Raw genomic sequence first — 56,313 nt, 5'->3', positions numbered from 1 at the left:
CTTAAGGCGCAGACACCGAAAAATCTGCTCGCCATGGCCGAAGAGCTGGAGATCGAAAACGCATCGACCATGCGTAAAGGCGAGATGATGTTCCAGATTCTCCGCGAGCGCGCGGATGACGGTTGGGAGATCTCAGGCGACGGCGTCTTGGAAGTGCTGCAAGACGGATTCGGTTTTTTGCGCTCGCCCGAAGCGAACTACCTTCCGGGCCCCGATGACATCTATGTCTCGCCCGACATGATCCGCAAATGGTCGCTGCGCACCGGGGACACCATTGAAGGGCTGATCAAAGCGCCTGACGACACCGAACGCTATTTCGCGCTGACCGAAGTGACCAAGATCAACTTCGAGGCGCCCGAGAAGGCCCGCCACAAGGTTGCTTTTGAGAACCTGACGCCACTCTACCCCGACGAGCGTCTGACGATGGAGGTCGACGACCCCACGATCAAAGACCGCTCCGCACGGATCATCGATCTGGTTTCGCCCATCGGCAAGGGCCAGCGTTCGCTGATCGTCGCCCCGCCGCGCACCGGTAAGACCGTGCTGCTGCAGAACATCGCCAATAGCATCGAAAAAAACCACCCAGAGTGCTATCTGATCGTCTTGCTGATCGACGAACGGCCCGAGGAAGTCACCGACATGCAGCGTTCGGTGAAGGGGGAGGTCGTATCCTCCACTTTCGATGAACCTGCAACGCGCCACGTGGCCGTGTCCGAGATGGTGATCGAGAAAGCCAAGCGTCTTGTTGAACACAAGCGCGACGTTGTGATCCTGCTCGATTCGATCACCCGTCTGGGTCGCGCCTTCAACACCGTGGTGCCATCTTCGGGTAAGGTTCTGACCGGTGGTGTCGACGCAAACGCCCTGCAACGCCCCAAACGTTTCTTCGGCGCTGCGCGGAACATCGAAGAGGGCGGATCGCTCACCATCATCGCCACAGCGCTGATCGACACCGGCAGCCGCATGGATGAGGTGATCTTTGAAGAGTTCAAAGGGACCGGCAACTCTGAAATCGTGCTGGACCGCAAGATCGCCGACAAGCGCGTCTTCCCGGCGATCGACATCCTCAAGTCCGGCACCCGGAAAGAGGATCTGCTGGTCGATAAAGTGGACCTGCAAAAGACCTTTGTCCTGCGCCGCATTCTCAACCCGATGGGCACCACTGACGCCATCGAGTTCCTGCTCGGCAAGCTCAAGCAGACCAAGTCGAATTCTGACTTCTTCGACTCCATGAACACCTGAGTTATTGATTAATAACAATAGGTTAGTGAAATATGGACACGATATTCGCCCAAGCGTCAGCGCCGGGCCGTGCCGGAGTTGCGGTGATCCGCATTTCCGGCCCGCAGGCCTTTGCGATCGCAGAGAAGATCACCGGCCAACGCCCTGAGGGGCGCGAAAGCGTGCTGCGCAATCTTCGGGGCGCCGAGGGGGAGGTCATCGACCAAGCCTTGCTCCTCAGCTTTCCCGGGCCGAATTCCTTCACCGGCGAAGATGTTGTCGAGCTGCAAGTTCACGGTTCGATCGCTGTCGTGCGCGCTATGCTCTCACTGCTCTCGACATTCCCGGAAACACGAATGGCTGAGGCAGGTGAATTCACCCGTCGCGCCCTAGAGAATGAAAAGCTGGACCTCGCACAGGTCGAAGGTCTGGCAGATCTCATCGAAGCCGAAACCGAGGCTCAAAGAAAGCAAGCTCTCCGCGTTCTCTCCGGTCATCTTGGCGCGCGGGTCGAAGACTGGCGGAAAGACCTGATCCGGGCTGCGGCCTTGCTTGAAGCGACGATCGACTTCGCAGACGAAGAGGTGCCCGTCGATGTCACCCCAGAGGTCGATGCCCTGCTAACCAAGGTCGGGGAAGAGTTGCAGGCCGAAGCGCGAGGCACCTATGTCGCAGAACGTATCCGCAATGGCTTCGAAGTTGCCATCATCGGCGCACCTAACGCCGGTAAATCGACCCTGCTAAATGCTCTCGCAGGCCGTGACGCAGCGATTACATCCGAAATCGCTGGCACGACCCGCGACGTTATCGAGGTAAGGATGGACCTCGGCGGTCTTCCAGTGACGCTGTTGGATACGGCTGGTTTGCGCGATTGTGCTGACAAGATCGAGGCCATCGGAATCGAGCGGGCTATCGAACGCGCGAAAGCCGCCGACTTGCGGGTCTTCCTTGCCGCCCCGGATGAGACTCTGATGATCGCTCCGGAGCCCGATGATATAGTGGTTCGACCAAAGGCGGATCTTACAGGTATCGAGGAAAGTGGGATATCTGGAAAAACCGGGCAGGGCGTCTCTGAGCTTATTGCCCGGGTCCAAACGACCCTTTCGACGAAGAGCGCCCGCATCGGACTAGCGACGCATGAGCGACATCGTGTCGCTCTGGAGCAAGCCGTCTCGTGTTTGGCAGAGGTAGATGTTATCCTCCAGCGAGGACCCGACTTTTATGATTTAGCCGCGGCGGAATTGCGATTCGCTATACGCGCGCTCGAAGCCTTAGTTGGCCGAATAGATGTCGAAAACCTGCTGGATGAAATCTTCACCAGCTTTTGCGTAGGTAAATGATGGAGTGTTTCACGTGAAACATTTTGATGTGATCGTGATCGGCGGCGGCCATGCGGGCGCGGAAGCGGCCCACGCTTCAGCGCGCCTCGGAGCTCATACCGCTCTTGTGACGATGGACCGGAGCGGCATCGGTGTGATGTCTTGCAATCCTGCGATTGGAGGGCTGGGCAAAGGTCACCTCGTCCGCGAGATTGATGCGATGGACGGCGTTATGGGGCGGGTGGCAGATAAGGCTGGCATTCAGTTTCGTCTGCTGAACCGTCGCAAAGGCCCCGCGGTGCAAGGCCCGCGAGCCCAGGCAGATCGCAAAATCTACCGTACCGAGATGCTCAAAGAGATCGAAGGCCAAGAAAACCTCGATATTGTCGAAGGCGAAGTCGTGGATTTCGCGATGAATGGCGACACGGTGGCCGGGGTGGTACTGGCCGACGGCGCTACTATCCGAGCGACCTCTGTGGTGCTGACCACTGGAACCTTTTTGCGGGGCGTCATTCACATCGGCAACGTATCGCACCAGGGTGGACGAATGGGCGACAAAGCCTCCGTGCGGCTCGCTGAACGGATCGATTCCTTTGGCCTTCCTATGGGACGGTTGAAGACAGGGACGCCGCCGCGCTTGGATGGCCGGACCATTAACTGGGATATTTTGGAAAAACAGCCAGGCGACGAGGAGCCTGTCGTATTTTCATTCCTCTCCACAGAAGTATCTGCACCGCAGGTTGCCTGCGGGATAACGCACACCAACCAGAAAACTCATCAGATCATTCGCGAGAACCTAGATAGGTCCGCCATGTACGGAGGGCATATCGATGGTGTGGGCCCGCGGTACTGCCCATCTATTGAAGACAAGGTGGTTCGATTTGCGGATAAAGACTCGCATCAGGTTTTCTTGGAGCCTGAGGGCGTAGACGACCACACTGTATACCCGAACGGGATTTCAACGTCCCTGCCGGAAGATGTGCAAGAGGCCTACGTACGGAGTATGGTTGGGCTCGAAAATGCGATAATCCTCCAGCCCGGCTATGCCATCGAGTATGATTACATAGACCCCCGTGCTCTGTCTTCGACCCTCGCCGTGCGGACCGTGCCGGGCCTCTATTTGGCGGGTCAGATCAATGGCACCACAGGTTACGAGGAAGCCGCTGCTCAGGGCCTCGTCGCAGGACTAAATGCTGCTTTGATGTCGCAGGGTAGGGACGCTGTGACATTTGGACGTGCTGATAGCTATATCGGCGTCATGATTGATGACCTGACGACCCGAGGTGTGAGTGAGCCATATCGCATGTTTACGTCCCGGGCGGAGTTCCGGCTGTCCCTACGCGCAGACAACGCTGACCAGCGCCTGACGCCCCTGGCAATCGAGCTCGGCTGCGTATCGGAAGCTCGCGGTAAGCTCTTTCAGCGTAAGCTGGCTTCTTTGGAGGCCTTTAAGGAGCAATTGCAGGCAAAAGATTGGACCCCGAAGGAACTCCTGGCAGGTGGTATTGCCGTCAATCAAGACGGTTCTAAACGGAATGGTTTTCAGGTCCTCGCGTTTCCGGACGTTAAGTTCGAGGATCTTCTGTCGCTCGATAGTAGCTTAGAGATAGCCCCAAAAGAGGTACGACGCCAGATCGAGCGCGATGCGCTTTACGCGACTTATATCTCCCGTCAGCAGAAAGAGATCGATCTTCTCAAAAAGGACGAGGGCCTTCGGATCCCGCCTGATTTCATGTTCGACGAGCTTGCTGGGCTCTCCAATGAATTGAAGTCGAAGATCGCGGCGGCCCGGCCGGAGACGATGGCACAGGCGGCCCGTATCGACGGGATGACGCCAGCCGCCCTAACCTTAATACTCGCGCGGGTGAAAAGAGGAACGGGTAAGAGGTCTGCATGACGATAGAGAACGCCCTGAATGTTTCACGTGAAACATTTGACAAGCTGGCAGCTTTCGCTGAGCTAGTACGAAAATGGAATCCGAAGATCAATTTGGTTTCCAAAAACAGCTTGGATGATCTCTGGCAACGTCATATCCTCGATTCCGTACAGGTATTCGAACTTGCTGAGGGCGAGGGCCATTGGGTTGATCTTGGCAGCGGCGGAGGGTTTCCGGGAATCGTGGTTGCGATTCTCAATCAAGAAGAGCAGAATTTTCAAGTGACCATGGTCGAGAGTGATCAACGAAAATGCGCGTTTCTCCGTACCGCAATACGGGAACTCGGCCTGACCGCTTTAGTCAAAACCGAGAGAATCGAACAGTTGGATGGCCTTGGAGCCGATATATTGTCGGCAAGGGCTCTTGCTGATTTGACGCAACTTCTGGACTTCACTGAACTTCATCTGAATTCTGACGGTACCGCGCTCTTTCCCAAGGGACAGAATTGGCGAAGTGAAGACAGTGATGCTAAGCAAGTCTGGGCCTACGCGCTCGAAGCCGTAGAGAGCAAAACCAATCCGACTGCCGCTATTTTGAAGATTAAGGATATCACTCGTGTCTGACCTATCTCGTCCGGCTGGACCGAAAATTGTTGCTATTGCGAACCAAAAGGGCGGCGTTGGTAAGACCACAACCACGATCAACCTCGCGGCAGCGCTTGCAGAGGCGGGCAAGCGAATCCTCGTTGTCGATCTTGACCCGCAGGGGAACGCCTCTACCGGGCTTGGGATCGAAGTAGAGGATCGAGAGTTCACGACCTATGATCTTTTGCTTGACGACAGCTTGCCGCAGGATGTCATCCAGCGCACTGAAACGGACGGATTACTTATCGTTCCCGCGACGGTGGACCTCAGTTCTGCGGATATTGAGCTTTTCTCGAATGAGAAAAGGAGCTTCCTACTTCACGATGCGCTGCGGCAACCGGCAATGGATCAGTTTGAGTTCGACTATATTCTGATCGACTGCCCGCCATCTCTCAACCTACTGACAGTAAACGCGATGATCGCGGCGCATTCTGTCCTGGTGCCGCTTCAAAGCGAGTTTTTCGCGCTGGAGGGTCTTTCCCAGCTTATGCTTACGATCCGCGAAGTGCGGCAGAGCGGGAATAAAGATCTGAGGATCGAGGGCGTGCTTCTTACGATGTATGATAGGCGGAATAACCTGTCGCAGCAGGTTGAAAGTGATGCGCGTTCAAACCTTGGAGATCTCGTGTTCCAGACCGTCATCCCGCGGAATGTTCGGGTAAGCGAAGCGCCAAGTTTTGCGATGCCCGTTTTGAGTTACGATCCTACTTCGAAAGGGGCCCAAGCCTACCGCGATTTGGCGGCAGAGCTAACGAGAAACAATGGTTAATAAGGTGGCAGTATGGCAGATAAACAAGAGCGTAAACGGGGCCTTGGCCGGGGGCTTTCGGCACTGATGGCGGATGTAGCTGAGACAGAGAGCGTGGCCGCCAAGGGGGCCGCGGCGGCGGAGCAGTTCGTTCCGATTGAGCGGATCAAGCCGAACCCAGATCAGCCGCGTAAACGGTTTGAGCAAGAGCATCTGGACGATCTCGCCGCATCTATCAAGGAAAAGGGGGTCATTCAGCCCCTAATCGTGCGTGCGCTTGACAATGGCAACTTCGAGATCGTCGCTGGTGAGCGGCGCTGGCGGGCTTCGCAAATCGCGAAGATACATAGCCTTCCGGTTATTGTGCGCGAGTTCACCGATGTTGAAGTGCTCGAAGTTGCGATCATCGAAAACATCCAGCGGGCCGACCTGAACTCGGTCGAGGAAGCGGCGGGTTATCGTCAGCTGATGGATAAATTCGGGCACACGCAGGAGAAGATGGCAGAGGCGCTTGGCAAGAGCCGGAGCCATATTGCGAATCTTTTGCGTCTGTTGAACCTGCCAGATCCGGTGCAGGAAATGGTGCGTCAGAATGAATTGAGCGCGGGGCACGCGCGGGCGCTGATCCCGGCAAATGACCCGATGAAATTGGCCCAGCAGGTCATCAAGGGTGGTCTTTCCGTGCGCGCAACCGAAGCGTTGGTCAAGAGAGATCAGGCTGGCGAGCGCGGTAATATGGTAAATAAAGAGCGCCTCTCGCAGCGCTCAGAGAAAGACGCCGATACTCAGGCGCTTGAAGGCGACCTGTCAGCTAACCTTGGTATGAAGGTTAGTTTGGACCATAAACCGGGCCAAGAAGCGGGTAAGGTGACGTTGCACTATACCACGCTTGACCAGTTGGACGAGATCTGCCGCCTGCTGGGCGGGTCTTAGGGCAAAAGCGTTTCGATCACGGCGTTTAGAACTATAACGCCTTGATCGGACACGGTTAATCTGCCTCCTTCGCGCTTTGCCATGCCAATATCTTGCAGGTGATCGACCGCCTTTTCGTCGATTTCATGCCCGGCGATATCGGCGTAGCGAGCCAGATCGACGCCTTCTTTCAGGCGTAGACCCATAAGGAGAAACTCGGTCGCCTGTTCGCTTCGGCTGATGGCGGCGCGGGGTTTCTCCGCTGCGCCTTTTGCGACCCCATCAAGCCACCGTTGCGGATTGCTGTAGGCGACGGTTGCTAGTTTTTGTCCGCCAAGCGTCAGCCGTCCGTGCGCGCCGGGGCCGATACCGATGTAATCGCCATAGCGCCAGTAGATCAGGTTGTGACGCGATTGGGCGCCATCGCGTGCGTGATTTGAGACCTCATAGGCGGGCATGCCCATATCGTTGCAGACGTCTTGTGTCAGAGTGAACATATCCGCGCCCAAGTCTTCGTCGGGCAGGCCGCGCAGCTTGCCACGGGCGTAGCGGTCACCGAAAGCGGTGCCTTGTTCGATGGTCAGTTGGTAGAGCGAAATATGGTCTATCGCAAGCGATAGAGCCTGCTTTAGCTCGGCTTTCCATTGGGCCGCGGTCTGATCCTGACGGCCATAGATAAGATCGAAACTGACCCGTTCGAACGTATTGCGGGCGATGTCGAAAGCCGTCAACGCCTCTTTAGTAGAGTGCAGGCGGCCCAAACGCTTGAGATCCCGATCGTTGAGCGCCTGAATTCCCATAGAGACACGTGAAACGCCGGCTTGTCGGTAGGCGGCGAAACGGCCTGCTTCGACAGAACCGGGGTTGGCTTCGAGCGTGATCTCCAGATCATTTGCGGTGGGCCAGTGCCGCCGGATCGCGGCAATGATATCGGCCACGACATCCGGGTCCATCAGGCTGGGTGTGCCGCCCCCGAAAAAGACTGCGTTGAGGACGCGGCCCGGTGTCTCATCCGCCGCTCTCTGGAACTCTGCCAGATAGGCATCACGCCAGGCGTTTTGGTCGATCCGGCGGCTGACATGGCTGTTGAAGTCACAATAGGGGCACTTTGCCTCGCAAAATGGCCAGTGGATATAAAGGCCGAAGCCGCCCTGTTGCCAATCTTCAGCCAAAACAGCCCGCAATCAATTTCGCAAAAGCATCGGCGCGGTGGCTTATGCTGTTTTTCTGTTCTGCGTCCATCTCGGCGAATGTGATGTCATGCCCATCGGGTTGGAACATCGGGTCATAGCCATGCCCTTGTTCACCCCGCATGGGCCAAACCAGCGAGCCATTTACCTTACCGGCAAAGACTTCGTCGTGGCCATCGGGCCAAGCCAGCACCAGCGTCGCGCAAAAGCGGGCACGGCGCGGGTGGGAGGCGTTCTTTTCTTCCAGCAGGTCCCGCGTTTTGGTCATGGCCATGATGAAATCGCGCCCATTCTCGGTCTCTGCCCAGTCGGCAGTATAGACACCGGGGGCGTTGGCCAGCGCTTCGACCTCAATGCCGGAATCGTCGGCCAAGGCGGGCATGCCGGTGGCCTTGGCCGCCGCATGTGCCTTGATCCGGGCGTTGCCAACGAATGTGGTCTCGGTCTCTGCGGGCTCGGGCAGGTCCATCTCTGCCGCGCCGACGACCTCCACCCCGTGGCGCGCGAAAAGCTGGCGCATTTCGTCCAGTTTGCCCGCGTTATGGGTGGCGATCAGGATTCGGCTTTCGGTGAACTTGCGTGTCATGCGGTGACCGATTTCTGAATCGCGGCCAGTTCGCCGACGCCTTTTTCGGCCAGATCCATCAGCTGGTTCATCTGGTCGCGCGTATAGGTAGAGCCTTCGGCGCTCATCTGGACTTCGATCAGCTTGCCGGACCCGGTCATGATGAAGTTACCGTCAACGCCGGCCTCAGAGTCTTCGGGATAGTCGAGGTCAAGCACCGGCTGTCCTGCATAGATACCACAGCTTACCGCGGCGACCGGATCAACCAGCGGATCAGAGACGACATCGCCCGCTTTCATCAGTTTGTTCACGGCCAACCGCAGGGCAATCCAACCGCCGGTGATCGACGCGCAGCGGGTGCCGCCATCGGCCTGTAGCACGTCACAATCGACGGTGATCTGACGCTCTCCCAGAGCGGAGCGGTCGACACCGGCGCGCAGGGCACGACCGATCAGGCGCTGGATCTCGACCGTGCGGCCCCCTTGCTTGCCCGACGCGGCCTCACGGCGCATTCGTGTATTGGTGGCGCGGGGCAGCATGCCGTATTCGGCGGTGACCCAACCCAGACCGGAGCCTTTGATAAACGGCGGCACGCGGTCTTCGATCGTGGCGGTGCACAGCACATGGGTGTCGCCCATCTTGATCAGGGCCGACCCTTCGGCGTGTTTGGTGAAACCTGTCTCGATCGAGACGGCGCGCATTTCATCGAGTTTCCGGCCAGAGGGACGCATGACATATCCTTTTTGATGTTGCCCGGGGATACCGCCCCACAAGGCTTTGATGCAACCCCGATTGACGTTTGCCCGGCTTGTACCTTTATTGGGGAAGAGAGCGAGCACCGATGAAAAACACGCCTGAATTGCTGAAAGACATGAACGACCGGTCCCGCGAAGTGTTTCGCCGGGTGGTCGAAGGCTATCTGGAAAGTGGCGATCCCGTCGGGTCGCGCACGCTGACGCGCGACTTCAGCGAAAAGGTTTCGGCAGCGACGATCCGCAATGTGATGCAGGATCTCGAATACATGGGGCTGCTCGACAGCCCGCATGTCTCGGCCGGGCGGATTCCAACCCAATTGGGGCTGCGGATGTTCGTCGATGGCATGATTGAGATCGGCGACCCGACCGAGTTGGACCGCGAAAAGATCGACGCGACGCTGGGCAATAACTCGTCCGATGTGGGCGGGCTTTTGGACCGGATTGGCTCTGCCTTGTCGGGGGTAACGCATGGCGCCTCCCTTGTGCTGACGCCGAAGCACGAAGCGCCGATAAAGCATATCGAATTCGTCTCTCTTTCGCCTGATAGGGCCTTGGTTGTGCTTGTCTTTTCAGATGGCCATGTGGAAAACCGGCTTTTCACGCCTCCGCCGGGGCAAACGCCCAGTTCGATGCGCGAGGCGGCGAATTTTCTGAATGCTTTCGTTGAGGGAAAGACCCTCAGCGAATTGCAACGCAGCATCAAACAAGAGATCGCCAAACGCCGTCAGGAGATTGACGTCTTGGCCCAGCAACTGGTCGAGAGCGGTGCCGTGCTGTGGGACGCAGAAGGGGAGCATTCCGAACGCTTGATTGTCCGGGGCCGGTCGAATCTGCTGAGCGGAGAGGGGGAAGCCGAAGACCTCGATCGTATCCGCAGCCTCTTTGATGACCTTGAGCGCAAGCGAGACATCGCCGAATTCCTCGAACTGGCCGAAGATGGGGACGGTGTACGCATTTTTATCGGCTCCGAAAACAAACTTTTCTCACTTTCGGGTTCCTCTCTGGTCGTTTCCCCTTATATGAACGCTGATCGTAAGGTGATCGGCGCCGTGGGTGTCATTGGCCCGACACGCTTAAATTATGGACGTATCGTGCCGATTGTGAACTACACGGCACAACTGGTGGGAAAGCTGATTTCCGACCGGAACTAGAGGTGGAACATGGCAGAGCCGAAAGAAAACGACTTTTTGGACGAGATCGACAGCGCCGAAGCTGAAGAATACGCCGAAGACATGGCCGAGATCGACGAAGAAGCCCTTGCGGTGGAAGAGTTGCGCGCCGAGCGTGACCAATACCGCGACCGTTTCATGCGCGCGCTGGCCGATGCCGAGAACGCGCGCAAACGCTCCGACAAGGATCGGCGCGAGGCCGAGAACTACGGCGGCTCCAAGCTCGCCCGTGACATGCTGCCGGTCTACGACAACATGAAGCGCGCGCTGGAAACCACCACCGAAGAGCAGAAAGAGGCTTTTGGCCCGCTGCTGGAAGGTGTGGAGCTGACGATGCGCGAGTTGCTGAACGTCTTTAAAAAGCACGGCATCGAAGTGATCGCACCCGAAGTGGGCGACAAGTTCGACCCCAAGCATCACGAAGCGATGTTCGAAGCCCCGGTGCCCGGCACCGTCGCGGGCGAGATCATTCAGGTCGCCGCCGAAGGCTTCATGCTGCACGACCGTCTGCTGCGCCCCGCACAGGTTGGGGTGTCTTCGACCCCGGCGAGCTAAGCCCAGTCAGATATCTTTGAAAGAGGCGGTCAGGATTTGGCCGCCTCTTTCAGTTTGTAGATCAGCTCAAGCGCTTCACGGGGGGAGAGTTCATCGGGGATGATCTCTTTCAGCCTTTCCTCGACAGCCGATGTCGTCGCGGGCTTCGGCTGTGGAGTCGGGCTGACGGCGAACAGCGGCAGATCGTCGATCAGGGTCTTTTGCGTCGCGCCGCCTTCGCGCTCGCCTTTTTCCAGCGCCTCCAGCACCACGCGGGCGCGTGCGATCACCGGCGCAGGCAGGCCCGCCAGTTGCGCGACCTGCACCCCGTAAGACCGGTCTGCCGCGCCTTTGCGCACCTCATGGAGAAAGACGACCTCGCCCTCCCATTCCTTGACCGCTACCGTGGCATTGTCGACACCCGGCAGCTTGCCCGCCAGCGCCGTCATTTCATGATAGTGCGTGGCAAACAGCGCCCGTGTCCGGTTCACGTCGTGCAGATGTTCCAGCGTCGCCCAAGCGATAGAGAGGCCATCATAAGTGGCCGTGCCGCGGCCAATTTCATCAAGGATAACCAAGGCGCGGTCATCCGCTTGGTTCAGGATCGCGGCGGTTTCGACCATCTCCACCATGAAGGTCGAGCGCCCGCGCGCCAGATCGTCCGACGCGCCGACGCGGCTGAAAAGCTGGCTGATAACGCCGATATGGGCCGAGCTTGCGGGCACGAAACTGCCCATTTGCGCCATCAGCGCAATCAGGGCGTTCTGCCGCAGGAAGGTCGATTTACCGGCCATGTTCGGGCCGGTCAGCAGCCAGATGTTCGCGGCTTCGCCCTCGGCACTAAGGTCGCAGTCATTGGCGATGAAAGGCTCGCCCGATTGTTGGGTCAAAGCGCGCTCAACCACCGGATGCCGCCCGCCTTTGATGTCGAATGCCCGAGACATATCAACGCGCGGGCGGGTCCAATTCTCGCTCCGCGCAAGGTCGGCCAGACCTGTCGCAAGGTCGACCTCGGCCAGCCCGGCAGAGGTTTGGCCAATCTCGGCTGCATAATCCAGAATGGCACTCCGAAGGCTTTCGTAGAGCCGTTTTTCGATCTCCTGCGCGTGATTGCCAGCGTTGAGGATTTTCGTCTCCAACTCAGACAGTTCGACGGTGGTGAACCGCACTTGGTTCGCCGTTGTCTGACGGTGGATAAAGGTCTCTGACAGCGGCGGAGAGAGCATTTTTTCCGCATGGGTCGCGGTGCATTCGACGAAATAGCCCAAGACATTGTTGTGCTTGATCTTGAGCGAGGAAATCCCCGTGTCAGAAACAAATTGCTGCTGCATGCCCGCGATTACGCCCCGCCCTTCGTCGCGCAACTCGCGCGCGGCGTCGAGGTCTCCATCGTGACCGGGCGCGATGAAGCCGCCATCCCGCACCATCAGCGGCGGTTCGGCGACTAAGGCTTGATCCAGCAGGTCGATGAGGTCGCCATGACCCTGCAAACCTTCGGCGGCCTCGCGCAGCAGATCTGGCAGTTCCTGTTGTGTTAGGCTCTGGTGTAAAGCCTCGGCTTCGATCAACCCGTTGCGGATCGCGGCAAGGTCACGCGGGCCGCCCCGGTCAAGCGAAAGTCGCGACAATGCGCGGTCGAGGTCCGGAACATTGCGCAGCCGACGGCGCATGTCTTCGGCAAGACGGGCATTCTCATGGGCAAAGCTGACCGCATCGGCGCGGGCGGACACCACGTCAACGACCCGCGAGGGGCTTGAGATCCGCCGTTCCAGCAGCCGCGCGCCCCCGGCGGTGACGGTATTATCCATGATCGACAGCAAAGACCCGCCGCGCCCGCCGTTCAGGGAATGGGTCAGTTCCAGATTGCGCCGGGTTGCCGCGTCGATCTGTACGGTACGGGCTTCGGCCTCTTTCTGCGGGGGGCGGAGCAGGGGCAGCTTGCCGCGTTGCGTGATTGTGAGGTATTCTATTACCGCTCCCATGGCCGAGACTTCGGCGCGGGTGAAGCTGCCGAATGCCTCAAGCGTCGCGATATCAAACAGGTCGCAGACCCGCTTTTCCGCGCTGGTGCTGTCAAAGGCCGAGCGGGCCAAGCCCGTCAACGCAATCCCGAAATCAGAGACGACTTCGTGCAATTCACTCTCTTTCGCCTCAGAGACGATCAATTCAGACGGCGAGAGGCGGGCCAGTTCCGGCCCCAGACGAACCTGCGCCAAGGGCATCACGTGGAATGCGCCGGTCGATATATCGACCCATGCCATCGCGCAGGCGTCACGGACCTCGGCAAAGGCCGCGAGGTAGTTGTGACGGCGGGCTTCCAGCAGGCTCTCTTCGGTCAGGGTGCCGGGTGTCACCAGCCGCACCACATCGCGTTTCACGACTGACTTATAGCCGCGTTTCTTGGCCTCGGCGGGGCTTTCCATCTGCTCGCAGACCGCCACGCGAAAGCCCTTGCGGATCAGCGTCAGCAGATAGCCTTCGGCGGCATGGACCGGCACGCCACACATGGCGATGTCCTTGCCTTGATGCTTGCCGCGTTTGGTCAGCGCGATGTCCAGCGCTTCGGCAGCGGCCACGGCATCGTCGAAAAACATCTCGTAAAAATCGCCCATGCGGTAGAACAGCAGCGCATCCGCGTGGTCCGCTTTAAGCTCAAGATATTGCGCCATCATTGGCGTTACTTTTTCTGTCTGCACGGCGGCCCCCTATTGCAGCGCGGACCCTACAAAACCCCCCGAAGCAGGGAAAGGGGGTGCAGGCATGATGGGCGGCCTTTATCGGGCAATTTTGCTCTGACGCGGCGCTTGCGTTGTGCAGGCGTCCGATCGTGGCTAAGAAGATTCCAAAGCAAGGGAAGGGCCATATCGTGACCAGAAAGAACCGTATCACCTCTGAAGAGGCGCTTGCCTTTCACCTTGAGCCGACGCCCGGCAAATTCGAGATCTCGGCCACGGTGCCGATGACCACCCAGCGGGACCTCAGCCTCGCCTATTCCCCCGGCGTGGCGGTGCCCTGCGAGGCGATCGCGGAAAACCCCGAGACGGCCTATGACTACACCAACAAGGGCAATCTGGTGGCGGTGATCTCAAACGGGACGGCGGTGCTGGGCTTGGGGAACCTCGGCGCGCTGGCGTCCAAGCCGGTGATGGAGGGCAAGGCGGTTCTGTTCAAACGCTTTGCCGATGTGAACTCGATCGATATCGAGCTTGATACAGAGGATACCGAGGCATTCATCAACGCCTGCAAGCTGATGGGCCCAACCTTTGGCGGCATCAACCTCGAAGACATCAAAGCGCCTGAGTGTTTCATCATCGAACAACGTCTGAAGGAAGAGATGGACATCCCCGTCTTCCATGACGACCAGCACGGCACGGCGGTGATCTGTGCCGCGGGCCTGATCAACGCGCTGCATCTGTCGGGCAAAAAGATCGAAGACGTGCGCATCGTGCTCAACGGTGCGGGGGCGGCGGGCATCGCCTGTCTGGAACTGCTCAAATCGATGGGCGCGCGGCATGACAATTGCATCATGTGCGACACCAAGGGTGTGATCTATCAGGGTCGTACCGAGGGCATGAACCAGTGGAAATCGGCCCATGCCGCCAATACCGAGCTGCGCACGCTTGAAGAGGCGATGAAGGGGGCGGATGTGTTCCTTGGGGTTTCGGTCAAGGGCGCGGTGACGCCTACAATGGTCGCCTCCATGGCCGATAACCCGGTGATCTTCGCCATGGCGAACCCGGATCCAGAGATCACCCCCGAAGAGGCGCATGAGGTCCGTATGGACGCCATCGTCGCCACCGGGCGGTCGGATTATCCGAACCAAGTTAACAACGTGCTGGGCTTTCCCTATCTCTTTCGCGGTGCGCTGGATATTCACGCACGCGCCATCAACGATGAGATGAAGATCGCCTGCGCCCATGCTTTGGCGCAACTGGCGCGTGAGGATGTGCCCGATGAGGTGGCGCTGGCCTATGGCCGCACGCTGAGCTTTGGTCGCGACTATATCATCCCCACGCCCTTTGATCCGCGTTTGATCCACCGCATTCCGCCTGCCGTGGCCAAAGCGGGGATGGACACAGGGGCCGCCCGGCGGCCGATCATCGATATGGATGCCTATGAACTGGGGCTGAAATCGCGGATGGACCCGACGGCGAGCATCCTGCGCGGCATCAACGCCCGCGCTCGGGCCAATCAGGCGCGGATGATCTTTGCCGAGGGCGATGATCCCAAAGTACTGCGCGCGGCGGTCATGTACCAGCGCGCCGGGCTGGGGAAAGCCTTGGTCGTGGGCCGCGAGGACGACGTGCGCGCCAAGCTCGAAGAAGCGGGCATGGAAGATGCGGTGCGCGAGTTGGAGGTGGTGAACGCTGCCAATACGCAGCATTTGGAAACATACAAAGATTTCCTTTATGGCCGTCTGCAGCGCAAAGGGTTTGACCGCAAAGACATCCACCGCCTTGCTTCGCGCGATCGTCACGTCTTCGCGGCGCTGATGCTGGCGCATGGACATGGCGATGGTCTGGTCACCGGGGCCACGCGCAAATCGGCGCATGTGTTGGAACGGTTGAACCATGTCTTTGACGCAAATGCCGAAGCGGGAGCCGCAGGCATCACGGCGTTGCTGCACAAGGGTCGCATCGTCTTTATCGCAGATACGCTGGTCCATGAATGGCCCGATGAGAACGATCTGGCCAATATCGCCGAAAGCGGCGCGCGTGTGGCGCGGCATCTGGGGCTGGAGCCGCGGGTTGCCTTCGTCAGCTTCTCGACCTTTGGCTACCCCGTCTCGGAACGCGCCGAAAAGATGCACCTCGCGCCCGAAGTGCTCGACCGGCGCGGCGTCGATTTCGAATACGAAGGCGAGATGACCGTCGACGTGGCTCTGAACGCGGCCAGTCAGGCGAACTACCCGTTCTCGCGGCTGACGGGGCCTGCCAATATCCTCGTGGTGCCAGCGCGGCACTCGGCCAGCATCTCGGTCAAGCTGATGCAAGAGATGGCGGGGGCCACGGTGATCGGGCCGATCCTCACCGGCTTGGACAAATCGATCCAGATTCTGCTCCTCCACCTCCACGGCGAATGACATTCTTAACATGGCCATTCTCGCGGCCTGCAAGGTGGGCTGATGATCTGGAACCTCGGCTCTATCAACGCGGATAACTTCTATCTGTTGCCCCATCTGCCGGGGCCGGGGGAGACGATTTCGGCCCGCAATTTTCGGCAAGGGCTGGGCGGTAAGGGGGCCAATATGTCGGTCGCCGCCGCCCGCGCCGGGACGCGGGTGATGCATGTCGGCGCGCTTGGGGCCGATGGCGGTTGGGCGCTGGAACGGCTGTTGGAATACGGGGTCGAGACGGCGCATATCACCTTGATGGAGGGGGTCACCGGCCACGCCAATATCGCCGTTGATCTTGAGGGCGAGAACAACATCGTCATTTTCCCCGGCACCAACCACGAAATCACCGATGAGATGATCGGCGCGGCGCTGAGTGAGGCCTCCTCTGGCGATTGGCTGTTGATGCAGAATGAGACCAACGGCCAGCGGTTCGCGGCCCGGACCGCAAAAACATTGGGCCTGCGGCTGGCCTATGCCGCCGCGCCTTTCGATGCAGCCGCGGTGACGGCGATCCTAGACCAGATCGATCTGTTGGTATTGAACGAGGTCGAAGCGGCGCAGCTTCGGGCCGCGACGGGGGGTGAGCTGCGGCAACTGCCTGTCGATGACATCGTGGTGACGCTGGGCGCCGGGGGCTGCGAATGGGTCTCTAACAAGGCGCATCTGGTGGAAAGTTACCCCGCCTATCGGGTCGAGGCGGTGGATACGACCGGGGCGGGGGATACCTTTACCGGCTATCTGGTCGCCGGGTTGGACCGGGGGTTGACCATGCCGCAGGCGATTGATCTGGCGATGCGCGCCGGGGCGCTGATGGTCATGCGCCATGGCACCGCGGATGTGATCCCTGACCTGAAAGAGATCCGGGATCACGATTTTCGTACCTAAGCGATCGGTGTTGCGGTTACTTTACGAAGGGTGCCGCGCTGCCCCAAAGCTGTTTCACACGGGCATCCCGGCCACAGCCGTTGCGGTAGCGTTTGTAGGCGACTGATTTTTTGACCGCCACGCCGACACTGCTGAAGGCCAGCCGTTCGCTGCTTTTGTAGTAGTCTTGGTGGTAATCCTCAGCCGGATAAAACGGCGCATCGCCAAGGATTGGGGTCACGACTTTGGCGCCGAGGGCGGTCTGCGCCTCGGCCTTTGCCGCCTCTGCAGCGCTTTTCTGGGCGGGGCTGCCCGCAAAGATCGCGGTGCGGTAGCTTTCCCCTCGGTCACAGAATTGGCCGCCCGCATCCGTCGGGTCGATTGAGCGGAAAAAGAGATCCAGCAGCGTTTTGCGGCTGACCACGTCTGGGTCGAACTGGATTTGCACGGCCTCATAGTGGCCAGTGTTGCCGCCGGTGACCTGTTTGTAGGTGGGGTTCTGGGTGCGCCCCCCGGCAAAGCCCGAGACGGCTTCTTTCACGCCTTTGACGGATTCGAAATCCGCCTCGACGCACCAGAAACAGCCGCCCGCGACGGTCAGCACCTCGGTTTGCGCCGCTGCGGCAGGACGGTTCTGCGTCGCGAGGCCCAAGGTGATGGCGAGGGTCAGAATGGCGGGTTTGAACATTGATTTTCGGAACATGATGGTCCTCCTCTGGCGTAGGGTTGCCGCTGGGGCTGAGATAGCGCAAGGCCGGGGCAGGGGAAGTCACGCGCTGGTGAAGGCAATTTACCACTTGGCGAGATGGCGCGTTCTTTCTAGCGTTCCGGGTTTAACGGCAATGGGGGAAACCTTTCATGCGAATTGCGATGTGGTCTGGGCCACGCAATCTAAGCACCGCGATGATGTATAGTTTCGGGGCGCGGCAGGACTTTACCGCGATGGATGAGCCTTTCTACGCCGCCTATCTGAAGGCGACCGGGTTGGAACATCCGATGCGCGACGCGGTTCTGGCAGCACAGGACCAAGACCCTGCGCGGGTGTCCTTAGGGTTTGTGCAGGAAGGTGCGCGGCACCTTTATATGAAACATATGGCGCAGCATATGATTGATGGGTTTCCGCTGGACTGGGCGGAGGATTGTGTGAACATCCATCTGATCCGCCATCCCGCACGGGTGATCGCGAGCTACGCCGCGAAACGTGAAGCGCCCCGTTTGGCGGACATTGGATTTGACCGGCAGCTTATGCTGTTTGAGCGTTTGGGCGGGCTGGTCATCGACAGTGGCGATATCCGTGCGGACCCGGAGGGGATGCTGCGCAAACTCTGCGCCGCGATCGATCTGCCTTTCGACCCTGCGATGCTGCGCTGGCCTGCCGGACCACGCCCCGAGGATGGGGTTTGGGCCCCGCATTGGTATGGGGCGATCCATCAAAGCACCGGATTTGCCGGACCCGAGGGGGATTTGCCCCTGCTGAACGGGGCGAATGCTGAGGTTCTGGCCGCCGCCTTACCCTATTATGAGCAGCTATTTGCGGAACGTCTTAAAAATTTCTGAAATCTGCGAAACTTATTTTGGGTCGCTGTCGTGACTACGGCGTTATTTCAAACGGAGGGAAAACCAGATGAAAAAATTTGCAAGCACCGTAGTCGCCCTGTCCATGATCGCCGGTGGCGCATGGGCTGATGCTCATGCCATGGCAATGGTCGAAGCGTCGGGTCAAGATGTTTCGAATGGCGTCGTTAGCGCCGATAAAGTGATGGCAGGAGAGAATGGCTGGCTGGTCGTGCACCGCACCGATGCCGACATGAAGCCCGGCCCTGTTGTGGGCTATGCGCCGCTGCGTGCGGGTGAGAACACCGACGTGGCCGCGATCCTGCAAGAGGACGTGGCTTCGGGTGATATGCTGATGCTGATGGTGCATTCCGAAGATGGCGGCATGAAGACCGGTGTGTTCGAATACACGCTGGGCGCCAAGGAAGATGGGCCGATCAAGCCAAACGGCGAATTGGTGATGAAAGTCGTCACTGCCGATTGATTTGGCATTGATAGATGTAGAAAGGCCCGGGCGGAAGCGTCCGGGCCTTTTGCGTTTTTGTTTGGGGCCAGCCGCCGGGGGGCGCTGCCCCCGGACCCCCGCGGGTATTTAAGAAAGAATGAAGGGGGTCTAGGTCCCCCGTGTTTCAGCCTTTGGTGCGTTTGTCGCGGGCGGCGAGGAGTTTGAGCCGCAGGGCGTTGAGTTGGATAAAGCCTGCGGCGTCTTTTTGATCGTAGGCGCCGGCGTCGTCTTCGAAGGTCACATGGGCTTCGGAGTAGAGGCTGTGATCGGACCAGCGACCCACGGTGCGGACGTGGCCTTTGTAGAGTTTCAGACGCACGGTGCCGGTGACATGGGCTTGGCTCGCGTCGATGGCGGCTTGCAGCATGGTGCGCTCGGGGCTGTACCAGAAGCCGTTGTAGATCAGTTCGGCATATTTCGGCATCAGCTCGTCTTTGAGGTGCATGGCGCCGCGGTCGAGGGTGATGGATTCGATGCCGCGGTGGGCTTCGAGCAGCAGGGTGCCACCGGGGGTCTCATAGATGCCGCGGGATTTCATGCCGACGAAGCGGCCTTCGACCAGATCGAGACGGCCGCAGCCGTGTTTGCCGCCAAGCTCATTGAGTTTGGTGAGGATCGTGGCGGGGGACATAGCTTCGCCGTTGATGCTGACGGCATCGCCGCGCTCAAAGCCGATTTCGACGTATTCGGGCGTGTCCGGCGCGTCTTCGGGGTTTACCGTGCGCTGGTAGACATAGTCGGGCGCGTCGATGGCCGGGTCTTCGAGGACTTTGCCTTCGGAAGAGGTGTGCAGCAGATTGGCATCGACGGAGAAGGGGGCTTCGCCGCGTTTGTCTTTTGCGACGGGAATTTGGTGCGCTTCGGCGAATTCCAAGAGTTTGGTGCGGCTCGACAGGTCCCATTCGCGCCAAGGGGCGATGACTTTGATGTCGGGGTTGAGCGCGTAGGCGGCCAGTTCAAAGCGGACCTGATCGTTGCCTTTGCCGGTTGCACCGTGGGCCACGGCATCGGCACCGGTTTCTTCGGCGATTTCCACGAGGCGTTTGGAGATCAGCGGACGGGCGATGGAGGTGCCTAAGAGATACAGACCTTCATAGACCGCGTTGGCGCGGAACATCGGGAAGACGAAGTCGCGGACGAATTCCTCGCGCACGTCTTCGATGTAGATGTTCTCTGGCGCGATGCCCATCATCTCGGCCTTTTTGCGGGCCGGTTCAAGCTCTTCACCTTGGCCGAGGTCGGCGGTGAAGGTCACCACCTCGCAGCCATATTCGGTTTGCAGCCATTTCAGGATGATCGAGGTATCGAGGCCGCCGGAATAGGCAAGCACGACTTTCTTGGGCGCGGACATGACGGGGTTCCTTTCAAGTTCGCCCTGCGAGGTAGCGGTTTTCGTGGGCGCGGGCAAGATTGAAGCCTGCGTTGACCTATGCAGGCTGCGCGCCTATCGACGAATGGCAGCAAGGAGAGCACAGATGGCGGATGAATTTGCACAGAAAGCACAGGCGGCGGCAGAGGCGCTGCGGGCATTGTTCCCGGCGACACCGCTGCTCCGCAATGAGCATCTGTCGGACCGCTTTGGCGCGGATATCTGGCTGAAGCGCGAGGATTTAAGCCCGGTGCGCTCTTACAAGCTGCGCGGAGCGTTCAATGCGATGCGCAAAGTGATCCCGGGGCAGGGGCTGTTTGTCTGTGCCTCGGCGGGGAACCATGCGCAGGGGGTGGCTTTTGCCTGCAGCCATTTCGGGGTGCGCGGCGTGATTTTCATGCCGGTGACCACGCCGCAGCAGAAGGTGCAAAAGACCCGGATGTTCGGGGGTGAGAATGTCGAGATCCGGCTGGTGGGGGATTATTTCGATGCCACCTTGGCGGCAGCACAGAGTTTTTGCCGGGACGAGGGCGCGCATTTCCTGTCGCCTTTTGACGATGATGACGTGATTGAGGGGCAGGCTTCTGTTGCTGTGGAGATTGCCGCGCAATTGGGCCGGGTGCCGGATCGGGTGATCTTGCCCGTAGGCGGCGGCGGGCTGTCTTCGGGGGTGGTCAGTTATTTTGGGGACGCCTGCGACTATACATTCGTCGAACCCGCAGGGGCTCCGAGCCTTGCGCGGGCGTTGGAGGCCGGGGCGCCGGTTGATGTCTCTCCGATTGATAACTTTGTGGATGGCGCTGCGGTGGCCAAGATCGGCGCGCGGACCTTTGAGCGTTTGCGCGGGGTGAACCCGGCGGATGTGGTGCATCTGCCGGAGGACCGGATTTGCGTGACGATCAACGAGATGTTGAATGTCGAAGGCATCGTTTTAGAGCCAGCAGGCGCGCTGTCGATAGATGCGCTGGGCGAGGTGGCCGATCAGATTGTCGGCAAGACGGTGGTCTGTGTGGCTTCGGGCGGCAATTTCGATTTCGAGCGTTTGCCAGAGGTCAAAGAGCGGGCGCAGCGCTATTCGGGCGTGAAGAAATATTTTATTCTGCGCATGCCGCAGCGGCCGGGGGCGTTGAAGGAGTTTCTGATGCTGCTTGGTCCGGAGGATGACATCTGCCGGTTTGAGTATTTGAAGAAGTCGGCGCGAAATTTCGGCTCTGTCCTCATTGGGATCGAGACGCGGCGACCTGAGAATTTTAAGCCCTTCCTTGAACAGCTGGGACAATCCGGCTTTACCTATACGGATATCACCAACGACGAGACCTTGGCGCAGTTCGTGCTTTAGGCGCGCCCGACGCGGCGGATTTACAGAAGAATTCACGTTTCGGTAAGCCATCGCTGTTTAGATCAGCAGGCCTGTCAGGATCGTGTCGCATGAAATTGGATATCCCCAGCCTCTCTGAAGCGGTGGCGACGCCTGCTGTGTCGCCATTGATTTTGGTGGTTGAGGGGGATGAAACCCATCGGGGTTTTCTCTCGGCGTCTCTGAGGGCATGGGGGTATGAGGTGATCTCTGCCGCGTCGGGTGCTGTGGCTCTGACCCTTTGCGAGCGCCGTTTGCCTGATATTGTGCTCTGCAGTTGGGCGATGACGGGGCTGTCGGGGCTCGACGTCTGCCGGGCTTTCCGAAGCCTGTCGGAAGAGCGTCGTGGCTATTTCATTTTGCTCACCGACAGGCCTGAAGGTGGCGTGGTGACCCGCGCCCTTGATGCGGGGGCGGATGATGTGTTGATCCGGCCAATCGGTCCGCCGGACCTGCGCGCACGGGTCATGGCAGGGGAGCGTTTTCTGGTCATGCAGCGTGAGTTGACGCAGAAAAACAAGCTGATCACCGAAACATTGGATGTTCTTCGGCAGGTGCATGCGCTGATCGACAAGGATTTGATTGAGGCCAAGAAATTCCAGCAATCGCTGCTCCGCGAACGCTATCGCGCCATGGAGGGGGGCAATCTGTCGATGATGCTGCGCTCCGCCGGGCATGTTGGCGGCGATTTGGTGGGGTATTTCCCTGTGCGACCGGGGGTCGTGGGGCTTTTCGGCTTGGATGTGTCGGGCCATGGCATCAGCTCGGCCCTGATGACGGCGCGGTTGGCCGGATATCTGTCGGCGTCGACGCCGGACCAGAACCTTGCGCTCACGCTATTGCCCGGGGGCAGCTATGCGGCGCGCCCCCCGGGGGAGGTGATCGAAGAGCTAAACGATCTTGTTCTTCATGAGATGGAGACGGAGCATTATTTTACGCTAATGCTGGCGATTGCCGACCTCACCACCGGGGAGGTCACTGTCGCGCAGGCAGGGCACCCGCATCCCGCTTTGCTGCGCGGCGATGGGCAGGTCGAACAGCCGGGCACCGGGGGCTTTCCTGTTGGCTTGCTCGCCGGGGTGGGGTTTGAGGAATATAAGCTTCAGATGGCGCCGGGGGACAGGTTATTGATCCTATCGGATGGGGTGACGGAATGCCCCGATCCGGGCGGAGAGATGTTGGGCGAAGAGGGTTTGGCGCGGATGCTGGGTGAATTGCGCCGGTTCAGCGGTCCGGCGCTTCTCAGCGCGCTGGTCTGGAAGCTTTCCGAATTCGCGGGCAGCCGTGATTTCCCCGATGATGTTTCAGGGATATTGCTGGAGTATCAGGGCAACGTTTAGCGCAGGTGGCGTTGCAGAAACAGGCGGTCGCCTTCGTTTGCGAGGGTCGCCAATGCTTCGCTGGCCGATAGCACCAAGGTGGCGTGATGCGGCTCTGTCGGCGCGGCGATCTGGCGCACGGGATGCGCGACGTAGATATGGCAGATCTTTTGCGCCCAGAGGTCGTAATCCTTCATATAGGTAAAGCGACGGAACGCGCCCAATCGGCGCGGGCGGGCAATGCGCCAGCCGGTTTCCTCCAGCACTTCGCGGTGGAGTGCTTGGAGCGGGGATTCTCCCGCTTCGATACCGCCGCCGGGCAATTGCACCTCGGTGTCTTGGGCCATTTCCAGCGTCACCAGAAAACGGCGTTGCAGCGGGAGAATGGCATAGACCCCGGGCCGCGGTGTGTAGCTTTGGTCGGGCTGTGGTGTCTCGCCTGTACGTCGGATCATCTGCTGCCCCTTTTTCCATGGGTTGCTGCGCCTATATAGACGCGGTATGCCAAGCGGCCCCCGATAAGGAAACCCGATGACCCAAGGAACTAAAATCGCGTGGGACGATACCGTTCTGCCCTTTCAGCTTGATGATGTCGACATGCGCGGCCGCGTGGCGCGGCTTGATGGCGTGTTGGAGGGCATCCTGAAGCAGCACGACTATCCGCCGCAGGTCGAAGCCTTGGTGGCCGAGATGGCGTTGTTGACCGCATTGATCGGTCAGACGATCAAACTGCGTTGGAAACTGTCGCTACAGGTGCAATCCAAAGGTGCCGTTCGGATGATCGCGACCGATTACTACGGCCCCGAAAAGGAAGGCGAGCCTGCGCGCATCCGCGCCTATGCCAGCTATGATGCGGATCGGCTGACCGATGACGCGCCGTTTGAGCAGATCGGCGAAGGCTATTTCGCGATCATGATCGACCAAGGCAAAGGCATGACCCCCTATCAGGGCATCACGCCGCTGGCCGGTGGGTCTTTGGCTGCCTGTGCGGAAGCCTATTTCGCCCAGTCCGAGCAGTTGCCGACCCGCTTTTCGCTGAGCTTTGGCAAATCGTCGGGTCCGGGCGAGCCAGAGCATTGGCGTGCTGGTGGCATCATGTTGCAACATATGCCCAAAGCCTCGCCACTATCGGCGTCGGGCGAAGGGACGGGTGAGGTCCTCAACGCCGATGATTTGGTCGAAGGCGACGAGGCCGAGAATTGGAACCGCGTGAACATCCTGCTCGGCACGGTTGAGGATCTGGAGCTGATCGGACCCAGCGTACCGCCGACCGATCTGCTGTTGCGATTGTTTCACGAGGAACAACCGCGGGTCTATGACCCTCAGCCGGTGCGTTTCGGCTGCACCTGTTCCGAAGACCGCGTGCGTCAGAGCCTGTCGATCTACTCGGCCCGCGATATCGAAAAGATGACCACGGACGAAGGGCGGGTGACCGCAGACTGCCAGTTCTGCGGCGCGCATTATGACCTTGATCCGGCCACGGTCGGTTTCGACGCCAAGGCCTAGGGTGAGCGACCGGTTCCAGTCCTTTCGCGAGGCGCTTGCCCAGACCGGGGTGGAATCCTCCGATTTCGATCTGAACCCGGAGGTCACCCTGCCCGAGGGGCGCAGTCTGCGGCCTGCGGGTGTGCTCGCCCCGGTGGTGGATACCGGAACGCGGCTGGAACTGATCCTGACCAAGCGGTCTTCGGCGCTGAAACATCACCCCGGGCAGATTGCCTTTCCGGGGGGTAAACAAGACGGCGGCGATGCGGATGTCATCGCCGCCGCCCTGCGCGAAGCGCGCGAAGAGATCGGCCTGCCGAGCGACATCGTAGATGTCTTGGGTGTTCTTCCGGCCCATGAGACGGTCACCGGCTTTAGCGTCACCCCCGTGATCGGCTATGTGACGCGCGATTTCACCGTGGTGCCGGAACCCGGCGAGGTCGAAGAGGTGTTTCGCGTGCCGCTCGACCATGTGCTGAACCCCAGCAACTACCTTGTGCATTCCCGGCGTTGGCGGGGCCAGCGGCGGTATTATTACGCTGTTCCCTATGGCCCCTATTACATCTGGGGCGCGACCGCGCGTATGTTGCGGGCATGGGCGACACGAATGAACAGATGATTCCAACCACGACGCGATGGTTACATGACGCAGACGCACAGCGGGTTTGCCGCGTGGTGCAGGATGGTGGGCACCGTATCTATTTCGTCGGCGGTTGCGTGCGCGACGCGCTGTTGGGTCTGCCGGACAGCGATGTGGACCTCTCCACCGATGCGACACCTGAAGCAGTGATGGCGCTGGCCAAGGCCGCCGGGGTCAAGGCCGTGCCGACAGGGATCGACCATGGCACGGTAACGCTTGTGTCGGGCGGCAAACCGTTTGAGATCACCACCTTTCGGCGCGATGTGGAAACCGATGGCCGCCGGGCTGTCGTGGCCTTTTCCACCGATATCGCCGAAGATGCCCGCCGCCGTGATTTCACGATGAACGCGCTCTATGCTACGCCCGAGGGCCGTGTGATTGACCCGTTGGGCGGCCTGCCTGACCTGTACGCGCGACGGCTGCGTTTTATCGAGGATGCAGGTCAGCGTATCCGCGAGGATTACCTGCGCACCCTGCGCTATTTTCGCTTCATGGCGTGGTATGGCGACCCGGAGGCGGGGCCGGAGCCGGAGGCGCTGGATGCCATCGCGTCGAATTTGGATGGGTTAGAAACGCTTTCGGCAGAGCGTGTCGGGCAGGAGTTCAAAAAGCTGCTCCGCGCGCCGGATCCCGCCCCCGCCTTGGCGTTGATGCGGCAAACCGGTGCCTTGCCGGTGCTTTTGCCGGGGAGTGATGACCGCTGGCTATCCATGCTGGTTCATTTTGAACAAATGTTGGGGCTTGAGCCTGACTGGCTGGTTCGGCTGGCCGCGCTGGGCGGGGAAGCCTTGGCGGATCGTCTGCGGTTGAGCAAGGCAGAGGCCAAGCGCCTGACGTTGCTGCAAGAGCAAGGCTTTGCCGGGCCACCGCTGGCCGAACTTGCCTATCGTCATGGGGCAGGGATCGCCCGTGGCGCTGCAATGCTACGCGGCGCTATGGCAGAACAGATGCCCGAAACCACCGTGTTAGAGACGATTTCGAACGCCGCCACTGCCCGTTTTCCGGTAATGGCCAAAGACCTGATGCCAGCGTTCAAAGGCCCGGCCTTAGGGCAAGAGCTTGCCCGGCTGGAGCAAATCTGGATCAACTCCGGCTTCACCCAGACCCGCGCGGAGTTGCTGCGAAAGTCCAGCTAGGTCGACATCGCGCGGAAATTCGGCTATCCAAACCGCATTACAAGGGAGATGGGCGAGATGTACCGCGGGATCTGGTTTAGCTAAGCTGGCATAACCATTGCCCCTTTGCGGCTTTGCTATTGGGCATTGCCGCGTATTTTGCACGTCTATTTCCAAGGTCTCCCCATGTTTCGCTTTTTCGAAAACCTCGTTGATCCCTATGTTGCCTATCGGGAAAAGGATCATCCGCCGCAGGGGCTTTTGCCCTTTTTGCGGGACTACGCGCAGCCGTTTAAAAAGGTCTTTGTCCTCGCCGGGGTGATGGCGATCCTTGTCGCAGCGATCGAGATCGGTTTGATCTACTATATGGGCCGTATCGTTGACCTGCTCGGCAGCGACCCCGCGCAGATGTGGGAGGACTATGGCACCGAACTGACCCTCGTGGCCCTTGCCGTGCTGTTCCTGCGGCCCTTGGTGCAGGCGGTCGACGTGATGCTTCTCAACAATGCGATCCTGCCGAACTTTGGCACCCTGATCCGCTGGCGGGCGCATCGGCATGTGTTGCGGCAATCCGTCGGCTGGTTCGAGAATGATTTCGCCGGGCGTATCGCCAACCGGATCATGCAGACACCCCCGGCAGCGGGGGAGGTGATCTTTCAGGTTTTTGACGCGATCTCTTATTCGCTGGCCTATATGATCGGCGCGGCGATCCTGCTGTCCACCTCTGATATCCGCTTGTTAGTGCCGCTTTTGGGGTGGTTTATCCTCTACGCTGGCTTGGTGGCATGGACGATCAAACGGGTCGGGCCTGCGTCCAAGGCGGCGTCGGACGCGCGGTCTCAGGTGACGGGGCGCGTGGTAGATGCCTATACGAATATCCATTCGGTCAAGATGTTCGCGCATCATGATCTAGAGGTCGACTTTGCCGGAGAGGCCATCGAAGAGGCGCGGCGTACCTTTCAGGGCGAGATGCGGATTTTCAGCATCATGGACGTGGTGCTGACCCTTCTTAACGGCATGTTGATCGTGGGTATCGTCGGCTGGGCGCTGGTGCTTTGGATGGCGGGCGAAGCGAGCGTTGGCGTCGTGGCCGCTGCCGCCGCGCTGGCGCTGCGGCTTAACTCAATGACCAGTTGGATCATGTGGGCGCTGTCGAGTTTCTTCCGCGAACTGGGTGTCGTGGCCGAGGGGATGGAGACCATTGCCCAGCCCCTCGCCCTGACCGACCGACACGATGCGCCCCCCTTGAAGCTGACCGAAGGCCGGATTGAGATGGCAGGGCTAAGCCATCATTACGGGCGCGAAAGCGGCGGGATCCAAGGTATCGATATCACCGTGCAGCCGGGGGAGAAGATTGGCCTTGTTGGCCGCTCTGGCGCAGGGAAATCGACCCTCGTGAAACTGATGCTGCGGTTCTACGATGCCGAAACAGGTCAGATCCGAATCGACGGGCAGGACATCGCACAGGTGCGGCAAGACAGTCTGCGGCGGCATATCGGTGTCGTGCAGCAGGATTCATCGCTGCTGCACCGCTCGGTGCGGGAAAACATCCTTTATGGCCGCCCTGATGCAACCGAGGCTGAGATGATCGCGGCTGCGAAACAGGCGCAGGCGCATGAGTTCATCCTTGATCTGACTGACCCGGAGGGGCGGGCGGGCTATGATGCCCGTGTCGGTGAACGGGGTGTGAAGCTTTCCGGCGGGCAGCGTCAGCGCATCACGCTGGCGCGGGTCATCCTGAAGAACGCGCCGATCTTGCTGCTGGATGAGGCGACAAGCGCGCTCGACAGTGAGGTGGAGGCGGTCATTCAAGAAACGCTCTATGACATGATGGCGGGCAAGACGGTCATCGCCATCGCGCACCGCCTGTCCACGATTGCCGAGATGGACCGAATTCTGGTTTTGGATCAGGGCCGTATCGTTGAAGAAGGCACCCATGACGCGCTTTTGCAGAAAGCTGGCCTATATGCAGCCTTCTGGCACCGTCAGTCGGGCGGTTTTCTCGCATTGGATGACAAGTCGTGAGCATTTCGAACTGGATCAACCCGTTTCACCCCGCCGATGGCCCGCCGCCGCAAACGCTGGGGGCTTTCATGCGCTGGTGCCTGTCGGGCGCTTGGCCGGTGCTCTGGCTCGCGGCCTTTCTGTCGGCAGCCGCCGGCGCGATGGAGGCGGGCACGGCGTGGATTTTGGGCAAGGTCATCGATGCCACGGTCAGCGCGGGGCCAGAGCGGTTCTTCGAAGGCAGCAGTCTGGTGTTGGTGCTGGGCGCGGTGGCGTTCTTTCTGGTGGCGCGGCCTGTGCTGTTCGGCCTGTCCTCGGCCTCGAATGCGATCATGGTGCAGCCCAATGTGAACCCGCTGGTGCTGTCGCGTTTGCACCGTTGGACGCTGGGGCAGAACGTCAATTTCTTTGACGAAGACTTCGCCGGGCGTATCGCGCAAAAGCAGATGCAGGCCGCGCGGGCGGTGACGGACGTGGCGGCTGAGGTGATCAACGTGGTGGCCTTTGCGCTGGCGTCCCTCGTGGGGTCGGTGGCGCTACTTCTGGCGATCGATTGGCGCGTGGCGGTTGGGTTTTCGGTCTGGCTGGTCATGTATCTGGCGCTGATCAACTGGTTCTTGCCGCGCGTGCGCAAGCGGGCGGCGGGCCGTGCCGGGGCGCGGGCGTTGGTGTCGGGGCAGGTGGTGGATACGATCACCAATATCAAAACGGTGAAACTCTTTGCCCATGCCGATCACGAGGACCGCGCAGCGCTTTCCGCGATGCAAAGCTTTCGGGCCCGGGCGCTGGAGTTTGGCTATCTCGCCGCAGGGTTCCGTTTGGCGCTGATGAGCCTTGCCGGGCTTCTGCCGGTTCTGCTGTTGGGCGGCACGATCCTGCTGTGGCAGCGCGGCATGGCGAGCGAGGGGGATATCGTGGCCTCGGGTGCCATCGCGATCCGTATCGCGCAGATGACCGGCTGGGTGTCTTTCACGCTGATGGCGATCTATTCCAACATTGGTGAGGTCGAAGACGGCATGCGCACTTTGACGCCGCGCGTGCGGTTGGATGATGGGCCTGATGCGCAGGAATTGGTCGTGGAGGCCGGGCAGATCGAACTGCGCGACCTCGGCTTTGCCTATGGCCGCCAGACGGGTGGGATCGACCAAATTTCACTGACCATCAAACCGGGCGAGAAGCTGGGGATCGTTGGTGCCTCGGGGGCAGGGAAATCGACCCTCGTTGCGCTGCTTTTACGGCTCTATGAACCGGAACAGGGCAAGATTTTGATCGACGGAGTGGATAGCTCGACGGTTACTCAAGAGAGCCTGCGCCGCAACATCGGGATGGTCACGCAGGAGACTGCGATGTTCAACCGTTCGGCACGGGACAACATCCTTTACGGGCGGCCCGATGCGACCGAGGCCGAAGTTATCGCGGCGGCCGAACGTGCCGAAGCGCATGAATTCATTCAGGAACTCGAGGATCACAAAGGCCGCCGCGGCTATGACGCGCATTTGGGGGAGCGGGGGGTGAAGCTTTCCGGCGGGCAGCGTCAGCGTATCGCCTTGGCCCGCGCCATTTTGAAAGACGCGCCCATACTGGTGCTGGACGAGGCGACAAGCGCGCTGGATAGCGAAGTTGAGGCGGCCATCCAGCAGACCCTAGACCGCGTGATGGAAGGCAAAACCGTGCTGGCCATCGCCCACCGCCTATCGACCCTGACAGAGATGGACCGCATCATGGTGTTGGACGCAGGCCGCATCGCGGAGATCGGCAGCCATGCTGATCTGCTTGCCCAAGATGGGCTTTATGCACGCTATTGGCATCGTCAGTCAGGCGGGTTTCCGGATGTGAGGGCGGCGGAATAGGCTTTCGCTGTGGCCTTTGCCGCGCTATGGGCAGGCTATGACAGAACATCACATCTTGCGCCTTGGCCACCACGGCGACGGCATCGCCGAAGGTCCGATCTTTGCTCCGATGACCCTGCCGGGGGAAACCGTCAGCGGTGAGGTCGAGGGCCAACAGCTGCGCGACGTGCGGATCGTTACGCCGTCAGAACAGCGGGTCGCGCCGCCGTGCCGCCATTTCAAATCCTGCGGGGGCTGCCAGTTGCAGCATGCCGCAGATGATTTCGTGGCTGCGTGGAAGGTTGATGTGGTGCGCAATGCGCTGTCGGCGCATGGGTTAGAGACAGAATTTCGCCCCATCCAAACCTCACCCGCGCAATCGCGCCGCCGGGCCACCTTTGCTGCGCGCCGCACGAAAAAGGGCGCCATGGCGGGGTTCCATGGCCGCGCTTCCGACGTGTTGATCGAGGTGCCGGGCTGTCAGTTGGTCGACCCCGCGCTTTTGCCGGGGTTGAAGGTTGCAGAGGAACTGGCGCTGATCGGCACCAGCCGCAAGGCCGAATTGGCCGTGACCGTGACGCTGTCGGAAGAGGGGCTGGACGTGTCGGTTGCCAATGGCAAACCGCTCGATGGGCCGCTGAGGCAACAGTTGGCGCAGACCTGTGAGGCTTTGGCTCTGGCACGGCTGACGTGGGATGGCGAGGTGATCGCGATGCGTGCGCCGCCCGCGCAGCGCTTTGGCAACGCAGCGGTCACGCCCCCGCCGGGCGCGTTTTTGCAAGCCACCCGCCATGGCGAAGCGGCCCTGCGCGCCGCCGTCGTGGATGCCGTGGGGGAGGCCGAGACCGTGGCGGACCTGTTCGCAGGCTGCGGCACCTTCGCTTTGCCACTGGCGCAAAAGGCGCGGGTTCATGCGGTTGAGGGCGATGCCGAGATGATCGCCGCGCTTGAGGGCGGCTGGCGACGGGCCAAGGGGGCCAAACCGCTCACCGTTGAGACACGCGATCTGTTCCGCCGTCCGCTCTTGCCGGATGAATTGGCCAAGATCGACGCCGTCGTACTGGACCCGCCCCGCGCCGGGGCCGAGGTGCAGGTGGCCGAGATCATCCGCGCCGGGGTGCCGCGCGTGGCCTATGTTTCTTGCAACCCGGTCAGCTTTGCCCGTGATGTGCAAAATATGGTGGCGGCAGGGTATCGGCTGGACTGGGTGCAGGTCGTGGACCAGTTTCGCTGGTCGTCGCATGTGGAGCTTTCCGCTTGCCTGACACTGCCGGAAGGTTAAGCAAAAGGGCTGCATTTGGCTCGGCTCATCACCTCTTTTTGAATGAAATTAATCCCTTATTGTGGTAGCTCTGGTAAAAAGGGCCGGAATGGCCGGGGCTTTGAGGGCACAGTGATGAAGCGCAGGACAATGATACTTGGCGGCACCGCTATGGTGGCGCTTGGGGCGTGCAGCAGCAGTAAATTCAAACGATACAACGGTCCCGAAGTGACCTATGTGGTTGTGAACAAAAGCCAACGTCGCATGATGCTGTTGCATCATAACCGCGTGTTGGAGGACTATTCGATCAAGCTGGGCTTCGCTCCTGTGGGTCACAAGACCTTTGAGGGGGATGGGCGCACGCCCGAAGGGCTGTACCGAATCGACCGTCGCAATCCGAACAGCCGCTTTCATCTTTCCGTCGGGATCGATTACCCCAACGCACGGGATATCGAGACCGCCCGCGCCATGGGCAAAAGCCCCGGCGGCGATATCTTTATTCACGGGCAAAAAGACCCGCGGCAGAAAGAAAAGAACGATTGGACTTGGGGCTGTATCGCGGTCACCAACAAAGAGATCGAAGATGTCTATGCGATGGTGCGCGATGGCACGCCGATCCTGATCACACCCTGATCACCGGGTCGGTCAAAACGAAACCGGCCCCCGCAGGGGCCGGATAAACCGCTTGTTCAGCGAAAGATCAGTTGCCGACAACCAGTGTCCACCAGATCTTGCCGCCGTTTTCCTGATACCAAGAGAAACCCATCTGACGGCCATCGGGTGCCATCAAGATGCGGCGGGTGTCTGGCTGCTCCATCCAGGCGGCGAGGGTCTCAAGCTCGGTCTCATAGGTTTCCGAGATGACTTCGCCGACCAGACCGCCGGTATAGCCAACGCGCTGGATACGGTCGATCGGCGACGACCCGTCAGAGCCGAAGTGCCATGGACGGTTTTGCACCGACATATCGCGCGAGTGGGTCGCGGCGGCGGCGTTCAGTTTGGCATCCAGCGCCAAAGGCGTGACCCCAGCCGAGCTGCGCAGCGCATTCACCGAGTCGAGCATACGGAATTGGATTGTACCCGCGTCGGAACGGCTGATGCGGTAGGAACCGCCGGCTTTGCCGCCACTCGTGCTGGACGGGGCACAGGCAGACAGCGCAACCGTCAGCGCCAGCAGGATGGACAGGATACGGATCATATGAGCGCTCCACGCAATGAGATTTTTTCTGCCTTACATCGGGGCGCGTTGCAGTTCAAACGCACATAGGCGTGACTCTGCCGTATGGGGCCGGTTTCAATTGAAACTGCGTCTTTCGAGCCATATATATGGCGTTAATTAGCATAATTTCAGTTTGGAGACGCTCCATGTCCGCTCACCGTTTTTCGATTAAGAGCCGCCGTGGCTTTCTGGCTGGCAGCGCCGCGATGCTTGCCACACCGGCGCTGGCGCAAAGCACCTCTTCTTTCAACTCCTCCGCGACGACCGAGACTGAGCGCGATCTGACTGAATCGGTCCAGCGCAATGTCTCGAGCTTCCGGATGTTGGATTGGCGCCCCTATTTCAGCAACACGCGCAACGGCGCGGTGCTGGTCGATATCGACAGCCGGGCGGTGCATTACTGGTCCGAGGACCAGAGCGTTTACAAACTCTACCCCTCATCGGTGCCGCTGACCGAAGACCTTACGCGCCGGGGTCGCACCCGTGTCATCAAAAAGGTCGAGGGGCCAAGCTGGCGTCCCACGCCTTCCATGCTCAAGCGCAATCCCGAGTGGCCGCCCTATGTCGGGCCCGGCCCGGATAACCCGCTGGGCACCCATGCGCTGTACCTCAGCTGGACATATTACCGTATCCACGGAACCCACGACACAAGAAAAATTGGCCGCAAGTCTTCCAATGGTTGCATTGGGCTCTATAACGAACATATCGCCGAACTTTTTGCCATGACAAAGGTCGGCACGCAGGTGTTGCTTATTTGACGACATCCCCCTGATTCCTTGATGCAATAGCTGATTCCGGGTTTGCAAACTTTTGCCGATACTGTTTAGAACGAGATTACGAGGTAAGTCTTGGGTGCGTGTATGTATATGATACAGCACGCCTATTCTGGAGGTTATGTTATGAAGAAACTCGTTCTCGCCGCTGCTCTGTCCGCTGCTGCATCGACTGCTTTTGCTGGTTCGCTGGCCGAGCCGATCGTCGAAGCACCGGTCATCGTGGAAGAAACAACAGGTTCGTCCTCGGGCATCCTGGTTCCCCTGATCCTGTTGGCACTGGTTGCCGCAGCTGTTGCTTCCGACTAATCGGAACTGACGATCAAACGGAAAAGGCGGTGCAATGCACCGCCTTTTTTGTATTCTGCGTATGGCTTTGAAAAAGGGGCCGCCGCAGCGACCCCAAGGCGGGCTTAGACCCAGCCAGCCAGATTTTCACTGATGATCGTGGTCAGTGCCTCGATATGCGCGGCATCATCGTTCAGGCAGGGGATATAGGTGAAATCCTCGCCGCCGGCCTCTTCAAAGCTTTCCTTGATCTCTTCGTTGATCTCTTCGAGCGTTTCGATGCAGTCGGCTGAGAAGGCAGGCGCGCAGACGGCGATGCTTTTCTTGCCAGCCTTGGCCTGTCGGGCGACCTCTTCGACCGTATAGGGTTGCAGCCATTCCTCGGGGCCGAACTGCGACTGGAAAGTCGTCATGATCTCGCTGTCGCCCCAGCCCAGACGCTCTTTCAGCAGGCGCGTCGTTTTCTGACATTGGCAATGATAGGGGTCGCCCTCCATCAGATAGCGCTGCGGCAGACCGTGGTAGGAGCAGACCAGCAGGTCGGGCTTTTTGTCCTTCGCGGCATAGGCACGCTCAACCGATTGGGCCAGCGCTTCGATATAGTCGGGGCGGTCGAAATAGGGGGCAACGGTGCGCGACGCAGGCTGCCATTTCTCTTTGGCCAGCGCGGCAAAGAAAGCGTCATTAGCCGTTGCGGTCGTGGCCCCGGCATATTGCGGATACAGCGGGAAAAACAGGATCTTCTGGCACCCTGCGGCGGTCATCGCTTCGACCTTGGACCGGGTCGATGGGTTGCCGTAGCGCATGGCGTAATCGACCATCACATCGGCACCGTAGCGCGCCTGCATCGCCGCCTTGATCTTGGCTGTCTGCGACTTGGTGATCGTCGCCAGCGGGCTTTCGTTCTCAGCCTCGTTCCAGATGGATTTATAGGCCGCGCCGCTGGTGAAGGGGCGTTTGGAAAGGATCACCGTCTGCAACAGCGGCTGCCATTTCCACGGGCTGTAGTCGATCACCCGGCGGTCCGAGAGGAACTCGCTTAGGTAGCGGCGCATCGACCAATAGTCATAGCCGTCCGGCGTGCCGAGGTTGGCGAGCAGGACGCCAACCTTGGGACGCGGGACTTTGGGGTGGTCGCTGGGGCCGTGTTCGGGTTGGCCAGAGTCTGGTTGGCCGGAGTCTGGTTGGGCGGATTGGGGCTGGGCTGCCTGCATGGGGTTTCCTCGCACATATGGTTCGCGCAGAGATAGCTGCTTTGCAGATTGGGTCAATCGGGGAGAGGCTCTTCGCGACTATTCAGCGCATCTGCCAGCCGTTGCTGCGCCGAACCGGGGCGGAGGGGTTTTTGTTGGCTTTCATCCGGTGCCCACCCGGCGAGGAAGATCATATCGAATGTCGCGGTGATCCGGCCCGAGGCGGCGGTGAAATGCGTGGCATAAAGCTCTGCCGCGCGGGTCAGAACCGCGCGGCCCGTGGGGCGGCGCAGGCGGGCTTGTAGGGCGTTGGTCTCACCCATCTCGCGCAGATCGCGCATCAGGGCCCAAGCGTTTTCGTATTCCACGGTCAGCGGTTGGCTATCGGCCACCGGCAGCGCCAGTCCGGCGCGTTGCAACAGCGCGCCAAGGTCGCGCAGTTCCCCCATCGGGGCGATGCGCGGCGACAGGCCGCCGGTCACTTCGGCTTCAGCTTGGCCAAGGCAGGCGCGCAGTTCATGCAGGGTTTGCCCGCCAAGCGCCACGGCGTGCAACAGCCCATCGGGCCGCAGCGCACGGCGGCATTGGATCAACTGGCCGATGGGATCATTCGCCCAATGCAGCCCCATGGCGTGGATCACCAGATCATGGGCCTGCGGTTCCAGCGCCAGCACCTCGGCCTCGGGGATAATCTGGGCCTCAGGGAAGGCGGCTGCCCAGACCTGCGGGAAAGCGGTCACGATGGCTGGAGCGGTAAACGCTTTCTTAACCAATCCCACCCGATCCTGAACCTCATCGGCGGCTGCCTGTTGCAAGAACATGCCCCGCCCCGTCGCGCGGGCGCGGCGATGGGCGAGGGCCTTGGGGTCGGTTAGTGTGGGCTGTGCTGTCATGAGGAACACATAGAATGCCGCCACGGGGACTTCAAACAGCAGTATCACTGATCTATCCGCCCCGCTGTTTGGGCTGCGGCGGTTTGGTCGATGCAGATTTTGGGCTTTGCGGCACCTGTTGGCGCGACACGGGCTTTATCGGTGGCACGGTCTGCGACGCCTGCGGCGTGCCGCTGCCGGGCGGCGGTGATGTGGCTTCACCGCATTGTGATGCTTGTCTTACCACGCCGCGGCCTTGGGCACAGGGCCGCACGGCGCTGCTCTATCGCGATATGGGGCGCAGGCTGGTCTTGGCGCTGAAACACGGTGACCGCCAAGAGATCGCGCGCCCGGGCGCGCGGTGGATGGCGCAGGCGGCGCAGGGCCTCTTGCCTGATACGGCTCTGATCGCGCCGGTTCCGCTGCATTGGCGGCGTTTGCTGAAACGGCGCTACAACCAATCCGCCTTGCTGGCCAAAGCCCTGTCGGCTGAAACCGGCCGCAGTTGGTGTCCCGATCTGTTGCAGCGGGTCCGGCACACGCCGTCGCTGGATGGGTTGGGTCGGGCGGAACGGTACAGCGTCCTGCAGGAAGCGATCGCAGTTCATCCGCGGCGGCGACACCGTATCATCATGCGACCGGTGATTTTGGTGGACGATGTGTTCACCTCTGGCGCTACACTGACCGCCTGCACAGAGGCATGTCTTGCCGCCGGTTCCGGCCCCGTTTTCGTGCTGGCACTGGCGCGCGTGGCCAAAGAGACCTAGATCACTGTGCAACGTTAACTGTTCAAGGGGTGATCCTATGCAACCTGTCGAAATCTATACGTCGCCGCTCTGCGGTTTTTGTCATTCCGCCAAACGCCTGCTGACCCAGAAGGGAGCGGCCTTTGATGAGGTCGATGTGCTGTCAGAGCCAGAGCGCAAGCAAGAGATGATCCAGCGTGCAGGCGGGGCCCGCACCGTGCCGCAGATCTTTATCGGGGACGTGCATGTGGGCGGCTGTGATGAACTTTATGCGCTGGACCGTGCGGGCAAACTCGACGCGCTGCTGCAAGACAGATGAAAATCGCGCTGCTGCAACTCAACGCCTCGGACGATCCGGCTGCCAATCTGATCGAAACCCGCGCCTTGTTGCGCGAGGCGGTGGCGGGCGGGGCAACGTTTGTCCTGACGCCTGAGGTGACGAATTGCGTCAGCACCAGCCGGACCCATCAGCAGGCGGTGCTCGCCTATGAGGAAGACGATGCCACCCTCGCCGCCCTGCGCGAAGAGGCGGCGAAGGCGGGCATTTGGCTGCTGATCGGCTCACTCGCGCTCAAGACGCGGGGCGGCGATGGGCGTTTTGCCAATCGGTCTTTCCTGATCTCCCCGCAGGGAGAGATCGTGGCCCGTTACGACAAGATCCATATGTTCGACGTGGATATCAGCGCGACCGAGACCTACCGCGAATCCGCAGGCTATCGCCCCGGTGACAAGGCCGTGGTGGCCGAGACGGCTTTTGGCAAGATCGGCATGTCGGTTTGCTATGACATGCGCTTTCCGTCGCTTTATCAAGCGCTTGCAGAGGCGGGGGCGCGTATCCTCACGATGCCTGCGGCCTTCTCTCCGGTGACGGGGGCCGCGCATTGGCACAGCCTGCTGCGGGCGCGGGCGATTGAGAATGGCTGCTATGTGTTGGCCCCGGCGCAGACCGGCACGCACGCCAGTGCCGAACACAAAACCCGCGATACCTATGGGCATTCGCTGGTCGTGGCCCCTTGGGGGGAGGTTGTGCTGGATGCCGGGACGGCCCCCGGCGTTTACTTTTGTGACATGGACATGGAAGAATGTAACAAGGCCCGCGCCAAAGTGCCCAGCCTTGCCAACCGCCGCCCCTTTGCCGCGCCCTGACCGGACCTAAGATGACCGACGATAAAAACACACTTGCGATCATGCTGTTCGGTGAATTGCTGGCCGCCGATCAACAGGTGCGCAGCCGCCTCACGCGGGTTCTGCCGCGCGGGATGGAGATCTCGCATTTTTCGGTGCTGAACTCTCTGTCGTGGCACGGCGGCGAACGCTCGCCCGCGCAATTGGCCGAGACTTTCAACGTCACCCGCGGGGCGATGACCAACACGCTGAGCAAGCTGGAATGGGCCGGTTACGTCCATATCCGCCCCGATTGGGATGACGCGCGGCGCAAGATGGTCGCGATCAGCCCTGCCGGGCGACAAGCACGGGATGCAGCGGTGAACGCGATCACGCCGATGATTTCCAACGTGGTGGATGATCTGGGCGAAGAGCAGGTCCGCGCCACGCTGCCGATCCTGCGCGCGCTCAGGCGTCAGTTGAGCCAGGGTTGAGGCCCGGATTAAGGCTTGCGGTGACGTAGTTCACGCTCAGATCCCGATCCGACAGACGCCAAGACCATGCGACGGGGTTGAAGACGAAACCCTTGCGGTCCACAGGCTCCAATCCGGCGCGGTTCAGCAGGTCAAAAAGTTCATCCGGCGTGATGAACTTGTTCCAGTCATGCGTGCCCTTGGGCAGCCAGCGCATCACATGCTCTGCGCCCACAATCGCCATCATAAAGGACTTTGGATTGCGGTTCAGGGTCGAACAGATGTGCAGCCCGCCGGGTTTCAGCAGGCGGCGGCAGGCGATCAGGTAGTCGATGGGGGAGGCAACGTGTTCGACGACCTCCATATTCAGCACCACATCGAATTTCTCACCCGCCTCGGCCATCGCTTCGGCGGTGGTGTGGCGGTATTCAATCTCCAGCCCCGACTGCTGCGCGTGGATTTGCGCGACGGGGATATTGCCCGCCGCCGCATCCGCACCGACCACCTCGGCCCCCAGCCGCGCCATCGGTTCCGACAGCAACCCACCGCCGCACCCAATATCGAGAATGCGCAGACCCTTAAACGGCGCCTCGGCAGTCAGATCGCGGTCAAACTCGCCCGCGATCTGGCTGGTGATGTAATCCAACCGGCAGGGGTTCAGCATATGCAGCGGCTTGAACTTACCGTTCAGATCCCACCATTCGGCGGCCATCGCCTCGAATTTGGCGATCTCGGCGGGGTCGATGGTTGATTGATCCGCTTGCATTCTGATCTCCCTGTGCTCTTTTGGGTTCAATGACTATATAGGGCGGCAATGGACAAGTATCCCGACCAAAAACGCGACGCAGCGCATCTTTATCCGCCGGTTGAGCCTTTCGACCAGCGGATGTTGTCTGTGGGGCAGGGGCATCAGGTCTATGTCGAACAATGCGGCAACCCCGATGGTATCCCCGTTGTCGTGTTCCATGGCGGCCCCGGCGGCGGCTGTAGCCCGGCGATGCGGCGTTATTTCGATCCCAAGGTTTACCGGGTGGTACTGTTCGACCAGCGCGGCTGTGGGCGCTCCACCCCGCATGCGTCGGTCACGGACAACACGACATGGCATTTGGTCGCGGATATCGAGCTGATTCGCAGCACACTCGGCATCGACAAATGGATGGTTTTTGGCGGCTCTTGGGGCGCGACGCTGGCGCTGATCTATGCCCAAGCGCACCCCGAAGCGGTGCGTCATCTGATCCTGCGCGGCGTGTTCTTGATGACGCAGGCCGAACTTGATTGGTTCTACGGCGGCGGGGCCGGGCGGTTCTGGCCCGAGCTTTGGGCGCGGTTCGTGAACCTGATCCCCGAAGATGAGCGTGACGATCTGATCGCGGCCTATCATCGGCGGCTGTTCTCGGGCGATCTGCGGGTCGAGCAGGACTATGGCCGCGCCTGGGCCTCTTGGGAGAATGCGCTGGCCTCGGTGCATTCCGATGGCGTTTCGCATGGCGGTCCTTCGGCCTATGCGCGGGCCTTCTCGCGGTTGGAGAACCATTACTTTACCAACAATGGATTTTTGGAGTTCGACGGTCAGATCCTCGAACATATGGGCCGCATCGCGCATATCCCGGGGGTGATCGTGCAGGGGCGTTACGACATGATCTGCCCGCCTTCGGGCGCCTATGCGCTGGCCGAACGCTGGCCCAATGCCGATCTGCGGATGATCCGCAACGCGGGTCACGCCCTGTCAGAGCCGGGGATCAGCGCCGAATTGGTACGGACCATGGATAGGATTGGCCAGTGACGCGCGGGCGCAACTCTTTGCTGGATCGCCGGGCGCTTTTCACCACCGGTGCGGCTGCGGCTTTGCTGGCCGCGACAGGTGCCAGCGCCGGAGAGCCACCCCGGCGCGGGGGCCGTCTGCGGCTGGCGCTTTCCGGTGCCACGCGAGAGGACACTTGGGTTCACGGCGACGGCCTGTTCATGCAGGTCGCGCGGCAAGGGCTGATTTTTGACACGCTGACCGAAGTTACCGGCAATGGCATCCTCAAGGGTGAATTGGCGACTGGCTGGCAAACCAGCGACGGCGCGCGGCAATGGCAATTCGATTTGCGCTCCGATGTGTGCTTTCACGATGGCAGCCCGCTGACCGCCCGCGATGTTGTGGCCAGCCTGCAATCCGTCCTGACCGAAGCTGAGGTCGCGGTGCAAGACGACCTGAAGGTGCAGGTCACATTGGCCGCGGCGAATCCTGACCTGCCGCTGCTGCTGGCGCAATCGCGCTATGTGATCCGCCCCGCCCACGCCCCCGAGGCCGGGATCGGCACTGGGCTTTACAGTCTGCGGCGCTTTTCCGCCGGGCGTCAGGTTTTGGCCGAGCGGGTGGAGAGCCATTACAAGGACGGCACTGCCGGTTGGTTCGATACGGTCGAGCTTGTCTCGATCCCCGCGCAGGACGTGCGCGCGCAGGCATTGAGCGAAAGGCTTGTTGATGCAGCGGATTTACCCGTGCGGCCCCGCTATCGCGAGCGGGGTGATGTGACACTTCAGGCCGATAGTGCTGGCGGGGTCAGCGCCCTGTCGGACGATCTGCGCAAACCGCCGAACCCCGGACGCCAAGCGCCGATGGACAACCTGCGCGCGCCCGAGCGGTGGTGGTTCGGCTGAGAGGGGTTGCAGTTTCAGGCTTTCCGGCCTATATCCCCTTTCAACAGCGGCGCTTTCGGGTCCAAACCGAAGGCTCCACCGATCTTGAACACGGGCCGCGCGCCCGTTTTTTTATGCCTGAACGAAACTGCCTGATTTAAATTGGATGTCTCATGTCGAATGACCTGATTGCCAAAGCTGCCATTGACCGCCGTCTGGCCGAGATCATCACCCCGGTGATCGAGGACATGGGCTTTGAACTGGTGCGCGTCCGCCTGATGTCGGGCAAGTCCACCATCCTGCAAGTCATGGCCGACCGGCCTGATGGCGGGATCGAAGTGGATGAATGCGCCAAGATCTCGCAGGCCATCGGCGCGGTCCTGGATGTCGAAGACCCGATCCTTGACGAATACGCGCTTGAGGTTTCCAGCCCCGGCATCGACCGCCCGCTGACGCGGCTCAAGGATTTCGATGCCTTTGAGGGCTATGAGGCCAAGATCGAAACCACCGAACTGATCGATGGCCGCCGCCGCTTTAAGGGTGAGCTGGCAGGCGTCGAAGGCGGTGAAGTGCTGATCAATGTCGAAGAAGGCACCATCGGCCTCCAGTTCGACTGGCTCAGCGACGCGAAGCTGGTCCTGACCGACGACCTGATCAAAGAAATGCTCCGCCAGCGCAAGGCGTCTGGTGCGATCGACGAAAACGAATTTGATGATATCGAGACTGAAGAGTCTGCTGAGGGAGACACCTAATGGCCATTACATCTGCAAACCAGCTTGAGCTGTTGCAAACCGCCGAGGCAGTTGCGCGCGAAAAGATGATCGACCCCGGTCTGGTCGTCGAAGCGATGGAAGAATCCCTCGCCCGTGCCGCCAAGTCCCGCTACGGCGCCGAGATGGACATCCGGGTCGATATCGACCGCAAGACTGGCAAAGCGACCTTCACCCGCGTTCGCACCGTGGTCGAGGACGAAGAGCTTGAGAACTATCAGGCTGAGTTCACCGTCGATCAGGCCAAGCAATACATGGCCGACCCCAAGGTGGGCGATACCTACGTCGAAGAAGTCCCCCCGGTTGAGATGGGCCGCATCGCGGCGCAGTCGGCCAAGCAGGTGATTTTGCAGAAGGTCCGCGAAGCTGAGCGTGACCGCCAGTTCGAAGAATTCAAAGACCGCGCCGGTACCATCATCAACGGTCTGGTCAAGCGCGAAGAATACGGCAACGTCATCGTCGATGTGGGCGCTGGCGAAGCGATCCTGCGCCGCAACGAGAAGATCGGCCGCGAAAGCTATCGCCCGAACGACCGTATCCGCGTCTACATCAAAGACGTGCGCCGCGAGCAGCGCGGCCCACAGATTTTCCTGAGCCGTACCGCGCCTGAGTTCATGGCCGAACTGTTCAAGATGGAAGTGCCGGAAATCTATGACGGCATCATCGAGATCAAAGCCGTCGCCCGTGACCCCGGTTCGCGCGCCAAGATCGCCGTGATTTCGCATGACGGCTCCATCGACCCTGTCGGTGCCTGCGTCGGTATGCGCGGTAGCCGCGTGCAGGCCGTCGTGAACGAGCTTCAGGGCGAGAAAATCGACATCATTCCATGGAACGAAGACCAGCCGACCTTCCTTGTGAACGCGCTTCAGCCTGCGGAAGTTTCGAAAGTGGTTCTGGACGAAGAAGCCGGTAAGATCGAAGTCGTCGTGCCCGAAGAGCAGCTGTCGCTTGCGATTGGCCGTCGTGGGCAGAACGTGCGTCTGGCCAGCCAGTTGACCGGCCTCGATATTGACATCATGACCGAAGAGCAGGAAAGCCAGCGCCGTCAGGCCGAGTTTGAACTGCGCACCAAGCTGTTCATGGACAACCTCGATCTGGACGAATTCTTTGCCCAGCTTCTGGTTTCCGAAGGCTTCACCAACCTCGAAGAAGTGGCCTATGTCGAAGTCGACGAGCTGCTGGTCATCGACGGTGTGGACGAAGATACCGCTGGCGAGTTGCAGGCCCGCGCCCGCGACGTGCTCGAAGCGCAGAACAAAGCGGCGCTTGATAACGCCCGTGCTCTGGGTGTCGAAGACAGCCTGGTTGAATTTGAGGGTCTGACCCCCCAAATGTTAGAAGCGCTGGCCAAAGACGACGTGAAGACCTTGGAAGATTTCGCCACCTGTGCCGATTGGGAACTGGCTGGCGGCTGGACCACGGTCAACGGCGAGCGTGTTAAGGACGATGGCGCGCTTGAGCCCTTCGAGGTCAGCCTTGAAGACGCCCAAGCCATGATCATGACCGCCCGCGTCATGCTGGGCTGGGTCGATCCGACCGAGCTTGAAGCCGATGCGGACGAAGACGACGTAGAAACAGACGGCGAAACCGCCGAGGAGGCCGAGGCCTAAGCGGGCCTCGGGGGTTGCACATGGGACGCGGTGGCGCCTCGAATGACCGGTCAGACGGTGCGGAACGCAAGTGCATCGCCACGGGCGACGTGCAGCCAAAACACGGGTTGATCCGCTTTGTGATCGGCCCGGACAATCAGGTTTACCCGGATATTCTGGGTAAACTGCCGGGCCGGGGCATCTATGTCTCGGCTGACCGTGCCGCGCTGGAACTTGCGGTAAAGAAAAAGGCCTTTGCTCGGTCGGCGAAACAGCCGGTCACGCTGCCAGACGGGTTGATCGACGAAGTAGAACAACAATTGGCGCGCCGGGTGGTGGACTTGATCTCGCTCCAGCGCAAGGCAGGCAAGGCGGTCGCCGGCTACGAAAAGGTCAAAGGTTGGTTGCAAACCGAAGAGGCCGAAGTATTGATACAGGCCGTAGACGGGTCAGGGCGCGGTAAGTCCAAGCTGAGCACCCCACACTATGGCCATTACATCGGTTGGTTGACAGCCGATGAATTGGGTTTGGCATTCGGTCGCCAAACTGTGATACATGGGGCGCTCGCCTCTGGTGGACTCACGCAACGTGTTGTAGAGGAAGCCGGACGACTTAAAGGCGTGCGCGTAAACGAGGGTGGCAACGGCCATCCGAAAGGATAGACGAGCTTCATGAGCGATAGTGACGGCAAGAAAACATTGGGTCTGCGCGGTGGCGCACGTCCGGGGAATGTAAAGCAAAGCTTTAGCCACGGGCGTACCAAAAACGTTGTGGTCGAAACCAAGCGCAAGCGTGTTGTGGTGCCCAAGCCAGGTGGCCAGAAACCAACCGGGCCGGGCGCCGGGCCGATTGGCGATCCCAAGAAGCGCCCCGCAGGCATCACTGATGCCGAGATGGAGCGTCGTCTGAAGGCCGTTCAGGCCGCCAAAGCTCGTGAGGTTGAGGAAGCCGCCGCGCGCGAGGCCGAGGAAAAGGCCCGCGCCGAAGAGCGTGAGCGCCGCCGGGCCGAGATCGAAGCCAAGGAACGCGAAGAGCGTGAGCGCGAAGAAAGCCTTAAAGCCAAGGCCGAGGAAGACGCCCGCCGCAAGGCAGAGGCCGAAGCCGCTGCCGCAGCGCCTGCGCCCGAACCTGCAGCAGCACGCGAGCCGGGCAGCAAGCCCGCGCCCGCCGCCACGCCGCGCAAAACCACGGACCGTGACCGCGACGACAGCAAGAAGCGCAGCAAAGGTGGCGACAGCCGCCGCGCGGGCAAGCTGACCGTCAATCAGGCACTCGCCGGTGGCGAAGGTGGCCGTCAACGTTCCATGGCGCAGATGAAGCGCAAGCAGGAACGTGCCCGTCAAAAAGCGATGGGTGGTCAGGTTGAGCGCGAGAAGATCGTGCGCAACGTCAATCTGCCCCCGGCAATTGTTGTATCCGAGCTTGCCAACCGTATGGCCGAAAAGACCGGCGCTGTTGTAAAAGCGCTGATGCAGAACGGCATGATGGTCACGCAGAATGAAACCATCGACGCGGATACCGCTGAACTCATCATCGAAGAGTTTGGCCACAAGGTTGTGCGCGTCAGCGACTCTGATGTCGAAGATGTCATCAAAGAGATCGTAGACAAGCCCGAAGACCTGCAAGGTCGCCCCCCGGTCATCACGATCATGGGCCACGTTGACCACGGTAAAACATCGCTGCTCGACGCGATCCGTAATGCGAAAGTGGTTGCTGGCGAAGCCGGCGGGATCACCCAGCACATCGGTGCCTATCAGGTCACGACCGACAATGGTGCGGTGCTGTCCTTCCTCGACACACCCGGCCACGCCGCCTTTACCTCCATGCGTTCGCGCGGGGCTCAGGTAACGGATATCGTGGTTCTGGTGGTCGCGGCGGATGACGCCGTGATGCCACAGACGATCGAGGCGATTGCCCACGCGAAAGCAGCCAAAGTGCCGATGATCGTGGCAATCAACAAGATCGATAAACCTGCTGCAAATCCCGACAAAGTCCGTACCGATCTGCTTCAGCACGAAGTCATCGTCGAGAAGATGTCCGGTGATGTGCAGGATGTCGAAGTCTCGGCCGCAACGGGCCAAGGTCTGGACGAACTGCTCGAAGCCATCGCGCTGCAGTCTGAAATCCTCGAACTCAAGGCGAACCCGAACCGGGCCGCTGTGGGCGCGGTGATCGAAGCGCAGCTGGACGTGGGCCGCGGCCCCGTGGCGACCGTGCTGGTTCAGAACGGCACGCTGCGTCAGGGCGATATCTTTGTCGTGGGTGAGCAATACGGTAAGGTCCGTGCGCTGATCAACGACCAAGGCGAGCGCGTCAAAGAAGCCGGGCCATCGGTGCCGGTTGAGGTGCTTGGCATCAACGGCACGCCAGAGGCCGGTGACGTATTGAACGTGACCGAAACCGAAGCGCAGGCCCGCGAAATCGCCGAGTATCGCGCCAACGCCGCCAAGGACAAACGTGCCGCTGCCGGTGCTGCCACCACGCTGGAGCAGCTGATGGCCAATGCCAAGGCGAACGAAGACGTCAGCGAGCTGCCGATCTTGGTCAAAGCCGACGTGCAGGGTTCTGCCGAAGCGATCGTTCAAGCGATGGAGAAAATCGGCAACGACGAAGTCCGCGTTCGGGTTCTGCACTCCGGTGTGGGCGCGATCACCGAGACGGATGTCGGTCTGGCCGAAGCTTCCGGCGCACCGATCATGGGTTTCAACGTGCGTGCCAATGCATCGGCGCGGAACACCGCGAACCAGAAGGGCGTCGAAATCCGCTACTACTCGGTCATCTATGACCTTGTGGATGACGTGAAAGCGGCTGCGAGCGGCCTGCTGAGTGCCGAGATCAAAGAGAACTTCATTGGCTATGCCAACATCAAAGAAGTCTTCAAGGTCACCGGTGTGGGCAAAGTCGCAGGCTGTCTGGTCACCGAAGGCGTCGCCCGCCGCAGCGCCGGTGTGCGTCTGCTGCGCGACAACGTCGTGATCCACGAAGGCACGCTGAAAACGCTCAAGCGCTTCAAAGACGAAGTGCCCGAGGTTCAGTCCGGTCAGGAATGCGGCATGGCATTCGAGAACTACGATGACATTCGTCCTGACGATGTGATCGAGATTTTTGAGCGCGAAGAAGTGACCCGCACATTGGCCTAAGCCAAGCGCTTACAAGACAAACTCCCCAGAGGCCCGGTCAAATTGCCGGGCCTCTGCTTTTGTGAAGGCCTTTTTGCCGTCGTCAAAGCTGATCCGCGCAAGGTTGACGTGTAGGGGCGAGATATCGATCAAATTGAAATCATTCGGCTCCCCCCGCTGTCGCGACGACAGGCTGGTGCCCGCGTGCAACTGGATCGCTAGATGGCCGTCATGCTCCGGTGCCGGGTGGGCAAAGGTGCCTGCGTGCCAGATGTGCAGATGGCCTGACAGGATCAGGTCCGCGCCGCAGTCCAGAAGCCGTTTCAAGGCCCGCTGCGCGCCCGGAATGGGCCGCTTGTGGGTTTCATTGGGGTGATCCAGCGGATGATGGCACACCGCAATGCGCAACGTGTTCTTTCCGCCGCGCGAGAGGGCACGGCAGGCCCGCCCCAAACGGCGCAGGCCCAGTTTGCCGGTCTGCCATTTGAAGCGGTCGACGGTGTTGATCCCCACAGCGACGAAATCCGCGCCTTCGTGCACCGGGGTCAGATCGTGATGGATCCAGCGCCGGTAGTAACGCCATGGGGCCAAGAACCGGGTAAAGGGCCGGTGCAGGGGGATGTCGTGGTTGCCCGGCACGCTCAAGACAGGCGCATTGATCCGGTCGATAAAGGCCCGCGCCGCACGGTATTCCTTTTCCCTCGCCCGTTGGGTCAGATCGCCCGAGATGATCACCAGATCGGGGTCATAACCGTTCACGGCCTCCAACAAGGGCATAAGAAGGTCGGGCCGGTCCTTGCCGAAGTGCAGGTCGGATAGGTGGATCAAGCGGCTCATCGCACGTCCTTTCCAGAGGCGCGGGGGACGAAAATATGGATGGGAGAGGTGGCACGGGTGAGCCTAAAGGGGCCCTTCATCACTGCGATCTCTCCGTCCCGCGCGACATATCGTTTGCGCTGTTTCATGCGTATTTCGATCTCGGACCCGCAGAGCATTTCATAATCGGTATGATGTTTCGCCATGCCCGTGGCCAACGCCACCGCATGGCGCAGCAGGCCAAAGCGGTAGGTATCGGGGGCGACCAGCAGCACCATATCGCCGCGCGCGATACAGTCTTGCCCGGCCAGACCCATTTGATCCAATTGAAAGGCGTTGTTGACGGCAAATACAAGCGGGGTCCGGAGGTCGGTCTCTTTGCCGTCGACCACAATGGTCAGCTTGAGCGACGTACGGAAATCTATCAAGGCTTTGATCACCGACCAATAGGCGGCGATCCGACTGCGGCCCCAGCGGCGATAGATGCCCTCCCGTGTCTTGAGGATCGCCGGGTAGGCGCCGATGCTGGCATTGTTCAAGAATGTCTCACCGTTGATCGTCGCCACATGGACCGCGCGGCTTTCGCCGCCTGCGATGACATCAACCGCCTCTTGCAGGTCTTCTGGGATGCCCATCGACCGCGCGAAATAGTTGAAGGTGCCCTGCGGGATGATGCCCAGCGGGCGGTCTTGGTCCTTCATGGCCGAGGACACGCCAGAGATCGTGCCATCCCCCCCGGCCACGGCGATGATGCCCTCGGCCATAGACAGGGCTTGACGGGCCGCACTGGCCGGATCATTCCGTTTGTCGATGTGAATGAATTCTGCCGTGATCCCGTGCCGCGCAAAGGCGGATCGGATGGTGCTTTCGGCTTGGTCACCGTTTTGACGGCCCGAACCGCGGTTCAGGATGACAATAGCGCGCTTCGATGACATAAAATCCCCTGCCAAATGCTCAGGGGAAACGCGGTGGAACGCCTATTTGTTCACCTAAATAGGCGTTCCACGCAGATTTTTCAGACTGGTTTGCCTTCGAAAATCTTACCGTCGACTTGAACGGCCATGCGACCGCCCGCCAACATTTTTACAAAAATACCCTGAACGTAAATGGAACTTCCGATTGCGATGGTTCTCAACATGTCGGCACCCTTTCATACAGATGTTACAACTCTGCCTCAGTATGATGCGCTTTGGGTTAAAAAATCCGCAACATGCTGAGTGATTGGGGATCACTAGTGCAATTCTGCCACTCTAGGCTAGAGCCAATCACGCAATATTGATATGAGCGGCACGTCTGCTTCGGGCATCGGATAGCCGCGCATTTCATTGGGACGTACCCATTTCAGGGTCTGCCCTTCGCGCGAAACCGGGGTGCCGCCCCATTTGCGACAGGCAAAAAGCGGCATCAGCAGATGAAAATCACTGTAGCTGTGGCTGGCAAAGGTCAGCGGCGCGAGACAGGATGCCCATGTCTCGATCCCCAACTCTTCGTGCAACTCCCGGATCAACGCCGCCTCTGGCGTTTCACCGGGTTCGATCTTGCCGCCGGGAAACTCCCATAGGCCCGCCATTGGCTTGCCTTCTGGCCGCTGTGCCAAAAGCACCCGGCCATCGATGTCGATCAAGGCCGCCGCGGAAACGAGCACTGTTTTCATAGGGTCAGGACCGGTAGTCGGCGTTGATGTCGATGTAGCCGTGGGTAAGGTCACAGGTCCAGACGGTGCAGCGGCCTTCGCCGAGGCCCAGATCTACGCCGATGACGACATTCTGGCCCTTCATATGGGCGGCGGCATCCTCTTCGGAATAGTCGGGGCTGCGCCAGCCGTCGCGGGCGACTTCGATATCCCCAAAGCGGATCGACAGGCGGTCGCGGTCTGCCGGAGCGCCTGATTTCCCGATGGCCATGACGACGCGGCCCCAGTTGGGGTCTTCACCAGCAATGGCGGTTTTGATCAGCGGCGAATTGGCGATGGCCATGGCGTGGACCTTGGCCTCGTCATCGTTGGAGGCACCGGTGACGGCCACTTCGACGAATTTCTGCGCGCCTTCGCCATCTTTGACGACCTGATGTGCAAGGTCCATCATCACGTCACGCAGCGCCGCGTCGAAGGCTTCGTTGTCAGCGACCTCGACCCCGGAGGCCCCCGTCGCGGCCATGATCAGCGCGTCAGAGGTTGAGGTGTCGCTGTCGACGGTGATGCAGTTGAATGTCGTCTCGGTATGGGTCGAAAGGCGGTGTTGCAGCGCGTCTGTCGCGATTACCGCATCGGTAAAGATATAGACCAGCATGGTGGCCATATCGGGCGCGATCATGCCCGAGCCTTTGGCGATCCCCGCAATAGAGACGGTTTTGCCGTCGATCTCTACGGTCGCGCTGGCGCCTTTGGGGAAAGTATCCGTTGTCATTATGGCCCGCGCGGCGTCTTCGATGCCCGCAGGGTCGAGTTTCGCGTGGAGGTCGCCCAGCACGGCGGTGATCCGTTCGTGGGGCAGGGGTTCGCCGATGACGCCGGTGGACGACGTGAAAACCCGCGATTGCGGCACGCCGCAGGCTTCGGCGGCGGCGGCGGTAATCGCCTCGACCGCGTCGGTGCCGCCCCGCCCGGTAAAGGCGTTGGCATTGCCGGAGTTCACGACGATGGCGGCGCCCTCATCCGAGGCACCGCCGATTTTTGCCTGGCAGTCCAGCACCGGGGCCGCGCGGGTGGCAGAGCGTGTGAACGCCCCCGCCACAGCACTGCCCGGTGCCAGCTTCGCCAACATCACATCGGTGCGCCCTTGATAGCGGACGCCAGCAGCGATGGTGGCGAATGTCACGCCGTCGATAACCGGAAGGTCGGGAAAACGGGCCGGGGCGAGCGGCGAGACAGCCAGTGATTTACCCATGGGTCAGTTCAGCCATTCAATGTTTTTAAGAACAGTTGGGTCGATGCCTTCGGCGGCGCTGCGGTCAACCTCGGCGGCCTCGGTCAGGCTTTCGATAGCTGTCTGTACCTTGGTTTGGCGCACTTGGGTTTCAAGCTCTTCGCGCACGTCTTCCAGCATGGGCGCTTCGCCTGTGCGGGTCTCGTTCAGCTTGATAACATGCCAACCGAACTGAGTTTCCACCGGCTCAGACACGCCACCTGCTTCCATGCCGGCGACGGCTTCTTCAAACTCGGGGACCATCATGCCGGGGCCAAACCAACCCAAGGAACCGCCACCGGGGCCGGAGGGGCCGGTCGATTTTTCTTTGGCAACTTCGGCAAAGTCCGCACCGCCGTCGAGTTCAACCTTGATCGCGTCGGCTTCTTCCTTGGTTTCGACAAGGATATGCGAGGCGTTGAATTCCTGCTCAGGCTCGGCGTCTTTGTACTGCGCGTCATAGGCGGCTTGCAGTTCTTCGTCGCTGACATCTTCGGCCATAACGCCTTCGATCGCCTCACCAGCGGTGAGCGAGCGTGTCTCGTTTTCGATCGACAGGGTCACGCGCGGCGGCAATTCGCCAGTAAAGCTGTCGGCAAGGGCTGTCTGCTGCACAAGCTGATCGAGGATCCCTTGGAACAGCACGTCATCAGGCAGTTGCTGATACTGCTGGGGCAGGGTGGCACGCGCCACGAGCATATGGCCAAGCGTGATTTCAGTGTCGTTGACGGTGGCAACAACCGTGTCGACACCCGGTTCGTCTTGGGCGGCTACAGGCAGCGCCACAGCGGCGGCAAGCGCCAAAGACGACAGAAAAGTGAGGGGTTTTTGCATGGTTGGGTCCAATCGCTTCCTTCGTAGCAGGGCTGCTACATTGACAGTGTATGGCACGCCCCTTACATCGCCTTATGGCGCTGAGAGGCGCGGGCTCATCCACTATCTATGGGCTGCCATGGCGCTCGGCAACCAGATCGGCGCAAGACATCATAACTTCGGCGGGAGATTACATGCTGGGTATCGGAACAATCGCCAAAAAGGTCTTTGGCACGCCAAACGACCGGATGATCAAGGCGACCCGTCCGCTTGTGGCACGGATCAATGCGCTGGAGCCTGAATTCGAAAAGCTAAGCGACGACGAGATCAAGCTGCGCACGGAAGAGTTGGCCAAACGGGCCGATGCGGGCGAGGACCTTGACGATCTGCTGCCCGAAGCCTTTGCCAACTGCCGCGAGGCTGCGCGCCGCACCCTTGGCCTGCGCGCCTTCGACACCCAGCTTCTGGGCGGGATTTTCCTGCATCAGGGCAATATCGCCGAGCAGAAGACCGGTGAGGGCAAGACCCTGACCGCGACCTTCGCGGCCTACCTCAACGGGCTCACGCATAAAGGCGTGCATGTGGTGACGGTGAACGAATACCTCGCCAAACGTGACGCCGAATGGATGGGCAAAGTCTTTGGCGCGTTGGGTCTGACCACCGGGGTCGCCTATTCCGGCATGCCCGAAGATCAAAAGCGCGCGGCCTATGCCTGCGACGTCACCTATGCCACCAACAACGAGTTGGGCTTTGACTATCTGCGCGACAACATGAAGTCGAACCTGTCGGACATGCTGCAGCGCGGGCATAACTTTGCCATCGTGGACGAGGTCGACAGTATCTTGATCGACGAAGCGCGGACGCCGCTGATTATCTCTGGCCCCTCGCAGGACCGCTCGGAGATGTACCAGATCATCGACACGCTGATCCCCTCGCTGACCGAAGAGCATTACGAGCTGGACGAGAAAACCCGCAACGTGACCTTCACCGACGAGGGCAATGAGTTCCTCGAAGAGCAATTGCGCGCCCGTGACCTGATCGAAGAGGGGATGACCCTCTATGATCCCGAAAGCACGACCATCGTGCACCACGTCAACCAAGGTCTGCGCGCGCACAAGCTGTTCCAGCGCGACAAAGATTACATCGTCCGCGATGGCGCGGTGACGCTGATCGACGAATTCACGGGCCGCATGATGCCGGGCCGCCGCTTGTCGGATGGCCTGCACCAAGCGATCGAGGCCAAAGAGGGCGTTGAAATCCAGCCCGAGAACGTGACCCTCGCAAGCGTTACCTTCCAGAACTACTTCCGTCTTTACGACAAACTGGGCGGCATGACCGGCACGGCCCTGACCGAAGCCGAGGAATTCGCCGAGATTTACGGCCTTGGCGTTGTCGAAGTGCCGACCAACGTGCCGATTGCCCGTGTCGACGAAGACGATGCCGTTTACCGCACCGCGCGCGAAAAATACGAGGCCATGATTGAAAAGGTGAAAGAGGCCCACGCCAAGGGTCAGCCTTGCCTTGTCGGCACCACCTCGATCGAAAAGTCTGAACAGCTCAGCGCCATGCTGACCGCCGACGGGATCGAGCATAACGTGCTCAACGCCCGCCAGCACGAGCAAGAAGCGCAGATCATCGCCGAAGCTGGCAAGCTGGGCGCCGTGACCATCGCCACCAACATGGCGGGCCGCGGCACCGACATTCAGCTGGGCGGCAACGTCGAGCTGAAAGTGCTCGACGCGCTGGATGCCGATCCGGAGGCCGATCCGGCCAACATCCGCGCCCAGATCGAAGCGCAGCACGCCGAGGAAAAGCAAAAGGTCCTAGAGGCCGGTGGCCTTTACGTGCTGGCGTCCGAGCGTCACGAGAGCCGCCGCATCGACAACCAGTTGCGGGGCCGTTCGGGCCGTCAGGGCGATCCGGGCCGCACCTCTTTCTTCCTGTCGCTCGAAGATGACTTGATGCGTATCTTCGGCTCGGAACGGCTGGAGAAGGTGCTGACCACGCTGGGCCTGAAAGAAGGCGAAGCCATCGTGCACCCTTGGGTGAACAAATCGCTGGAGCGCGCGCAGGCGAAGGTCGAGGGCCGCAACTTTGACATCCGCAAGCAGCTTTTGAAGTTTGACGACGTGATGAACGAGCAGCGTAAAGTGATCTTTGGCCAGCGCCGCGAGATCATGGAGGCGGACAACCTCAATGAGATCGTCACCGACATGCGCGAGCAGGTAATCGACGATCTGATCGACACCTATATGCCGCCCAAAACCTACGCCGATCAGTGGGACACCCAAGGTTTCTATGCCGCGGTGATCGAACAGTTGAACGTCGATGTGCCGATCATCGCATGGTGCGAAGAAGACGGTGTGGATGATGACGTGATCCGCGAACGTCTGATGCAGGCCACGGATGAGCTTATGGCCAAAAAGGCCGAGGCTTTCGGTGAAGAGAACATGCGCAACATCGAGAAACAGTTGTTGTTGCAGGCCATCGACACCAAATGGCGCGACCACCTGCTGACGCTGGAGCATCTGCGGTCGGTCGTGGGCTTTCGCAGCTACGCGCAGCGCGACCCGCTGAACGAGTATAAAAACGAAGCCTTCCAACTGTTCGAGACGATGCTCGACAGCCTGCGGCAGGACGTGACCCAGAAACTGGGGCAAATCCAACCGATGAGCGAAGAGCAGCGTCGCGAGATGATGCAGGAAATGGCCACCCGTCAGGCCGCCATGCAGGCCGCTGCCACCGAGGCCGCAGATGAGGCATCTGAGCAGGCCGAGGCTGCCGCACCGGGCTTTGACGAAAACGATCCGTCCACATGGGGCAACCCGGGCCGGAACGATCTCTGCCCCTGCGGTTCTGGCAAGAAGTTCAAGCACTGCCACGGCCAGATCACCTGAGCCGCGACATCTTTTCGCCCATAACTTGGCGTTTCAGGGCCATACCCCGGCCCTGATCCCCGCTCATAAAGTCTCCAACGAATCCGTTGAAGGAGACTTGTCATGTGGCGCACTAAAGAAATTCTGACGGCTGTTGGCACTCTCACCTGTGCCGTGGGCATCGGCTATGTCATGCAAAGCTCTGACACGGCGCAGCAGCGTTATGGCGCGGCTGAGGCGCAGCGTCTGGTGGCCGACAATGGCGCGCTGCTCGAAGTTGAGGGCATCACCCTGACCTCTGCCGCGCTGGACAGTCCCATCGCGTTGCCGACGCTGGATGACCGGGTGGTCAAAGCCGCAGCCCCTCAAAGCCTGCCGCCCGCACCTGAGAGCCACAGCACCGCGATCCCCGCGACCTGCGATATCATCGCCACTGCAGACGCCGTGGCCGCCGCGATGGTGAAGCTCAGCTTGGATGCGGCCTGTCTGCCGAATGAACGGCTGACCGTGCACCACAACGGCATGATCTTTACCGAAGTCACCGATGACAAAGGGCGGTTGTCCGTCTCCGTCCCGGCCCTCGCGGAAGAGGCTGTTTTCATCCTTGCCTTTGGCAATGGTGACGGCGCTGTGGCGCAGACCACTGTGCCCGAATTGTCTGATTTCAACCGTGTCGTGCTGCAATGGAAAGGCACCGCGGGGTTTGAGCTTCACGCCCGTGAGTTCGGCGCGGATTACGGCGATGCGGGCCATGTCTGGTCCGGCGCCCCGCGCGATATGACCGCTGCTGTGCTGGGCGAAGGCGGCTTCATGACCCGCAATGGCGACACCGACACCGCTGAGCCGTTGATGGCCGAAGTCTATAGCTTCCCGGTCGCCAAAGCGGCGCAGGAGGGCGATGTCGCGCTCAGTGTTGAGGCAGAGGTGAGCGAGGCCAACTGCGGGCTTGAGATCGAAGCGCAGGCGCTGGAATTGCGTGGCGACGATCCGGTGAAAACCCAGAACTTGACCCTCGCCGTGCCGGAGTGTGATGCGGTTGGCAACTTTCTGGTGTTGAATAATTTGCTCCAAGACCTGAAAGTCGCGCAGAACTGACGCAACCGGGTAGGTCTTGATGAACGGGTTGAAACGTGCGGCGATCAGCGCCGCACTTTTGCTTTTTACGGCGGTTACGGGCGCGGCGCAGGATATCGCGCTGACCTCGCGCGATGGCAGCGTTGAACTCAGCGGCACTTTGCTGGGTTTTGACGGCGAATTCTATCGGGTCGAAACCGACTACGGCGAGCTGACCGTCGACAGCAGTGGCGTGTCCTGCGCCGGGCCGGGTTGCCCCAACCTTGAGGATTTCGTGGCCGAGGTGCGGTTCTCGGGCTCGGCGACCATGGGGGCGGTGCTGATGCCCGCGCTGATCGAAGCCTTCGCGGCGCGGCAGGGCTATACGGTCAACCGCGAAGACGGGGAAGGCGGACGTTTCGCGCTTCTGCTTTCGCGTCAGGATGATGGCAAACTGGCTGCGCGATTTGATTTCCGGGCGACCAACACCAACGAAGGCTTTGCCGATCTTCTGGCGGATGAGGCCGATGTGGTGATGGCCCTGCGCGAAGTGCGCCGCGAGGAGCGGATAAATGCCCGCGAGTTGGGGCTGGGCGATCTGACCGGCGCCAATCGCAGCCGGGTGCTGGCGCTTGATGCGGTGGTGCCTGTGGTTGCCCCGTCCAATCCGGTGAAACAGATCTCGCCGTTGACCTTGGCCCGGGTGTTTTCCGGTGAGATTAAGAACTGGCAGCGCCTAGGTGGGCCGGACGCGCCCATTGAACTGCATCTGCCCACCGCCGACAGCGGCTTGAGCCAAGCCATTGTGGATCAGGTATTAACGCCCGCCGGGCTGGAACTGAGCGGCGATGTCACGCGCCACACCATGCCCGACGCGCTGGCTGAGGCGGTCGCGCGGGATGTCTTTGCCCTTGGAATCACCAGCTATGCCGAACAGGGCGGGACCGAGGTGCTGACCCTTGGCGGCAACTGCGGCTTTGCGCTGGATGCCGCGCGGCGCACGATCAAAACCGAAGATTACCCGCTGACCGCGCCGATGTTCCTCTATTTCCCGGCGCGCCGGCTGCCGCTGATCACACGCGAGTTTCTGGCCTTTACCCGCGGCCCCTCGGCGCAGATCGTGATCCGTAGGGCCGGGTTCGTGGATCAGACGCCCGAAGAAATCCCGGTAGAGGAACAGGGCAACCGCTTTGCCAATGCCATTATCACGGCGGGGATCGAAACCCCGTTGGAAGAATTGCAGCGCATGACGGCGACGCTGGTGCCGATGGCGCGGCTGACGACCTCTTTCCGGTTCGAGGCAGGCTCGATCCGGCTTGACGCGCAGTCGCGCTCTAACGTTCAGCAATTGGCGCGGGCGCTGGAGCAGGGGCAATATGACGCGCGGCGGTTGATGTTCGTGGGCTTCAGCGATGGAGAGGGCGTAGCGAGGGCCAACCGCGAGATCGCGCTGCGCCGGGCCGAGGCAGTGCAACGTGCCGTCAGCGCCGCCGCGGTGACCGCCAACCTGTCGCGGATCGATCTGCGGGTAGATGCCTTTGGCGAGGCGATGCCGATTGCCTGCGATGACAGCGAATGGGGCCGACAGGCCAACCGGCGGGTCGAGGTTTGGGTGCGCTGAGGAGCGCGGGCCTTACAGGTGTCCTTCGCTCCGAAAACTCAGCTCGCGCGATTTGCCGATGATCAGGTGGTCATGCAGGGTCAGTCCCAAGGCGTCACAGGCGGCGGCG

At 60.5% G+C, this 56,313-nt stretch carries 52 protein-coding genes and 1 pseudogene (2 of these 53 cut by a window edge); 36 read left to right on the top strand and 17 right to left on the bottom strand.

All coding sequences use genetic code 11. From position 1 onward, the window contains the following. The 6 genes in view from rho to R1T45_RS05665 are tightly spaced (at most 32 nt apart) and all read left to right on the top strand, a layout consistent with a single transcriptional unit that may run on beyond the window. Positions 1-1,242, top strand: partial view of a transcription termination factor Rho gene (rho, locus tag R1T45_RS05690; protein ID WP_067267859.1) — the 3' portion only. 30 nt of this gene lie to the left of the window's left edge; only the last 1,242 of its 1,272 coding nucleotides appear in the window; its start codon lies off the left edge, out of view; it ends in the stop codon at positions 1,240-1,242. Between the two features lie 32 nt (positions 1,243-1,274). Then, entirely contained in the window at positions 1,275-2,561 is a 1,287-nt protein-coding gene (mnmE, locus tag R1T45_RS05685) for a tRNA uridine-5-carboxymethylaminomethyl(34) synthesis GTPase MnmE (protein ID WP_317390360.1), read from the top strand. A 13-nt stretch (positions 2,562-2,574) separates the two neighbouring features. Beyond that, positions 2,575-4,437, top strand: coding sequence for a tRNA uridine-5-carboxymethylaminomethyl(34) synthesis enzyme MnmG (gene mnmG, locus R1T45_RS05680; protein WP_317390359.1), 1,863 nt, complete (start codon positions 2,575-2,577; stop codon positions 4,435-4,437). Beyond that, on the top strand, positions 4,434-5,039 hold the full coding sequence (rsmG, locus tag R1T45_RS05675; RefSeq protein ID WP_317390358.1) for a 16S rRNA (guanine(527)-N(7))-methyltransferase RsmG: 606 nt from the start codon (positions 4,434-4,436) through the stop codon (positions 5,037-5,039). Before mnmG ends, rsmG begins: the two co-directional genes overlap by 4 nt. Beyond that, positions 5,032-5,829: a ParA family protein gene (locus R1T45_RS05670; protein WP_120349797.1), complete on the top strand. Its 798-nt coding sequence runs from the start codon at positions 5,032-5,034 to the stop codon at positions 5,827-5,829. The genes rsmG and R1T45_RS05670 overlap by 8 nt, the downstream gene beginning before the upstream one ends. Before the next feature lie 12 nt (positions 5,830-5,841). Continuing rightward, positions 5,842-6,741, top strand: a complete 900-nt coding sequence (locus tag R1T45_RS05665; protein WP_317390357.1) for a ParB/RepB/Spo0J family partition protein — start codon at positions 5,842-5,844, stop codon at positions 6,739-6,741. Here R1T45_RS05665 and hemW read toward each other — a convergent pair. Genes hemW through rph form a run of 3 tightly spaced genes read right to left on the bottom strand, consistent with a single transcriptional unit; the run spans position 6,738 to position 9,206 of the window. After that, positions 6,738-7,892, bottom strand: coding sequence for a radical SAM family heme chaperone HemW (gene hemW / locus R1T45_RS05660; RefSeq protein WP_317390356.1), 1,155 nt, complete (start codon positions 7,890-7,892; stop codon positions 6,738-6,740). The genes R1T45_RS05665 and hemW overlap by 4 nt on opposite strands. Beyond that, on the bottom strand, positions 7,885-8,496 hold the full coding sequence (rdgB, locus tag R1T45_RS05655; protein WP_317390355.1) for an RdgB/HAM1 family non-canonical purine NTP pyrophosphatase: 612 nt from the start codon (positions 8,494-8,496) through the stop codon (positions 7,885-7,887). Before rdgB ends, hemW begins: the two co-directional genes overlap by 8 nt. Beyond that, entirely contained in the window at positions 8,493-9,206 is a 714-nt protein-coding gene (gene rph, locus R1T45_RS05650; protein WP_067630810.1) for a ribonuclease PH, read from the bottom strand. Before rph ends, rdgB begins: the two co-directional genes overlap by 4 nt. 110 nt (positions 9,207-9,316) lie before the next feature. Between rph and hrcA the strand changes: the two genes are divergently transcribed. Beyond that, positions 9,317-10,381: a heat-inducible transcriptional repressor HrcA gene (gene hrcA / locus R1T45_RS05645; protein WP_120349793.1), complete on the top strand. Its 1,065-nt coding sequence runs from the start codon at positions 9,317-9,319 to the stop codon at positions 10,379-10,381. A gap of 9 nt (positions 10,382-10,390) precedes the next feature. Continuing rightward, positions 10,391-10,954 carry a nucleotide exchange factor GrpE gene (locus R1T45_RS05640; protein ID WP_067630818.1) on the top strand — a complete coding sequence of 188 codons (564 nt, stop codon included), beginning with the start codon at positions 10,391-10,393 and terminating at the stop codon, positions 10,952-10,954. A 29-nt stretch (positions 10,955-10,983) separates the two neighbouring features. Here the strand turns inward: R1T45_RS05640 and mutS are convergent, their stop codons facing one another. After that, a complete protein-coding gene (gene mutS, locus R1T45_RS05635) occupies positions 10,984-13,605 on the bottom strand; it encodes a DNA mismatch repair protein MutS (RefSeq protein WP_317391038.1) in 2,622 nt (873 codons plus the stop codon). 194 nt (positions 13,606-13,799) lie between these two features. Between mutS and R1T45_RS05630 the strand changes: the two are divergent. Next, a pseudogene (locus R1T45_RS05630) lies at positions 13,800-16,059 on the top strand (NADP-dependent malic enzyme). Continuing rightward, the gene (locus R1T45_RS05625) at positions 16,059-16,934 is read left to right on the top strand and encodes a ribokinase (RefSeq protein ID WP_317390354.1); all 876 of its coding nucleotides are present in this window, start codon (positions 16,059-16,061) and stop codon (positions 16,932-16,934) included. The pseudogene R1T45_RS05630 and the gene R1T45_RS05625 overlap by 1 nt, the downstream one beginning before the upstream one ends. 16 nt (positions 16,935-16,950) lie before the next feature. Here the strand turns inward: R1T45_RS05625 and msrA are convergent, their stop codons facing one another. Then, positions 16,951-17,616 carry a peptide-methionine (S)-S-oxide reductase MsrA gene (msrA, locus tag R1T45_RS05620; RefSeq protein WP_120349789.1) on the bottom strand — a complete coding sequence of 222 codons (666 nt, stop codon included), beginning with the start codon at positions 17,614-17,616 and terminating at the stop codon, positions 16,951-16,953. A gap of 155 nt (positions 17,617-17,771) precedes the next feature. Between msrA and R1T45_RS05615 the strand changes: the two genes are divergently transcribed. Together R1T45_RS05615 and R1T45_RS05610 are read left to right on the top strand one after the other, a co-directional pair. After that, a complete protein-coding gene (locus R1T45_RS05615) occupies positions 17,772-18,470 on the top strand; it encodes an HAD family hydrolase (RefSeq protein WP_317390353.1) in 699 nt (232 codons plus the stop codon). 67 nt (positions 18,471-18,537) lie between these two features. Beyond that, positions 18,538-18,951, top strand: coding sequence for a hypothetical protein (locus R1T45_RS05610; protein ID WP_260010809.1), 414 nt, complete (start codon positions 18,538-18,540; stop codon positions 18,949-18,951). 145 nt (positions 18,952-19,096) lie between these two features. On the opposite strand, the gene R1T45_RS05605 is transcribed toward R1T45_RS05610, so the two are convergent. Continuing rightward, positions 19,097-20,323: an argininosuccinate synthase gene (locus tag R1T45_RS05605; RefSeq protein WP_067622271.1), complete on the bottom strand. Its 1,227-nt coding sequence runs from the start codon at positions 20,321-20,323 to the stop codon at positions 19,097-19,099. 124 nt (positions 20,324-20,447) lie between these two features. Here R1T45_RS05605 and ilvA point away from each other — a divergent pair, with 124 nt between their 5' ends. Together ilvA and R1T45_RS05595 are read left to right on the top strand one after the other, a co-directional pair. Continuing rightward, a complete protein-coding gene (ilvA, locus tag R1T45_RS05600) occupies positions 20,448-21,680 on the top strand; it encodes a threonine ammonia-lyase IlvA (RefSeq protein WP_205570886.1) in 1,233 nt (410 codons plus the stop codon). 89 nt (positions 21,681-21,769) lie between these two features. Further along, on the top strand, positions 21,770-23,038 hold the full coding sequence (locus R1T45_RS05595) for a PP2C family protein-serine/threonine phosphatase (protein ID WP_120349785.1): 1,269 nt from the start codon (positions 21,770-21,772) through the stop codon (positions 23,036-23,038). Here R1T45_RS05595 and R1T45_RS05590 read toward each other — a convergent pair. Next, positions 23,035-23,472, bottom strand: coding sequence for an NUDIX hydrolase (locus R1T45_RS05590; RefSeq protein ID WP_317390352.1), 438 nt, complete (start codon positions 23,470-23,472; stop codon positions 23,035-23,037). The genes R1T45_RS05595 and R1T45_RS05590 overlap by 4 nt on opposite strands. A 76-nt stretch (positions 23,473-23,548) precedes the next feature. Here R1T45_RS05590 and R1T45_RS05585 point away from each other — a divergent pair, with 76 nt between their 5' ends. The 7 genes from R1T45_RS05585 (at position 23,549) to R1T45_RS05555 (ending at position 31,984) form a co-directional block, all read left to right on the top strand. Continuing rightward, positions 23,549-24,523, top strand: a complete 975-nt coding sequence (locus tag R1T45_RS05585) for an Hsp33 family molecular chaperone HslO (protein WP_317390351.1) — start codon at positions 23,549-23,551, stop codon at positions 24,521-24,523. 1 nt (position 24,524) lies between these two features. Then, positions 24,525-25,121, top strand: coding sequence for a CoA pyrophosphatase (locus tag R1T45_RS05580; RefSeq protein WP_317390350.1), 597 nt, complete (start codon positions 24,525-24,527; stop codon positions 25,119-25,121). Further along, on the top strand, positions 25,097-26,278 hold the full coding sequence (locus R1T45_RS05575; RefSeq protein WP_317390349.1) for a CCA tRNA nucleotidyltransferase: 1,182 nt from the start codon (positions 25,097-25,099) through the stop codon (positions 26,276-26,278). Before R1T45_RS05580 ends, R1T45_RS05575 begins: the two co-directional genes overlap by 25 nt. Positions 26,279-26,443: 165 nt before the next feature. Beyond that, positions 26,444-28,282, top strand: a complete 1,839-nt coding sequence (locus tag R1T45_RS05570; protein ID WP_317390348.1) for an ABC transporter ATP-binding protein — start codon at positions 26,444-26,446, stop codon at positions 28,280-28,282. Beyond that, entirely contained in the window at positions 28,279-30,111 is a 1,833-nt protein-coding gene (locus R1T45_RS05565) for an ABC transporter ATP-binding protein (protein ID WP_317390347.1), read from the top strand. Before R1T45_RS05570 ends, R1T45_RS05565 begins: the two co-directional genes overlap by 4 nt. A gap of 37 nt (positions 30,112-30,148) precedes the next feature. Then, complete coding sequence (locus R1T45_RS05560) at positions 30,149-31,372, top strand: class I SAM-dependent RNA methyltransferase (RefSeq protein WP_317390346.1); 1,224 nt, start codon at positions 30,149-30,151, stop codon at positions 31,370-31,372. Between the two features lie 114 nt (positions 31,373-31,486). Further along, positions 31,487-31,984 carry a murein L,D-transpeptidase family protein gene (locus R1T45_RS05555; RefSeq protein WP_317390345.1) on the top strand — a complete coding sequence of 166 codons (498 nt, stop codon included), beginning with the start codon at positions 31,487-31,489 and terminating at the stop codon, positions 31,982-31,984. Between the two features lie 67 nt (positions 31,985-32,051). On the opposite strand, the gene R1T45_RS05550 is transcribed toward R1T45_RS05555, so the two are convergent. Next, positions 32,052-32,549, bottom strand: a complete 498-nt coding sequence (locus R1T45_RS05550) for a CAP domain-containing protein (protein ID WP_067627909.1) — start codon at positions 32,547-32,549, stop codon at positions 32,052-32,054. A gap of 167 nt (positions 32,550-32,716) precedes the next feature. Here R1T45_RS05550 and R1T45_RS05545 point away from each other — a divergent pair, with 167 nt between their 5' ends. Next, positions 32,717-33,328 (top strand): L,D-transpeptidase, encoded by a 612-nt coding sequence (locus R1T45_RS05545; protein WP_067627906.1) that lies wholly within the window; start codon positions 32,717-32,719, stop codon positions 33,326-33,328. A 141-nt stretch (positions 33,329-33,469) separates the two neighbouring features. Continuing rightward, positions 33,470-33,652 (top strand): hypothetical protein, encoded by a 183-nt coding sequence (locus R1T45_RS05540; protein WP_067261136.1) that lies wholly within the window; start codon positions 33,470-33,472, stop codon positions 33,650-33,652. 104 nt (positions 33,653-33,756) lie between these two features. Here R1T45_RS05540 and hemH read toward each other — a convergent pair whose 3' ends face one another. Together hemH and R1T45_RS05530 are read right to left on the bottom strand one after the other, a co-directional pair. Then, positions 33,757-34,845, bottom strand: coding sequence for a ferrochelatase (hemH, locus tag R1T45_RS05535; RefSeq protein WP_317390344.1), 1,089 nt, complete (start codon positions 34,843-34,845; stop codon positions 33,757-33,759). Between the two features lie 53 nt (positions 34,846-34,898). Next, positions 34,899-35,717 carry an SAM-dependent methyltransferase gene (locus R1T45_RS05530; RefSeq protein WP_317390343.1) on the bottom strand — a complete coding sequence of 273 codons (819 nt, stop codon included), beginning with the start codon at positions 35,715-35,717 and terminating at the stop codon, positions 34,899-34,901. A 14-nt stretch (positions 35,718-35,731) separates the two neighbouring features. Between R1T45_RS05530 and R1T45_RS05525 the strand changes: the two genes are divergently transcribed. From R1T45_RS05525 to R1T45_RS05510, 4 genes are read left to right on the top strand one after another with little or no spacing between them, the layout of a single operon-like run. Beyond that, a complete protein-coding gene (locus tag R1T45_RS05525; RefSeq protein ID WP_317390342.1) occupies positions 35,732-36,463 on the top strand; it encodes a ComF family protein in 732 nt (243 codons plus the stop codon). A 37-nt stretch (positions 36,464-36,500) separates the two neighbouring features. Next, the gene (grxC, locus tag R1T45_RS05520; RefSeq protein WP_067627897.1) at positions 36,501-36,761 is read left to right on the top strand and encodes a glutaredoxin 3; all 261 of its coding nucleotides are present in this window, start codon (positions 36,501-36,503) and stop codon (positions 36,759-36,761) included. Further along, on the top strand, positions 36,758-37,588 hold the full coding sequence (locus R1T45_RS05515) for a carbon-nitrogen hydrolase family protein (protein ID WP_317390341.1): 831 nt from the start codon (positions 36,758-36,760) through the stop codon (positions 37,586-37,588). Before grxC ends, R1T45_RS05515 begins: the two co-directional genes overlap by 4 nt. Before the next feature lie 11 nt (positions 37,589-37,599). Then, positions 37,600-38,040, top strand: coding sequence for a MarR family winged helix-turn-helix transcriptional regulator (locus R1T45_RS05510; RefSeq protein ID WP_067627893.1), 441 nt, complete (start codon positions 37,600-37,602; stop codon positions 38,038-38,040). Here the strand turns inward: R1T45_RS05510 and ubiG are convergent. Beyond that, positions 38,015-38,785 carry a bifunctional 2-polyprenyl-6-hydroxyphenol methylase/3-demethylubiquinol 3-O-methyltransferase UbiG gene (ubiG, locus tag R1T45_RS05505; protein WP_317390340.1) on the bottom strand — a complete coding sequence of 257 codons (771 nt, stop codon included), beginning with the start codon at positions 38,783-38,785 and terminating at the stop codon, positions 38,015-38,017. The two genes, R1T45_RS05510 and ubiG, sit on opposite strands and share 26 nt — an antisense overlap. A 48-nt stretch (positions 38,786-38,833) precedes the next feature. Between ubiG and pip the strand changes: the two genes are divergently transcribed. The 6 genes from pip (at position 38,834) to infB (ending at position 46,143) form a co-directional block, all read left to right on the top strand. After that, a complete protein-coding gene (gene pip / locus R1T45_RS05500; protein ID WP_317390339.1) occupies positions 38,834-39,802 on the top strand; it encodes a prolyl aminopeptidase in 969 nt (322 codons plus the stop codon). Further along, positions 39,799-40,665: an ABC transporter substrate-binding protein gene (locus R1T45_RS05495; protein ID WP_317390338.1), complete on the top strand. Its 867-nt coding sequence runs from the start codon at positions 39,799-39,801 to the stop codon at positions 40,663-40,665. The genes pip and R1T45_RS05495 overlap by 4 nt, the downstream gene beginning before the upstream one ends. A gap of 152 nt (positions 40,666-40,817) precedes the next feature. Further along, positions 40,818-41,396: a ribosome maturation factor RimP gene (gene rimP, locus R1T45_RS05490; RefSeq protein WP_067627882.1), complete on the top strand. Its 579-nt coding sequence runs from the start codon at positions 40,818-40,820 to the stop codon at positions 41,394-41,396. Beyond that, positions 41,396-43,024 (top strand): transcription termination factor NusA, encoded by a 1,629-nt coding sequence (gene nusA / locus R1T45_RS05485; RefSeq protein WP_120349772.1) that lies wholly within the window; start codon positions 41,396-41,398, stop codon positions 43,022-43,024. The genes rimP and nusA overlap by 1 nt, the downstream gene beginning before the upstream one ends. Positions 43,025-43,044: 20 nt before the next feature. Beyond that, positions 43,045-43,665 carry an RNA-binding protein gene (locus tag R1T45_RS05480; protein WP_120349771.1) on the top strand — a complete coding sequence of 207 codons (621 nt, stop codon included), beginning with the start codon at positions 43,045-43,047 and terminating at the stop codon, positions 43,663-43,665. 9 nt (positions 43,666-43,674) lie between these two features. Next, positions 43,675-46,143, top strand: a complete 2,469-nt coding sequence (infB, locus tag R1T45_RS05475) for a translation initiation factor IF-2 (protein ID WP_132443940.1) — start codon at positions 43,675-43,677, stop codon at positions 46,141-46,143. Between the two features lie 9 nt (positions 46,144-46,152). On the opposite strand, the gene R1T45_RS05470 is transcribed toward infB, so the two are convergent. The 5 genes from R1T45_RS05470 to R1T45_RS05450 form a co-directional block, all read right to left on the bottom strand. Beyond that, positions 46,153-46,959: a metallophosphoesterase family protein gene (locus tag R1T45_RS05470; protein WP_067627869.1), complete on the bottom strand. Its 807-nt coding sequence runs from the start codon at positions 46,957-46,959 to the stop codon at positions 46,153-46,155. Next, positions 46,956-47,873 (bottom strand): diacylglycerol/lipid kinase family protein, encoded by a 918-nt coding sequence (locus tag R1T45_RS05465; RefSeq protein WP_317390337.1) that lies wholly within the window; start codon positions 47,871-47,873, stop codon positions 46,956-46,958. The genes R1T45_RS05470 and R1T45_RS05465 overlap by 4 nt, the downstream gene beginning before the upstream one ends. Before the next feature lie 320 nt (positions 47,874-48,193). Further along, on the bottom strand, positions 48,194-48,592 hold the full coding sequence (locus R1T45_RS05460; protein WP_067627863.1) for a (deoxy)nucleoside triphosphate pyrophosphohydrolase: 399 nt from the start codon (positions 48,590-48,592) through the stop codon (positions 48,194-48,196). A gap of 4 nt (positions 48,593-48,596) precedes the next feature. Then, positions 48,597-49,823 carry a bifunctional glutamate N-acetyltransferase/amino-acid acetyltransferase ArgJ gene (argJ, locus tag R1T45_RS05455; RefSeq protein ID WP_120349768.1) on the bottom strand — a complete coding sequence of 409 codons (1,227 nt, stop codon included), beginning with the start codon at positions 49,821-49,823 and terminating at the stop codon, positions 48,597-48,599. Positions 49,824-49,826: 3 nt separating this feature from the next. Continuing rightward, a complete protein-coding gene (locus R1T45_RS05450) occupies positions 49,827-50,675 on the bottom strand; it encodes a peptidylprolyl isomerase (protein ID WP_317390336.1) in 849 nt (282 codons plus the stop codon). Positions 50,676-50,848: 173 nt separating this feature from the next. On the opposite strand from R1T45_RS05450, the gene secA reads away from it, so the two are divergent. The 3 genes from secA to R1T45_RS05435 all read left to right on the top strand — a co-directional run bounded on the left by secA (position 50,849) and on the right by R1T45_RS05435 (position 56,204). Then, entirely contained in the window at positions 50,849-53,551 is a 2,703-nt protein-coding gene (secA, locus tag R1T45_RS05445) for a preprotein translocase subunit SecA (protein WP_317390335.1), read from the top strand. 102 nt (positions 53,552-53,653) lie between these two features. Further along, the gene (locus tag R1T45_RS05440) at positions 53,654-54,625 is read left to right on the top strand and encodes a hypothetical protein (RefSeq protein WP_120349765.1); all 972 of its coding nucleotides are present in this window, start codon (positions 53,654-53,656) and stop codon (positions 54,623-54,625) included. A gap of 19 nt (positions 54,626-54,644) precedes the next feature. Further along, positions 54,645-56,204, top strand: a complete 1,560-nt coding sequence (locus tag R1T45_RS05435; protein ID WP_067939590.1) for a phosphate ABC transporter substrate-binding/OmpA family protein — start codon at positions 54,645-54,647, stop codon at positions 56,202-56,204. A 12-nt stretch (positions 56,205-56,216) separates the two neighbouring features. Here the strand turns inward: R1T45_RS05435 and radC are convergent, their stop codons facing one another. Then, on the bottom strand, positions 56,217-56,313 hold the end of the coding sequence (gene radC / locus R1T45_RS05430) for a RadC family protein (RefSeq protein ID WP_240791566.1). Its footprint extends 617 nt past the window's final position; 97 of the gene's 714 nt are visible here — the last part of the coding sequence; its start codon lies off the right edge, out of view — the gene reads right to left on this strand; it ends in the stop codon at positions 56,217-56,219.

This window comes from Sulfitobacter sp. LC.270.F.C4 (genome assembly GCF_032922545.1).
GTDB lineage: Bacteria > Pseudomonadota > Alphaproteobacteria > Rhodobacterales > Rhodobacteraceae > Sulfitobacter > Sulfitobacter profundi.
The sequence above is the reverse complement of the archived record's forward strand: the minus strand, read 5'-3'. Positions and strand labels throughout refer to the sequence as shown.

Excerpts from the sequence above, each read along its gene's own strand:
- secA (WP_317390335.1), top strand. The coding sequence starts at position 50,849 with ATGCTGGGTATCGGAACAATCGCCAAAAAGGTCTTTGGCACGCCAAAC.
- R1T45_RS05480 (WP_120349771.1), top strand. The coding sequence starts at position 43,045 with ATGGGACGCGGTGGCGCCTCGAATGACCGGTCAGACGGTGCGGAACGC.
- R1T45_RS05625 (WP_317390354.1), top strand. The coding sequence starts at position 16,059 with ATGATCTGGAACCTCGGCTCTATCAACGCGGATAACTTCTATCTGTTG.
- R1T45_RS05440 (WP_120349765.1), top strand. The coding sequence starts at position 53,654 with ATGTGGCGCACTAAAGAAATTCTGACGGCTGTTGGCACTCTCACCTGT.
- rdgB (WP_317390355.1), bottom strand. The coding sequence starts at position 8,496 with ATGACACGCAAGTTCACCGAAAGCCGAATCCTGATCGCCACCCATAAC.
- rph (WP_067630810.1), bottom strand. The coding sequence starts at position 9,206 with ATGCGTCCCTCTGGCCGGAAACTCGATGAAATGCGCGCCGTCTCGATC.
- R1T45_RS05435 (WP_067939590.1), top strand. The coding sequence starts at position 54,645 with ATGAACGGGTTGAAACGTGCGGCGATCAGCGCCGCACTTTTGCTTTTT.
- R1T45_RS05510 (WP_067627893.1), top strand. The coding sequence starts at position 37,600 with ATGACCGACGATAAAAACACACTTGCGATCATGCTGTTCGGTGAATTG.
- R1T45_RS05640 (WP_067630818.1), top strand. The coding sequence starts at position 10,391 with ATGGCAGAGCCGAAAGAAAACGACTTTTTGGACGAGATCGACAGCGCC.
- R1T45_RS05525 (WP_317390342.1), top strand. The coding sequence starts at position 35,732 with ATGCCGCCACGGGGACTTCAAACAGCAGTATCACTGATCTATCCGCCC.
- hemH (WP_317390344.1), bottom strand. The coding sequence starts at position 34,845 with ATGCAGGCAGCCCAGCCCCAATCCGCCCAACCAGACTCCGGCCAACCA.
- R1T45_RS05605 (WP_067622271.1), bottom strand. The coding sequence starts at position 20,323 with ATGTCCGCGCCCAAGAAAGTCGTGCTTGCCTATTCCGGCGGCCTCGAT.
- msrA (WP_120349789.1), bottom strand. The coding sequence starts at position 17,616 with ATGTTCCGAAAATCAATGTTCAAACCCGCCATTCTGACCCTCGCCATC.
- R1T45_RS05465 (WP_317390337.1), bottom strand. The coding sequence starts at position 47,873 with ATGTCATCGAAGCGCGCTATTGTCATCCTGAACCGCGGTTCGGGCCGT.
- R1T45_RS05540 (WP_067261136.1), top strand. The coding sequence starts at position 33,470 with ATGAAGAAACTCGTTCTCGCCGCTGCTCTGTCCGCTGCTGCATCGACT.
- argJ (WP_120349768.1), bottom strand. The coding sequence starts at position 49,823 with ATGGGTAAATCACTGGCTGTCTCGCCGCTCGCCCCGGCCCGTTTTCCC.
- R1T45_RS05590 (WP_317390352.1), bottom strand. The coding sequence starts at position 23,472 with ATGATCCGACGTACAGGCGAGACACCACAGCCCGACCAAAGCTACACA.
- R1T45_RS05450 (WP_317390336.1), bottom strand. The coding sequence starts at position 50,675 with ATGCAAAAACCCCTCACTTTTCTGTCGTCTTTGGCGCTTGCCGCCGCT.
- R1T45_RS05555 (WP_317390345.1), top strand. The coding sequence starts at position 31,487 with ATGAAGCGCAGGACAATGATACTTGGCGGCACCGCTATGGTGGCGCTT.
- R1T45_RS05470 (WP_067627869.1), bottom strand. The coding sequence starts at position 46,959 with ATGAGCCGCTTGATCCACCTATCCGACCTGCACTTCGGCAAGGACCGG.
- mutS (WP_317391038.1), bottom strand. The coding sequence starts at position 13,605 with ATGATGGCGCAATATCTTGAGCTTAAAGCGGACCACGCGGATGCGCTG.
- mnmE (WP_317390360.1), top strand. The coding sequence starts at position 1,275 with ATGGACACGATATTCGCCCAAGCGTCAGCGCCGGGCCGTGCCGGAGTT.
- R1T45_RS05560 (WP_317390346.1), top strand. The coding sequence starts at position 30,149 with ATGACAGAACATCACATCTTGCGCCTTGGCCACCACGGCGACGGCATC.
- R1T45_RS05460 (WP_067627863.1), bottom strand. The coding sequence starts at position 48,592 with ATGAAAACAGTGCTCGTTTCCGCGGCGGCCTTGATCGACATCGATGGC.
- R1T45_RS05585 (WP_317390351.1), top strand. The coding sequence starts at position 23,549 with ATGACCCAAGGAACTAAAATCGCGTGGGACGATACCGTTCTGCCCTTT.
- nusA (WP_120349772.1), top strand. The coding sequence starts at position 41,396 with ATGGCCATTACATCTGCAAACCAGCTTGAGCTGTTGCAAACCGCCGAG.
- R1T45_RS05595 (WP_120349785.1), top strand. The coding sequence starts at position 21,770 with ATGAAATTGGATATCCCCAGCCTCTCTGAAGCGGTGGCGACGCCTGCT.
- rsmG (WP_317390358.1), top strand. The coding sequence starts at position 4,434 with ATGACGATAGAGAACGCCCTGAATGTTTCACGTGAAACATTTGACAAG.
- hrcA (WP_120349793.1), top strand. The coding sequence starts at position 9,317 with ATGAAAAACACGCCTGAATTGCTGAAAGACATGAACGACCGGTCCCGC.
- R1T45_RS05545 (WP_067627906.1), top strand. The coding sequence starts at position 32,717 with ATGTCCGCTCACCGTTTTTCGATTAAGAGCCGCCGTGGCTTTCTGGCT.
- infB (WP_132443940.1), top strand. The coding sequence starts at position 43,675 with ATGAGCGATAGTGACGGCAAGAAAACATTGGGTCTGCGCGGTGGCGCA.
- pip (WP_317390339.1), top strand. The coding sequence starts at position 38,834 with ATGGACAAGTATCCCGACCAAAAACGCGACGCAGCGCATCTTTATCCG.
- R1T45_RS05610 (WP_260010809.1), top strand. The coding sequence starts at position 18,538 with ATGAAAAAATTTGCAAGCACCGTAGTCGCCCTGTCCATGATCGCCGGT.
- R1T45_RS05530 (WP_317390343.1), bottom strand. The coding sequence starts at position 35,717 with ATGACAGCACAGCCCACACTAACCGACCCCAAGGCCCTCGCCCATCGC.
- R1T45_RS05665 (WP_317390357.1), top strand. The coding sequence starts at position 5,842 with ATGGCAGATAAACAAGAGCGTAAACGGGGCCTTGGCCGGGGGCTTTCG.
- ubiG (WP_317390340.1), bottom strand. The coding sequence starts at position 38,785 with ATGCAAGCGGATCAATCAACCATCGACCCCGCCGAGATCGCCAAATTC.
- R1T45_RS05615 (WP_317390353.1), top strand. The coding sequence starts at position 17,772 with ATGCGAATTGCGATGTGGTCTGGGCCACGCAATCTAAGCACCGCGATG.
- R1T45_RS05515 (WP_317390341.1), top strand. The coding sequence starts at position 36,758 with ATGAAAATCGCGCTGCTGCAACTCAACGCCTCGGACGATCCGGCTGCC.
- ilvA (WP_205570886.1), top strand. The coding sequence starts at position 20,448 with ATGGCGGATGAATTTGCACAGAAAGCACAGGCGGCGGCAGAGGCGCTG.
- R1T45_RS05570 (WP_317390348.1), top strand. The coding sequence starts at position 26,444 with ATGTTTCGCTTTTTCGAAAACCTCGTTGATCCCTATGTTGCCTATCGG.
- R1T45_RS05550 (WP_067627909.1), bottom strand. The coding sequence starts at position 32,549 with ATGATCCGTATCCTGTCCATCCTGCTGGCGCTGACGGTTGCGCTGTCT.
- grxC (WP_067627897.1), top strand. The coding sequence starts at position 36,501 with ATGCAACCTGTCGAAATCTATACGTCGCCGCTCTGCGGTTTTTGTCAT.
- rimP (WP_067627882.1), top strand. The coding sequence starts at position 40,818 with ATGTCGAATGACCTGATTGCCAAAGCTGCCATTGACCGCCGTCTGGCC.
- R1T45_RS05575 (WP_317390349.1), top strand. The coding sequence starts at position 25,097 with ATGGGCGACACGAATGAACAGATGATTCCAACCACGACGCGATGGTTA.